Here is a 57,671-nt window from a genome sequence, read left to right on the forward strand (position 1 = left end):
GGTCAGTTGCACGACACCGCTGAAGTCTTTCACCGGCCTCAGGAACAGTGGCTGTACATGGCCGTTGTTATCCATTAAGTGTGCTGGAATCTGCCACTTCCCGCTCCCGTTAAAGGGCAGGGGGTTGCCGAAACTGTCCTTGACCACCTTGCCATCAGGCAGGCCAGAGAGCACAACAGAGATGACTTCAGAGCCATCATTATCGTTCAGGGCAGCAATCAGCCCTTTAATAGGGATATCTGAGTCTTCATGGCCTTCCTGATTGGGTGCAGTAAGGGTGGCACAGTGATTGACCGGTTTGACCATCAGCTCAATCACTCTGCTAAATACTTTGCTGTCGGTATCTCCGGTTCCCGGAGCAGTATCCAGTACTTCTACAGCAATCGGCATGGTGTAGGTTCCCGCCGGCAGTCCCGGTCCGGGAGTGAAGGTGAAGCTTGCTATCCGCTGCTTAAACTGCGTTTCTGTTTCGGATATTTGTCGAGCTACTGAGTTGTCCGGTTGCAGCCCATCACCATGGATAACGATATGGTCCGGTGGTTTAAAGACAACTTTTTCGATGGTTTCCGAACCATCAATATCGGTGGTTCTTAACTGCAGGTGCATGGGTTCGGGGTGATCCGTATCCTTCCACTCATCGGCCTCCGCTGCCGGTTCTGTCCAGGCTTTCAAGTCAGATACCGAATCTTCCGGTGGTTCATCCGGTGAGTTTCCCACCACCGGCAGAACCTTGAACGGGATCTTGAAGTCCGTTTTGCTGGTCTGGTCGGAATCAGTATTTCTCTTCAATATGTGATAGTCGATACTGTCCTCTCCGGAAAAGTCCCTGGGTGGGTGAAATTGAAGGTTTCCGACGTCTTCCGGCCTGGTGATGTACTCGGTGACCTCACCATCGTTATTCCAGCACACCGTTGTGAAACCTTTAAGGCTCCACCCGTGAAGATCCGCCACCGTTATACGGAATGTGGCTTCTTCCTTTGCAGAGGTGTGAGTCTGGTCGAGGTTGATGCAATGGTCTGGAATGGTGACGTAGTAATCCTCTTTACCCGCTACCGGTTCTGAGCAGACAAACAGGTTCTCCGGAGGTATCGGTTGACCCGGGTCTCCGGTATTCCCTTCGACAATGACCTGCACCCGGTCATGGAGCGCTTCCTCTTTGACAATGACCTGCATCCGGGCATAGCGCGCTTCCTCATCCCCAACGTCTTCAACAATGACTTTCGTATGGATAAAGTACGTGCCCTTCTCGGTAAAATGGACCGAGACACCATCAAGTTCACCACTTTGAATCAGCCATTTATCGTTATCAAAGATCAGATCCTGTCCTCCAGAGGTTTGCAGATGCCAGCCTCCTGTCATCTTGTTTCCGGCAGGGTCATAAACCTCGATTTCATATTGAGGTCGCTTGTCGTCTTTTATCCGCTCACTGCCATCTTTATCGGTGGCAACAAGTTGTAATGCCCTCAATGGAACATCATTTCCTGTAAAAGGCCCGGGGTTATCATGAACGACTTTGGTGTTTTCATCAGGGTTGAACGGTGTGGCTGGAGGCTGTTCACCATCAACTTCGCCCTGCCAGTCAATATGCCCACTGACGGTTACCTCTTTTTTCGCCGTTAAACCATTTTGCTGATCCGAGATTTCCACGGTAAAGCTGAAGTCGGTGCTCTGACGGGTGGGAGTTGGGTAATCATGATCAATCGTTCCATCTGAATGGATCGGTACAATGCGGATATCGCCTGCAGCAAGCATCTTTTTCAGTGCATCCAGACCGCCCAGGTGATCAACCAGGGACCCGCACTGGTTGGCCAGCAATGTGCCTTTTACCATCAGTTGGAAACCATCGGGCAAATTGAATCCGGTGATATCGCTAATGGCTTCGCTGCCATCACGGTCGCCCGGGGTGAACCCGGTAAGGGCCAGTGGTGCTCCACCCGAAAGAAATTTACCGGCTCTGTCCAGTTCAACTTCTTTACCCCGGATGGGGGCGATGGCTTGATCCCGGGTATCCACCACCGGGGCAAAGATAGCTCGCAGCTGGTAGTCAAAAATGGCATGGGCTCCGTCCAGTTCTGTCACCAGAACCTTCATGGGTACCAGTGCCTCACCAGCATAGTCCGGGGGTGGTTTCAACCGGTATTTGCCGGAGCTAAGATCAGCTGGCGTTATTTGGAAAAACGGTTTGCCATTAACGATATAAGCGATGGGCGGCTGTCGCCCATGGTTATCTTCCAGACGAAACCGGCTGTCTTCCAGCGTAGCGACTGAGTTCAGGCTTTCGGAGCCATCAACATCCGATGAGTGAAGATCAAACGTCAGTGGAAGTCTTTGGTCTTCTTGGCCACGGCCTGTCAACTCATTGGCTTTATACGGATTCACGGTCCAGGTATCATTCGGGGTCACTTCCGGCGAATCTGGAACCCCTTTGATGCTTATTTGCATAAACCGGTCCGGTGATATGGCTTCTTCTTTGCCAGCCACCGGTGTGAGCCCATCCTGAGTAGACTCACGACTGATGGCGTTTATCTGCAAACGAACATCGTCAAAGTTTGCCGAACTTCGATCTTTTCCCGGTTGATAATAGAGATGGTCAATATCCGGACCAGTGACTTCAAAATGATTCGTTGGGCCGTGTTTTATTTCTGTCCAGGCGCTTCCCTGCTGAATCCACAGACGGCCTGTAGCTTCTCCGGGCTTAACCAATGGTGTGACTGTCAGGAAGAGGCTTTCAGACCCGTCCGTATCCACCAGGGCTGCCTTGATGTGGCTGCCAATGGCAATGCGCTCATCTTCATTTCCCGTTATCTTAACGGTGTCAGGGTCCGCACCCGCAGGCATAACCACCAGTGTGGGAGGGTCTGCCACAGGTTGAACATTGACAGTGATTGTTGCCGGTGATCGTGCGGTTTCAACCGCAAAATAACCTTGTTCGGTTGCGATGGCATCCACCTTTATTTCCAGTCTGCCACTCCAATGTTCATCAGACTGAACAATCAGCTGCCCAAACTGCTCTGTCGTAAGCGTGGTCCCGGCATTAATTTCCCGTCCATGACACAACAGTTTCATGCTACCTGGTAATTGCGTTATCGCGTATGAGAGGGCTTCTGATCCATCCTTATCCATAAGCCCGGCTTTTATGCTGTTGCCAAGGGGAATGTATTGATTCTCTTCGCCGGTGACCACGGGTATCGGTTTGGGCCAGATGGGGGGATCAGCTATGCCTTTAATATGAATAACCAACGGAGTACTCAGGCTTTGAACCGGCCCCGGATTGTTGCTGATGGTGGCATTCAGGTTGAGCGTGACCTGGTGGTTGTGGAGGGTAAAGTCCGACGCATCGGCTGGGGGCAGATAGCCAAGATTGTCAGCGCTCAGGATGACGCTGCCGGAGACCATGCTCCGGCTCATGGCGGCAACGGGGATCTGTACGGTGTCTCCGGTGGCGCTGAGGGGATTGCCATTCCAGGTCAGCATGCCTCCCTGAAGATCGCTGGTGCTGAACGACAGGCTGGTCAGGGTTTCCTCCCGGTCCGGGTCACCAAGATCAATGGAAAAGGAGAGGGTGACAGGGGTGTTCGTGTCTTCAGGGCCTTCGGTAGTGATAACGCTGGTGAACGTTGCAGGCTGGTCAGCAATAGTGATCTGGAAAGGTGCCCTGCTGTGATCACCATCGCCATCCATAATGGAGTTAACCATCTTCAGAGTGAAGTTCTGTCCCGCACTGTGATCAAAATGAGGATTGGCAGGGAGTTGCCATTCGCCATCGCTCCGGACGGTCAGTATGCCTGCATCCGTGGTAATGGCAGTTGTGCCGGTTGGGCTGACTGGATGGACCATATTCTGGTAGCTGATGGCGGTGAGACTGGCATTATCGGCATCGGCATTCAGAGTGTCGTTGTTAAGCAGGTTGCCTTTGAAGGTCTGGCCTTCTGCCCCAATGGGCTGGTTATTTCTCCGGTAATAGTCGCCGTTGGCCACCGGTACGGTATCCATCACGGTATAGAGAAAATTCGTGGGTGTGGTGTTCAGGCTGTTGTCACTGTCACTCATCAATACCGGTATGGTCAGGGTGATCGACTCGTTCTGGCTGAAAGACGACATTGGGTGATCAAGGTTGTCCAGCTGTTCAAATTGCAGGGTGGCAGAGGTCGGTTGTGGATCACTCACGGAAAACCGGAAAACCGGCAGATGGTCATTGTCCCGGCTGATGGTCAGTACTGAGTGGTCCGGACCAGACACGGCAATACCGGTCAGTGGATTACCATCGGAGCTTAACCCGGCCACCTCCTGCTCAATGGTGGATCGATCAAACACGGGGACGGGACGGTCGGAACCCGGGGTATAGTTGAGGGTGCCGGTCACGGAAGTATCGTTGCCTTTGTTAATATCCGTGGTCGCCGGTGGCTGGGTGATCTTGCCGGGAGTTGGGTATTCACCGTCCCGCAGTGACAGGGTCAGGACGTCACTGGTTTTAGAACCATCGGCATCTATAGCTTGCAGGGTGTAGCTGACGGGCAGCGACGGGGTATTCAGGCCGGTCGGCGTCAGGTGATCAAGGTGGTGATACCAGGTGATGCCAATGGTGGCGGTTACTGAGGTGCCTGAGGGTACATAAATCACCGATCCATCATTCTGTATCGTGGTCAGACTGAAAATATGATCCTTTTGTTTGCCATCCTGAATGGACCAGGCTTCCCAGGTTGCAGGGTAGCGGATGGCGGTGGATTGGGCGAAGTATTTGATGGGGAGGCCATCGGCTGTCAACCGGTTGCCCCGGTCATCAAGGGCAAAGCCGCTGCTGTCGACGACAGGGGGCAGAAACCAGACTTTGGTCACGGCGTCGGTATCGGCACGAATGTCGACGTCGACCCGTTCGCTGACCGATGTCTTTTGATACAGGGGCTCGGTCATTTCCAGGTCACTTATCGCCAGCTTCAGTTCAAGATTGTTACTGATATCATTGATCTGAACCGGAATCCGTTTTTCCGTGGTATCACCGTCTGAATCCGTAATGGCCACCGCGATGGATAAAGGCCAGCGGCCCTTATCCTGATTCATGGGATGGGAGAGCTTTACCGTGTAGTGCAGTGTGGCCGACAGTGCGGGGAGGGGGGGATCATCCAGCGTCACGGTGAGTACCGGGGATTCCGGCTGGGCAGGCCAGTGCAGGGAAAGGGTTGGCCCCTGAACGCTCCAGTTCAGTGGCTGGTTGCTGGCGAACAGTCCATCCAGTCCGGGCTGGCTGGTTGAAAATTGCCAGCTCTCTGGCACGATATGGTCGGATTTCGGGGTGGCTTTAATCGTCCCGGTGGCGGTAACCGGCAGGTTTACTTCATCGATGTTGATCTTTGAGGGATTGCTTAATACCGGGAATACACCGTCAACAAAGGTCGCCGTAACCGTACTCTCTGTAACTGCCGGTGTGCCGTCAATATCGTCAAAGGTAAAGGGCAGGGTAAGGATGATCCGTTGGTCATCCACCATCACTGAATTATTGCCCACGGTACCGGCCAGGTGATCCAGGGGGCGATCCAGCTCACCAATAACCCGGACATTCAGATCTTTGCCGTTATTGTTAATAGCTGACAGTGACAGAGTAAGAATATCCATGCTCTGGCCATTCTCGATAACACTTCCCCGAAGCTGGTTACCAGCTGATGTGAAGCTGACCGTAGCACCCAGTGAGGTCAGGATACCGTTCAGATTATCAGGATCCGCAGTGAATCTCAGACTCCCGGGGGCGATGGCATCAGAGCCATCGCCACTCAGGGTGGCAATGGGGCCAGCGTAATACTCTGGATAATGGGGAGGAGTGGCCAGGTTGTTTTCGGTAAAGGTCAGGTTGGCCTGCTCATTTCCCTTGGCGGCTGCACCATCTTTAATGGTGACAAAAACAGCTGCCTGAGCCCTGTCACCACTACTGTCGGTGACGGTGTAGGTAAACTCCTGAGACAAGGGTTGCTGGCCAGGATGATACAGAGAGTCCCGGGCCGTGCAGGTGTAATGGCCATCCGGCTGTACGGTGAGTGTGCCGTAACGGGTTTCAATACGGGTGTCGGTTTGAAAATCAAACACCTGCCAGGTTTCTGTTATGGTGTTTTCATCCAGATAAAACCGGTCAAGGGAGACCTTGGTGACGGTCAGAGCGTCAAGGCAATGAACATCATTGCCCAGCAGATTGCCGGTCACCGTTTGACCTTCAGTAACCTCAATATAATCATCGGCCAGGGTAACGCCACCATCCATCACCGCCAGCGTTATGTTATGAGTGATGGTGTTGAGGTCATGGTCGCTGGCAGTAAGTACCACGGGAATCATCGCAGGCTCAGGTGCGGTGGGATCCAGGTTGGCCAGCTGTTGTACCACCAGGTGGGCAGACAGGTTGCCTGAGTTATCGGTGGTGATATTGGCCAGATGAATGCTGAGCACAGGTTTGCCGGACAGGGTCGATAGCACCAGACTCTGGTTTTCCGGTCCGGGATACAGGTTATCAAGATCCAGACTTTCTCCATCGCTTTTGGGCAACCGACTGGCCTGGGGGTTGTTCAGCTGCTCTGCGGTCCCATTAATATCAAACTGCAACTGGTCCGGTGGCAGGGGGTCGGAACCTTTCAGAACGGTAATTTGCCCGTAATCCGGAATGGGGCCGGGCTGGTCACACTCCTGGTCGATGGGCATGGTACTGACCGTGTCGTTTGAAAAGCTCAGTGCTGTGCCATCCAGAACCGTAAAGCAGATGGTGGCACTGTCGCTGTCCCCATCCGAATCGGTAACGGTAAAGGTAAACGTCTCAGTCAGTGTATTGTCGGTGGTATGAACCTGGTCAGGGGCAGCAGTATATTTCCAGGCCCCATCGGGATGGACATACAGGGTGCCGTATTGACCGGGGAATGGGTAAAAGTCTGCTATGTCATCGCTGAGTTTATGGCTACTGGTAAGCGGAGTGCCGTTAATGGCGCTCAGTAAGCCGCCATCGCTACCGGCTTGGACAGGGGTAAATAATTTGCCGTTATTCTCTCTCCACCGCGCCGTAGTCCCTTCCTGTACAAGAACTGGCGTATGATCCACCAGGGTTGGCACATCATCCGTGATGGTGACGACAAATCCCGCTTTGGAGTAGTGGGTTTTTTGATTGGCTGGAGAGTAAAGGCTTTTCTGATACGGCAGGGTAAAGCTGAGTTCGTCTCTGTCTCCCGGATGAAAAAAGGGACGGTCAACCTGTAAAGTGGCCAGGCCTGTGCCTGAGTCCGGCAGGGTAAACGTGAGCGCTGCCTGGGTTGACGTCCCATCATGGTAGACGGCAGTTAACGTTTTGGAGTCGGTGATTTGCCAGCTGACCGGAAAGCTGGAACCTTGGTCAATAATGGTGAAATTGTCGGGTAGATCGGTAAGGTAAGCGGGCTCGATAGAGAGTACTGTGCCGCTGGCTGAAATGGGATCTATGTCCTTGCTAGCTCCCAGATCAACGCTTTCCTGAATGTTGATGTCCGAAGGGTTACCGAGGGGCATCAGATGATCGGTGGCGATGTTACAGGCGCAGTCTGTAACGGATGCCAGAACCTGATAATTGTCTCCTTCGGTTATAGGTGACATAACAGGGGGATGGTTCCAGTGGTTGTCCTCTACCTTGACTCTCTCTACCGGGACTTGGGCCGTTATCCTGTTTTGAGCTGCGCCGGGGCCAAAAAAAACAGTAACCAACTGTCCATTTTTAATATCTGCGGTCTCACCGGTTATCGGCATATTAAAGAAATGGATGCCGCAGGTGTCGATATCGTTGATCCAGATACTTGCTTCGGTATCAATGGACAATAGCAACTCTGCAGTGGCCGTATTACCGGCCATATCGGTGATTTGTGCTGTTAATGTATGGGCACCATCAGACAATGGCTGGGTAATTTGTGCAGACCAGATGCCGTCGCTGCCAACCGGGATGCCACTCTTCAGTAGCTGGTCATCAGAGAACAGTGCTATCGTACCGTTGACTTCACCGGTACCGGCAACCACCGGTGTATTATCGCTGGTAGGATTATCAGGCGTATCGGCTGCCTTGCCATAACAGGAGTCACTTTGGGGAGTGAGCTCAAGGGTGACTTCGGTGATGGTGTCCAGCAGAAACGTCGTGCTGTCTCTGGCAATATTGCCAGCCAGATCACGGGTTTCTGCTGTGATGGTAATAGAGCCATTGAATAACCCACTCCCGGTAAGATCCGGTACCGCTGTTTGCCAGCTGCTGCCATCGCTGTTCACCGCTGTTTTCAGCTGCAATTGATGGCCGACCTTATCGGTCAGAGTCAGGGTAACCGGGCGCAGAGGCTCGACATTTACCACCCGCCCAGCGATGGTCAGCGCCCGGGACTCCCGGTCGTTGACGATATTATCCGGAGTGATTGGTGTATCAATGGTAATCAGTGCCAGGTAATCCATGGTAGTCTGGTGACTGTAGCCCTCAGGCAAGGTTTCCGAGATCACCGGCAGATGACCCGGCCCCGTGCCAATACCTGCATCGGGTGTGACTGTCGGGGTATGCAAAGGAAGTATGGTGGGAGTCATCAGTCCTTCATCGGCGGTCTTTTCGTTTGCGTCCCTTCTGTTATCGCCAGCCAACGTGATTGATGGCGTGTCTGACAACAGATAATCATTGGCGTTGTTTAGCTCACCGACGGATAAAGCGCTGGCATCAATAGGATGAATCAGGATATCTGCATTGTCTTCAAGCTCAATCAGCTCACCAGCAGTCAGCAGCTCTCCTTCTGCCAGCAACTGACGACGTTCGCCTGACAATAGCTTCCAGGCATGGCCGATGATGCTAATGACCCTGCCATCATTACGCAGCAACACGAGTTTATTCATGGTGTGGCACCATTACCAGGAGCCCAGTCCGGCGGAAGCGTCAGTTTCAGCGACTCAAGCAGTCGGCCGGTAATATGAAGCAGCCGGTAGAAGGCATCGAGCTGTGCAGCCCATGCCCGGTTCCATGCCAGTTCTGCTTCAAGGCTTTCATTCTCTGCGTTCAATACATCCAGTAACGACCGTTCTCCAAAAGCAAATTGTCTCCGGTAGGCAGATACCATATCCTGGCTGTAGGCGACGTGTTTCTGTAATTGCGGAATTTGTCTGTTCAGCTGAGTATGGGCTTCCCATGCGAGACGGGCTTCTTGCTGGGTATCCAGCAATGCCTGGTGGTATATATCTTTCGCTTCATTCCAGCGGCTGAGGGATGCCTTGATACGCCCGGAATCAGCACCACCATTAAACAGGTTGTAGCGGGCATGGAACATCAGGCTGTAATCATCATCACGCCCGATCACGCCATTCCTGTTGTAGTGCCATGACCGGGTTGCCTCAAAGGAGATTTCCGGGTAGAAGCGTCCCTTGCTGGCCATGTACTCACTCTCGGCAGCGTTATTGTCCTGAAGCGCTGATTTGAGTAATGGATAGTTTTTGCCAGCCAGTAGTACTGCCTGCTTCATAGTATCGGGCAGTCGGTCAAAATCAGGCACAGGTTCGTGAAGAGTGCTGGTTGGGACTCCCACCAGCCGGGCAAACTGGCAACGGGCATCCTGCAAATTGTTGTCAGCAGCAATGGTATTGGACTGAGCCCTCGCCAGTCGGCCACTGACAAGACTGAGGTCTGCAGTGCTCTGCACACCGGACTCAGAACGTTTGAAAATGTTGTAGTAGATATCCTGGTGAATCTTCAGGTTTTGCTCGGACATGGCCAATGCCCTTTCCATCATGATCACAGTCAGATAGGTCTGAGTGACTTTGAGTGCCATCTCGGAAGCGGTGGTTATCAGTCGGTACTGTGCAGAGCGTGTGCTGGCTTCAGATCTATTACTGTCGTGTATTGTGGAAAAACCGGCAAAAAGCACCTGGCGAAGCGCGATAGAAGACTCATACCGATGAAGTCGGTCATCACTGTCAGGCCCACCGGCACGGGTTGCCGGGTTGGAGGTCCATTCATAGCCGGAGCCTCCCTGTACATGCAATGTTGGCAGGAATCCTGATTTGGCAATGCTTTGCTCATGAACGCGGGTCTGCACTTTTTGCATGGCCAGATGCAGCTCCGGGCTCGTCATCAGTGCAGTAGAGACGGCTTCTGCCAAACTTTGCCCACTTGCTGACGGGATGTTAGCAGCAACCATCAGCACAGGCAGCCAGAAGCGAAGATGATGAATACCGGCAGGACGCTTCATACTCATAACCGTGTTGAAAATGTTCCGGGGATGATCTTTCCCGTATCGGGGGCAGTGAGGTTCAGGCAAACAAGGTGAGCTACCTGACAATTAACAACTGACAAGAACCAAGGATAAAAACTCTGAGTAAGAATAGATGATTTTTTGTTGTGCCTGGCTGAGAATGGCGGGGGAGGCATTTCTACCCTAGGCTCTGTTTTGCATAATGCTGAACCTGTCTCTGGATGGAGTTGCAATGGCGCAAAGCCCTTTACTGACCAGCTTGATCTGGATTGCCAGGTTTCATGGGATCAGGGTCATTGCAGAAAGTGTACTGACGGGGTTGCCCGTTCAACCAGATAAGTTTCCAGAAGAATATCTGGAGCGGGCTGCCGTGAATGCAGGGCTTACGTTGTTTACCAGGTCGCTGGTATCCCATGGATCACTGGAAGAAAACTGTCCACCTTCGTGCCTTCCCTGTATTGTCTGGTTGGCACAGTCACCCATCGTTGTGGTGCAGATTACCAAAGAGTATGTTGAGTTCCGTCAACCGAAACTTGGGATGACCGCTGAGCGTCTGCATCCTGACGACTTTCTCCAGAGTATTGACAACCGCATTGTTTTTTTCAGTCGCGCCAGGTTTGAGGATGATCGTGATCCGGACTATCCACCGGACTGGCGAGATCACTGGTTCTGGGGTTCGTTACTGGAATGTCGTCGTATTTATCGGGAAGTGTTGTTAGCGTCTCTGCTGATCAATGTTTTTGCCCTTGCGGTGCCACTCTTTGTTCGTCTGATCTATGACCGGGTGATTCCCGGTATGGCACTGACCACGCTGAATACACTGACCATCGGTGTGGTGGTTGTTATCTCTTTCGAATTGATCTGCCGACAGCTGCGCACCCGGTTTATTGATATAGCTGCGAAAAAATGCGACCTGCTGATATCCAGTCAGCTGTTTGCCAAAATTATGGGAATCCGAATGTCGTTTATTCCTGCGGCCACAGGCTCATTTGCACGGCAAATTCAGGACTTTGAGGCTATTCGGGAGTTTATCACCTCCACTACGCTAACAGCCATGGTCGACTTACCATTTGCCATCCTGTTTCTGTTGGTTGTCGGGCTTATGGGTGGTCAGCTGGTGTGGATTCCCCTGCTGGTTATTGTTGTTATGTCGTTTGTCAGTGCAGCAGTTCAACCCCGGCTCCGTCAGAGTATTGAAGAGAGCGAACGACTTTCGGCACGAAAGCATGGGGATCTTGTGGAAAGTATTAACGGCCTTGAAAGCTTGCGGCTTGCCGGTGCACAGAGTCGTTTTCAGCAACGCTGGGAGCAGGCAACCGGGCATATGGCAACCTGGGGGCTTAAAACCCGGGCAATGACCGGCAATGTTACTGCGCTGGCAACCTGGCTGCAGCAATTGGCAACCGTTGCCATTGTTTATTTCGGCGTGATCTTCATCAGCTCTGGCACAATGAATATGGGCGCATTGATAGCCGTTATGATGCTTTCTGGCAGGGCGATAACGCCTTTTATGCAACTGGCCCTGTTGGGTACACGATATTACCAGGCTCGCAGTGCTTTTATGGTGATAAACCAGTTGATGCGAGCACCTGACGAGCAGAGTACGCAAATGGCCCATCGCCGGGTTAAAAAATTTCATGGGAATCTCAAGTTAAAACAGTTGTCGTTTTCTTACCCTGACAGTGTTATTCCTGCGCTTTCTAATGTATCCGTGTCCATCAACAGTGGTGAGAAAGTGGCTGTAGTAGGGCGCTCTGGCTCGGGCAAATCAACGCTTGCCCGTATTCTGGCGGCACTCTATCAACCCGACCATGGACAGGTATTTCTGGACAGTATTGCCCAGGGGGATATTCATCCGGCAACCCTGAGGGCGAAAATAGGCTTTCTGGCCCAGGATCCCTGGCTATTTCATGGTTCAGTGATGGATAACATCACAATGGGGGCTTCCAGTTTCTCCGGGGAAGATCTGCTGACCACTGCGAGAGACTGTGGTGTAACACTCTTCACCGGCGACTCTTTGGCTGCCCTGGAATACCCCGTGGGCGAAGGTGGACGACAACTCTCTGGTGGTCAACGGCGAGCCGTTGCATTGGCTCGTGCCATGCTGTCCAAACCGGATATCCTGATTCTTGATGAGCCCTCTGCTCATATGGATAGCCTGATGGATGCCCGGGTTCAGAAGACACTCAAGAGCTTACCGAACAATGTAACTCTGATTATCATCACCCATAGAAGCAGCCTGTTGTCTGTTGTTGATCGTGTCATTATGTTGGACGGCGGCAAACTGGTATCTGATCAGCCTGTCTATATCAGAGAACCGCAGGCATGAAAGCAAAATCATGGTCGGAATGGTTGCAGTTAACCGCCAGTAACCGGCAGCAGGCTCAGCTGATGGACATTACCGTTACTTCACGCTGGTTTATCTGGCTGATGGTTTTCTTTGTTGCTTCATTAATTGCCTGGAGTTGGCTGGCTATGATGGATGAGACCGTCACAGGCCATGGGCGAGTTATTCCTTCCAGTCGAGTTCAGGAGGTTCAGAGTCTGGATGGTGGAACCCTGAAATCTGTCCATGTCAGGGAAGGTGAGTTTGTCCATGCCGGGGATTTGCTCTTGCAGATTGATGAAACGCGCTATCAATCTTCCTTTCGGGTGAATGAATCTGAGCTGGAAAGCCTGCAGGGCTCTGTGGCCAGGCTGGAATCAGAATTAGCGGCACTGGCTGGGATGCTAAGTGGTTTATGGTCTGATGAACAACGTGACATCAACTTCCCGGAACACTTTCAAAAACATTTTCCTGAACAGGCACTGCAACAAAAAGCACTGATGAATGAACGAATGGCGGCACTGAACAGTCAGGTTACTATTCTCGACCAGCAAGTGATTCAGAAGCAGCATGAACTGAATGAGCTAAAGGAAAAAGTAAAAACGCTGACCAGAAGCTTGCAGCTTGCCAATGAGGAGTTATTACTGAAGAAACCGCTCACGGATGATGGCGTTATTACCCGCGTAGAGATTATTAACCTTGAGCGAAGGGCAAATGAACTTCAGGGGGATCTGACCAATGCCCGGTTGATGGTTGCTCGTCTTGAGTCTGCATTGGAGGAGGCCATCGGGCGTCGTAATGATCTGGTGATTCGTTACCGGGCAGACTTACAAAAAGAGCTGCAGGATACACGGGATCGTTCCGGCAAACTACTGGAGGGGCAGGCAGGCCTGGAAGATCGGGTTCGCAAGGCGGCGTTGTATGCACCAGTGGATGGGTTAGTCAAAACGGTAAAGGTACATACAGAAGGCAGTGTTATTCAACCAGGAAGCACTGTCGTTGAGATTGTACCGGCAGAAGACCCTCTTATTTTTGAAGCCCGCATTCAACCGGCGGATATTGCCTTCCTGCAGTCAGGGCAAATGGCTCTGATTAAGTTAACGGCTTATGAATTTGCCACATTCGGAAGTTTGAAAGGAACTGTGGATACGATCAGTGTTGACACGCTGGAGGATGAAAAAGGGCTGCCGTATTACCGGGTTCGAATAGTGCTGTCGGGTGATAATAGCTCCTTGCTGTTGATTCCTGGCATGACAGGGGTAACCGATATTGTGACGGGGAACAAAAGTGTGCTTGAGTATTTTATAAGGCCTTTGCTGAGAAGTTTTGGAATATAGAACAGAGATCAGTTCAGTCACTAACAAGAACGTTAGTTTTACTGACTTTTTTATCTTCAGATACAAAAAGGAACTAAACCCGTCTTTGGGACTCAAACTGTAATCAGTTCATGATTCAGGAGATGTAATCGGATGGAACCCTCTAATAATCACCCCGTTGACAGCTACTCTGCTGGCCCACAAACCCTGCCGGAAGATAGTCATGAGACATTGGGCGTCAATATCGTGGGTGGTGCCAGTAATTCTGGTGCAATGGATGATTCCGGAACTCTGCATGACAGGCAGGTTAAGGCTTTACCGCCTGCTGATAAAATTCAGAGTGTTATTACTCCCCCTGATCATGACATTGGCAACTTACGTACAGCGCTGATTAATCAGGCTATCGGTTTTTTATCCATTGTCAGTAAAGATATATCCGGTTTGCCGGCGGTAACGGGCGTATTTGTCAGGGCGTTTCGCCAGCCCATGGTTTCAGAAATGCAGTCTTCAGTAGCTCAGGTGCCAGCTCTCAGGGGTGAAGACTTTCTCAGTAGCTGGCAGATGGATGTCGTGGTAAGCCCCGGGCAATGCAAGGATTTAACCAGGTTAATGGGGCGTTTTTTGCATAAAGAGAAAAAAGAAGACGCTCGTGTTTCTTCTTTTTCTGAAACAGGGGTACTTCAGGAAGAGAAGTTTCATTATCTGTTCAATGGCGAAGAGTTCTTTTCAATCAGGTTATTAACGCTTGACGCCCCCGTAAACCTGAATATTGGAGATCACACCTATCAACCCTCTGAGGGAAAGCCTGTAACACTCAGAATATCCACTGAAGCCTGGGGCGCATGGCTGAATCAACAGTTTGCTGGTTTGGTTAATAATCCCTGTGCGTACAATATTATTGAGACCGAATTCCAATCCCAGGCAATAACCGATGAGGAAGCCTGGTGCCTTTGTCCTGCAATTCAGCAATGGATCTACTCACAACAGCCGGTTTATCTGCATCCAGAGGTTTACTATACCTATTGCACAGCCAATATGGCCCAACCCGTTTATCCGCCATTAGCAATTGCCTGGCAACCCGAATACTGTTCTGGTACTCCCCATGTTCCAACAGTGTCTTTTTCGCAACCATTTGAGATAAACGTACCAGGTGATCTTGAGGCCTCGGCTATAACATCGGTAATGCAGCCCGGTGAGCAGGGAGTAGTTGAAGATCAGCCTGGTGATTCGACACCGTCTTCTCCAGGTGAAACCGTAACACCTGTCGCACTTCGATCAGGTCCTGCACATTTGGTGTTGAACAACGGTAGCAGTCTAATAAAAGATACCGATGCCATTCAGGACCTTGGCTTTTCCCTGATTGCAGACATACTGTCATCCTTTGAATCGGCGGGAACCGGAATTGCACACCAGGGCTCGAAAGTTGAACAGTCTGAAGCAAATAATGAAAGCAACGGTGACAGCAAAAGCAGGGGAAGAAGGCAACGACGGGGAGTTAATGCGCCTGAACGAACAAAAAATGCCCGGAAAAAAGGCAGTGCAAAGGGGCTGCGTGCCAGAGGAAGTGATCGTTATGGATTTGCCGCAGCGATTCAGGCTTTAACCAAAGTCACTAACGTTGTCGCTGACGAACAGAGGGCACGGTTGGAGAAGTTGTCTATACCTGATGGGGTGATTAGCGGGTTAAACAACCTTATCAGTACTGAGAAAAGCGCTGAATTAGTGCGCCACCCTTTCAGGCGCAGTCCTTTCCTTGGCAGAGCCCAATGCTACTACGTCAAACAACCTGAAGAGGGCTTTAACTACAGCTATGAAGGGCTGGCTGGCATTATTGAAAAGATAGTTCATGAATTAGGTGACTCCCTGAAACAGAGTGAGTGTTCTGTGGCGAGCCAAAATGAAGTCAGGGCGATTATTGCGGCATTAATGCTTAAATATCTGGTCTATATGCCCAAAGAAAAAAATCAAATGAGTGCACTTCTGTTCAAATTAACAGACATGATTGAGCATGACAGCAGAATCATTGCGCACTATGAGGCGGGTAACGGTTCACCGATCCTGAAGTTGTTGCCGCAGACTTGTCTGGTGGTATTGACCTCAGTTGAATTGGAAAAAATAGCCCTTCCGGTAACCCTTCAGCAGCGGTTAGTCAGTACTCTTGCCACCATTATGTCTGCCTCTAATCATCATGGCTGCTACGATATTTCTGCATCAATTATTAGCTCGCTTCACCGACTACCACTTGATTTGCCCCTGCCAGGCTTGAATTGGCAGGAAGTTAATAACCTGGCAATACAGATACAGGAAACCTTTGGTTATTTGCACCAATTGATGGATTTTCCGGGGGCTTTGCGGGTAAACCGTCTCACAGTTGCCCGGGCAGTGATGGATTTGAGGGATGGATTACATGCACTCCAGAAAAAAGGTGAAGATAGCCGGAGCCTATCGTGGTTCTCACCGGCACCCGGGAAGCAAGACCGCATCGCCATGGCTGTTCGTTCCGCTGAGAAAATATTGGGCGACGATGAGCTGGCATTCAAGAAGGCATGTCGTGAGTTAGTCCTTGCTAAACGTAAGGCGCAGGAGGATATACGCAGCAAGCAACTTGAAGCGCGGATGAGAATGCAGCAAAAAGAGAGCCATCCGCCAGAAAAGCCTGGCCGGGACATTGAGCAAGCAGAGGAACAAAATGAGGAGCAAAATGAGAAACAGCGTTATTGTCTGGTGACCGCGCCCATCAGGGAGACGGCAGTCGATGCTATCAAGTTGGAACTCAGTCCATGGGAACAGGCATTGGCCGTTGCCGTATCGCTGTATAAAGATGGCCAGCTTGCTGAGGCTGAAGCCAGCAGGGCGTCTGCACTGAAAGCCTGTAAAGATAAGATTGATCGGGCCTGTGTATGGGCAGACTGTGGCAATGCTTTGCTGGAACCGTATCACGAGTTGCTTGCCCGGGTGGTCACGGTCACAGCAAAAGTCACTCCGGTTAAACATCTACTGGATCTTATTGCACAACATATTCCCGATGACGTGGTGAAAAAATCTGGCGATGCAAAAAACTGGCTGTCAGAAAACGAATATAAAATACCAAAAGAAGCGTCACTTTTATCATTAGCCATGAGCTTGCCATCACAAGATGAGATGAATTCATTACTTAAGGCACTCAGGTCGACTGTGGAGATGTATGAAAAGGCGGTAGAGTTGATGAATGATTGCTCTGTCTTGCAGTTGCGGGATACGGGGGATTTTATCTTGCATATTATGGAGAGTGATCTGAATAGCCTTTTTGATCAGCAGGATGACTTGCTCTCCATCAGAAGGGTGGTTGCCAGGGTCATGACTGCCCGCTCTGAACTTATGAAGAAACTCGGCTTTTATGGTCCTCGCTCCGGGTCCAGTGCCAGCACAGAAGCAGCCATCACTTATCAGAAGAGCGTTTATACTCAGCTGCGTGAGCGCCTGAGCAGGGAAGCAGCACAATTTGATGTTAATGAAGCGGATTTGACGAAATGGGGCAACTTAATGGAACGTATCGGTCAGTTGAGAATAAAGTCTTCTGAAGTGTAAATGCGTTTTAAAGATCTTTTATTGACATATTCGTGTATTCACTACGATGATATAACGTTAGACCTGCAATTTTCTCCCCCGGTTTTATCAACCAACAGTTCCTGATGAACGTTGAGAAAATTCATGCAATCCCTGGTATGGATTGCCACTGGTTTTTGGCTCTCAGCCCTGCGTATGGGTTGGCACGAGCAATAGAACAAGCAGCCTCCGGTACCGGTTGCCACTGTATAGTGATTACAATGTAAGGACTCCTTCATGCCTGTTATTACGCTTCCCGATGGCAGCAAACGTGAGTTTGCTGATGCAGTATCCGTAATGGAAGTCGCCCAGGACATCGGTCCGGGGCTGGCCAAGGCGACCCTCGCCGGCCGCGTCAATGGTGAACTGGTGGATGCCAGCGCCAAAATTGCCGAAGATTCTGATTTATCCATCATTACCACCCGTGATCAAGAGGGTGTGGATGTTATTCGTCACTCTACCGCGCACCTGCTGGCTATGGCCGTGCAGGACCTGTTTCCTGGTGCCCAGGTGACCATTGGGCCAGTGATTGAAAACGGCTTCTACTACGACTTCTCCTACGAGCGCGCTTTCAATATGGATGATTTGTCCAAAATTGAAAAACGCATGGAAGAGCTGGCCAAACAGGATCTCTCTATCGAGCGTGTGGTGATGAGCCGTGAAGAAGCCATCAGCGCCTTTAAAGCCATGGGCGAAGAGTACAAGGTTGAGATTATCAACGACCTGCCCGCCAGCGAAGAGATCTCTGTCTACCGCCAGGGTGAGTGGATGGACCTCTGCCGTGGCCCACACGTGCCTTCCACCGGTAAGTTGAAAGCGTTCAAACTGATGCGGGTGGCCGGTGCCTACTGGCGCGGTGATTCCAATAATGAAATGCTGACCCGCGTCTACGGTACTGCCTGGGAAGACAAGAAAGCCCTGAAGGCCTACCTGCACCGTCTGGAAGAAGCGGAAAAACGCGACCACCGCAAACTGGCCAAGAAGCTGGACCTGTTCCACATGCAGGAAGAAGCACCGGGAATGGTGTTCTGGCACCCTAACGGCTGGGTGATCTACCAGGAACTGGAACAGTACATGCGCAACAAACAGCGCCTGGCCGGTTATGAAGAGATCAAGACCCCCCAGCTGGTGGACCGCAGCCTGTGGGAGAAGTCCGGTCACTGGGATAAATACGCCGATGGCATGTTTACCACCAGCTCTGAAAACAAGGACATGGCTATTAAGCCCATGAACTGTCCCTGCCACGTGCAGGTCTTTAACCAGGGCCTGAAGAGCTACCGTGACCTGCCGCTGCGACTGGCTGAATTTGGTTCCTGCCACCGTAACGAACCTTCCGGTTCCCTGCACGGCCTGATGCGGGTGCGTGGCTTTGTCCAGGACGATGCCCATATTTTTGCCACGGAAGACCAGATTCAGTCAGAAGTCTGTGAGTTCATCGACTTCCTGCACAGTGTTTACGACGACTTCGGTTTTGCCCGTGAAAACCTGATTTACAAGCTGTCTACCCGCCCTGAAAAGCGCGTAGGTTCCGACGAAATCTGGGATAAAGCCGAAAAAGCCCTGGCTGAAGCCCTGGATGCCCAGCAGCTGCCATGGGATGAACTGCCCGGTGAAGGTGCTTTCTACGGACCGAAGATCGAATTTTCCCTGAAAGACTGTATTGGCCGGGTGTGGCAATGTGGCACCATTCAGGTGGATTTCTCCATGCCGGGTCGACTGGGAGCGGAATATGTGGACGAACACGGAGAGCGCAAAACGCCGGTTATGCTGCACCGCGCAACCCTGGGATCCTTCGAGCGCTTTATCGGTATTCTGATCGAGCATTATGAAGGTGCCATGCCGGTTTGGTTGGCTCCCATGCAGGCTGCTATCCTCAATATCACTGATCGTCAGGCCGATTACGCCAGAAAATTGGAAAAAAACCTCTCGGAACAGGGCATCAGGGCAAAAGCGGACTTGAGAAACGAGAAAATCGGCTTTAAAATCCGCGAGCATACTTTAATGAAGGTTCCTTATCTGCTGGTGATCGGTGATAAGGAAATGGAAGACAATACCGTGGCGGTCCGTACCCGCACCGGTGAGGATCTGGGCGTAATGTCCATCGAAGCGTTCCAGGAACGCCTGCAGGCAGATGTCCTCAAGCGTGGTCGCACTGCCTGAGGCTGTGCCGCTTTCCGATGCACTTCGAGAAAACTGTCCCGGGTTGCCTGATGGTCTGGCAACTCTTTAGTCCAAGAGGCTTTGCGGGACTTACTATGTTGCTTACACAGGAGATACAACCATCAGACGCAACAGCTTCCGTGATCGTCGCCCAGTAAAGGCTCCGATTAATGAAAATATCCGTGCAAAAGAGGTCCGCCTCATTGGGGCCGACGGAGAACAGGTCGGTGTAGTTGATATACAAGATGCGTTAAGCATGGCTGTGGAAGCGGGGCTGGATCTGGTTGAGATCAATGCGACCAGTGAGCCACCGGTCTGTAAGATCCTGGATTATGGTAAGCACCAGTACGAATCGAAAAAGCAGAAGGCTGCGGCCAAGAAAAAGCAGACTTTGATCCAGGTGAAAGAAATCAAGTTTCGCCCGGGTACCGAAGAAGGGGATTATCAGGTAAAACTGCGCAACCTGGTACGTTTCCTTACTGAGGGCAACAAGGCGAAGGTCTCCCTTCGTTTTCGTGGTCGTGAGATGGCTCACCAGGAGCTGGGCATGGAACTGATGAAACGGGTTGAAAAAGACCTGGAAGAAATCGGAACCGTTGAACAGCATCCGAAAATGGAAGGCCGTCAACTGATCATGGTGATTGCCCCTAAAAAGAAGAAGTAATTAAAAAAACGGCGTTTGGGTTTGGTGTCCGTTGAGGGTATCGGGTCTGGCCGTTTTTTTTAGTGCTTCGTGCCGGTTGATGGCTTCGGCTTTTGGCGGCAGTATTTTTAATTGTCCCGACGCTGGTTTCGCAGATCAGTGGTCGCGAATGCGGAGTGTTTTTCATGCCAAAGATGAAAACCAACAGTGGAGCCGCGAAGCGTTTCAAGAAAACCGCTTCCGGTTACAAGCGTAAAGGTGCCTTCAAGAGTCACATCCTGACCAAGATGACCACCAAGCGTAAGCGTCAGCTGCGTGGTACCTCACTGGTATCTCCGGCCGATCAGGGTCTCGTTAAGCGTATGCTGCGCGACTAATCGCTTTTTTGATCATTTTACAGGAGAGATAATTCATGGCACGTGTTAAGCGTGGCGTCATTGCGCGCCGTCGTCACAAGAAAGTTCTGAAGCAGGCTAAAGGTTATTACGGTGCACGTTCACGTGTATTCCGCGTAGCCAAGCAGGCAGTTACCAAAGCTGGTCAGTATGCTTACCGCGACCGTCGTCAGCGTAAGCGTCAGTTCCGCGCTCTGTGGATTGCCCGTATCAATGCCGGCGCTCGCATGAATGGCCTGTCTTACAGCCGTTTCATCGCAGGTATGAAGAAAGCGGCTATCGAAATCGACCGTAAGGTTCTGGCTGATCTGGCCGTTCACGACAAGGCGATTTTTGGCCAGCTGGTGGAAAAGGCGAAAGCTGCTCTGGCTTAAGTTTTTATACCGGTTTGTATGAGGGAGACCTGCTTTTGTGGGTCTCCTTTTTTTGTTTGTGATTCATTCAGACTCATTTCCTGTTGGCAGAGAATGAGGCCAGCATTTTTTCCCGAATTTTGCTAAAGTTACCTCTGGTTTTTAAGGTCGCTGATAAGAAGGACCTTGCTCCACCGTCGGATATGGATTCCGAAGTCATCTTTGGTAAGGACGCAAACAACGAAAAAGAAGCAAAGTATGTCAGCATTTTATCAAGAAACCGTGTTAACCGTGAAGCATTGGAATGATACTTTGTTCAGCTTCACCACCACCCGTGACTCATCGCTCAAATTTCATAATGGTCATTTTGTCATGCTGGGCCTTGAAGTGGATGGGAAGCCGTTGATGCGGGCATACAGTATCGCCAGTGCCAACTATGAGGAGCACCTGGAGTTCCTCAGTATCAAGGTGCCTGATGGGCCTCTGACTTCCAGACTTCAGCATTTACAGCCGGGGGATTCCGTGCTGGTCAGTCGCAAGCCGGTGGGCACCCTGGTGGTGGGTGATTTGAAGCCGGCCCAGAATCTGTTCCTGTTTGCCACCGGTACAGGTCTTGCGCCGTTTATGAGCATTATCAAAGACCCTGAAACCTATGAGCGGTTTGAGAAGGTCATACTTGTTCATGGTGTTCGTTACGTCAGTGAACTGGCTTATCATGACTACCTGCTGGATGAATTGCCTCACCATGAATACCTGGGAGAAGAGATTCGTCAGAAGCTGGTCTACTACCCAACCGTTACCCGTGAGCTGTTCAGAAATACCGGTCGACTGACAGATCTGATTACCAGTGGTCGGTTGTGCAATGACCTGGACCTGCCACCACTGAACCCACAAACCGATAAAGCCATGATCTGTGGCAGTCAGGCCATGCTCAATGATACCTGTGATATTCTCGATAACCTCGGCTTTACTGCATCGGCGCATACCGGAGATGTGGCTGATTATGTGATTGAGAGGGCTTTCGTTGAGAAATAATTGTCTGATAGTCATTTTGTCCGGTTAAAAATCCGATTGAGTCTGAAAGTGCCTGTCCTTAATGGTAAGGGCCTGTTGACGTTTCGTTGCGTGCTCAGCGGGACGCGCAGTCTGGCTCAGAAAGGCGTCATCTGCGCGAAAGACTTGTGCAGAGCGTAGTTATTCTACGCCAAGCAAGTCTGACAAAGCAGATGGCGCCTTTCTGAGCCACCCTTCGGGCGTATCAGGGTGCCCCTATGACTTCGTTGCAGCATTTTGAAAGGCAACCAGCCTTCCTCCAATGCTGCGCCTCGTCATAGGAGCGCCCTGATACGCTGAGCACGCAACGAAACGTCAACAGGCCCTGAAATAGCGGTTATCCAGACGGCTATTTTAAAAACCAAAGGATAGGCAGTAATCACACTGCCGCATTTCCCATCCGCTGTTTCCTGCCAATAAATTTCACATTACTTACAACAAGCTGTTATATCTATAGAGCTTAATTACAGAACTACACTAAGAGGGTCTAACTCGAACAAAGAACCGTCATATGGATCCCCAAATTTCACCTGAATGCACTTACGCTGCCTCCGGTTCACATGAACCCCTGCTACCTGAACAACAGTCTGACGATAAAACGACCACTGCATTCTATCCGAAGCGGGCATTGAAGCGGAGTAATGAAGAATGTTGCGTAAGAAAAACAAGCAGCCTGCTCAATCTAAAAGAGATAAAAGATACTCTTCATGCAAGACTTTGCCAGCGCTCAACCAGTAACCAAATGGTATGTGGGGTACGAATACCGTCATCACGACCTCAGCAGAAAGATATATCCCCCCTTCCTGTAGATATATCTATTGAACCAGTAACGCTTAATGATCAGCCCGGAACAACAGGGAAATCCCAAATAACCAAAGACAAAAAATCACAGCCTGAAAAGGAACTGGAAATCGGCAGCCTGAAAATAATAAATAGCCTTGAGGCAATCATAAAAGGAGAAGGCGTATGGGAAAAATTTACACATTCATTGATCAGATGCTGCGCTGACCTGGGTCAAGGGGAAGAAGATGAAGAGTGGCTTAATTATATGAGTGTGAAAATTCAGGCAATTGATGAAAACCCCCAAAAATACTGGAATTATTGCCCCAGAGCATTGCGCTCCATTATCCAGGAGATAATCTACACAACGTTAAAGACACTTCATCGCTATAAAGGATTAATGCCAGACGTAAATCCTGAGCATCTGGAAAGTTTGAATAATGGGATACAGCAGATGTTAAAGAAATATTACCAAAGGTTTGGTGAAGAATCGTTCTTTCAGATTTTAGATCCTGGCACATACATGAAAAGAACCTTGACTCATCCTTCGCAATACAGCGCCATACCTTGGTATCACTATGATGTTATTCCCAAAGCCCTGACCAGGCTACTCGCTCCAACCTCAGCAACGTTAGCATACCTTCCTGTTTTATGGTCACTGAAAAACGAAGTAAAGGCGATAGAAACAGTCCTTGGCTTTGATGCACAAGCCATACAGGAAATGGCCGGGAAAAAAGAACAACAACGGCTTCTTAAGTTGTTCACTCATCGTCCGCTGGGCGCACTCCTCTCGTCAGTCAACTCTATGGAAGGATTTTCAAACTTTGGTAACACCTGCTTTGCCGCCGTTTCGATCTGGCAAATTCTGGTTTCACGCTATATTTATTTACTTGCAGCTCCCTTACATCCACAGGCGGCTGAGGGTGCCCGCGATACTGCGCTAGATCAAAATGAAGGGTATATATCCCCGGGTCCGGGAAAAAAAGCAATTCCACTGAAAAAACTCACTCCTGAATTATGCCTGACATTGATCAAAAAGGCGTCAGACATAAAAGTAAAAAAACAGCTGTTAACTAATGCGCTCAGAAAGTGTCTGGTCACTTTGGAAAACCAGCATTTAAAAAAACAGTACTCGAAAATGCAAAAAACCTATGAGCTGTTGTTAACGTTATGCTCTGCTTGTGCTTCTGATAATATTTTCATGGGCTTTGAAAATTTCCATGAAAATTATGCAGAGTATATAACTACCCGACTCCTGCTGCAGGCAGAAAACAAAAAAAACACAGAGAGTTTGTTCTCTCAAGAACTTGACCAGAATAATGAACTACCGGTTTTACCCCTGAACAAATTACCACCCCAGGATTCAGCTGAGTTTTTAGCACCACTGTTAAAATTGGTTATCCCCGCAGAGCAGCTGAAAAAATGTGCATTCAGGGTTTTAACTGAACGGCAGATTATGAGGGACTCCGATATATTAATGATCACTGATGACCCACGGACAACTCCCGTGAACACCTCCGGAGTCTCTCAGATAGAAGATATAGTTCAACCGGACACGTTGATTTATTCCGTCTCGGTTTCTCCTGAGCAGGCTGAAAGAGATGATTTATCCATTCAAATGCTTCTGGATGATGCGCTTTCCCTGAAAGGTATACCTGACAATGAGCACCAGAAAATAACCATAAATTGTAATAATTTCAGGCATGCAATCAATAACCTCCCGGATCCTCTTTCCAGGGCAAAAGAAACGGGCACAGGAGACCTCCTGTGGGATGTTCTTCAAGAGCGGCAGGTACTATTGGTGGAAGATGTTCCGGAGGTGATCACTGTTCAGCTAAAGATGCTCTCCGATCCATGTGACCGGGCAAAATTTGCTGAAAAATTAGCCCATGATGTCACTCAGGATTTTCAGTTAACCTGCAGAAAAGCCAGCCCTGACGCCTCTCTTCCGCCAGAAGACGTTATCCAAAGCTACAGGATTGTGGCCAAAGTGTTTTATGTTGAGGACAGAGATGTAAGAACACGTCACTACCGGTGTTTGATAAATGGCAGGGACCGATTACCAGAGAATGATGAACAACCGGTGATTGATAAAGTTGTTATGGATGATCAAAGGGTATTCGTCGCACCGCAAAATCAGGAAGACTTATATCAGCTCGGTATTCTCTGTATGTTTACCGCTGAAAAAATCCGCTGTGGCTAAGTAGTTAACCAAATGAAAGCATGTGCCAGCTGCACAACTGGTACCTACATTCCTATAACAATTTCGCAGAACTGGATAAACGTAAAGAGCGAAAGGTTTTAAAACTGGGGGGACAAAGTCGTACAAGCTTTCTGACAGGTCAAAAAAAACACATAATCTCATTTTCAACTATTCTTAAGCATCATTAAGAACAATGACTAAGTATTTTAATCAGGCTAAGTTCCGGGTGATGAATGGACTGGATATAAATGGAACTTTATTGCTTACCTCACTGTTCTTAATGTAGACGACAGTATCAATCCGGAATAGCTTGTCAACAACATTAAAATCTAACTGCTTGTATTGAGGATGTAGATTATGTCAGTTTCATATCACTCGATATGTCAAGCCGATAAACACAATTGTACAGTTTGTCTGAGCACTGTTATACCTTACAGTTTGCCTGTTGAACCAAAAAACATTCACTCTTGGCAAGAAAAAGACGTGTTTATCTTAGCTAAATGCAAACACCTGATGCACATGGATTGTTTTCAGAATTGGCAAGAGCACTGCAAGGATCTGTCAAAACGTGACCCGAGCCTTCCGTTAGTAACTTGTTGTCCTACCTGTAAAACGGAAGTTAGGAAGGAGCCGGAGAACAGGATGGTCTATAGTCTTCTTTGCTTGGACCACTACTGTGATAAAGCCGAAACTCAGGATCCAAAACCTTCGTTTCTGGAAACACCTGTGCAAATAACCCCCCAGAGTTTGGATGCCGTGAGGCCTTCTATGGACAAGGCGTTAAGTGCAAACAACTTTTCCGCAATGTGGCAACTGAAAAGCCGATACGGGATCACACTCAGTGCAGCTCAATTAAAAGAGCTTTTGTGGCAATCACTACCACCATCTTTCCATTGGTATGTAGCACCCTCTGCCCATAATAAAATTCGAATGGCGCTGGATTTAATGACCCATGATGATGCCTCTAAATGGGTTGTTTGTGATTTTCTGAAGGAAGTGTTACAGAAAAAAGGCCAGTCGGAGACGACGGTCAACCTGCTGGTAGGCTCAAAAATGCTTAGTGAAAATGCACTAAAAGAGACTCTGAATTACTTTATTTCAAGAGGCAGATTTCATGATGCAAAAGCCATTAAAGAACAATATAGTGTCTCTATTAATAGTTCGAAATTGGAGGACGAACTGGTTAAAGCTTATGAATCAGGAAAAAGTACCTGCGATCTGGAACGTATCTTGAGCCTATACGATAAAGATAACGAGTATTGCATAGTGACCCTGCGTGAAATTTTAAAAACCGTTGCGACGCAGCCGCAGGATTACTCTCCGGAGCTTCTTGGTCAGAATCGTAGCAATTTTTTTGACAATTATATGAAGTTTATCAACGCGCTGCTGAGCCATGGTGTCAAGGAACAAATGGCTGTTGATGCCGCAATGGCAAAAGCCGTCAGTACTCTTGCTCACAAAGGCTTGAAATGGGCTTACGAATTGAAGACCAGCTACCAGGCAAAGATGGATCCTGCGAAGCTCAGAGTGGCGATGGATAAGGCAGTAGATCTGAACAAACTTTTCCTGCTTGAACTGATAACCCCTTTGTTTGCCAATGGTAAAGATGCCGAGGAGGCGATTATCGGGTCTCTGGAAAGGCTGGCAAGCAAACCCGATCAGTATTTTGGTGATTATCGTGATGCAAAAGAAACCTTGAAAAAACAACTGGAAAAGTTCGATTGTTGGAGTCTGAAAGCTGTCAACACACTCATTAAAAGAGCTGTTGAGAACAATGATTTTTACTGGGCTGAGGAGCTGAACAGAAAATATAATGCCTATCTGGACCCTGAGACACTTAAAAATCATATTCTGAAAGAGGCCGAATATGTAAAAAGAAGAGGACACACCCAACCTGATTATCTTGCCGATTTGATCGCCCCCTTAAAATTAATCGAGCATGATAATCCCGGTTTGCCCAATGCCATTCAAGCGGCTGTTGACCAAATATGTACAATGGAGAGTTTTCCCTTGCAGCAACGTGTCGTCAATGAGCTGATAAAATTCTCGGACAACCTCCCGGGTTAAATTTTGATATGTAATGGTTTAAAAATGGCAGGAATCATGAGCTGTTCCTGCCATATTTAAGTCCCATCTAATAGAAAACTAATATTTATTTTGAGGAAAATACCTTTTAGACTTTTGAATGCATTCTTGTCAACAGCATAGAAAACTGGCTTCAAAAACTGAGGATGTAGATTATGTCAGTTTCATACCTCTCGATATGTCATGCCAGAAAACATGAGTGCTCAGTATGTCTGAACTCCATTACTGATTACCAGCATGCTGATGAAGTACCCAGTCATTCCTGGCGACATAAATATGTATTTATCTTATCGGGATGTAAGCACCTGATGCACAGGGAATGTTCTGATAACTGGGACAGACACTGCCGGGATCTGTCTGATCGAGACCCGAGCCTGCCGTCCGTTCCTACTTGTCCTGCCTGTAAAACGGTAATATCTGATGGTAATCTGGCGAAAAACAAGCTGAATTCTGACTTGCCTCTGGATTGTGAAAAAGCCGAAACCGAGGACCCACAACCATCATTCCTGGAAACACCTGTGAATACTGCCCCCCTGACCCTGGATGCCGTGAGGGTGCTTATGGACGAGGCGGTAAGAAGAAATAACTTTCCTGCAATGTGGCAACTGAAAAGCCGATATGGAATCACACTCAGTGCCGCTCAATTTAAGGACGTTTTATGGCAGATACTGCCACAAACTTTCCATGCGTTTGTAATACCCTCTGCTGAAAATAAAATTCGGATGGCGCTGGATTTAATGACCCATGATGATGCCTCTGAAAGGCTGGTTTCTGATTTTTTGCAGGAAGTATTGAAGAAAAAAGGCTGTCCGGGGGATGTGGTCAACCGACTGGCTGAATCAAAAATACTCAGTGAAAACGTGCAGAAAGAGGCGTTTGACTTCTTTGTTTCAATAGGCAGGTTCGATTATGCACAAGCCATGAAAGAGCAATATGGCATCTCTCTTAATGGTGTGCAATTAAAGGAACAACTGTTTAAAACTTATGAGGCCAAAAAAAACTATCAGTTGCAGCGTATCTTGAGTTTATACGATAAAGATAACAAGTCTTGCCAAGAGATCCTGCGTGAAGTTTTAAAAACCGTTGCGATGCAGCCACAGGATTACTCTCCGAAGCTTTTTGATCGGAGCTATGGCAATTTTTTTGACAATTATATGAGATTTATCAACACGCTGCTGAGTCACGGTGTCAGGGATCAAACTGCCGTCAATGCCGCAATGACGAAAGCCGTCAGTACCCTAGGTTCTCAGGGTTTAGAGTGGGCAGGCCAGTTGAAGACCAATTACCAGGCAACGATAGATTCCGGGAAGCTCGAAGTGGTGATAGACAGAGCACTTGATGAACGCCAGTTTTTTCTGCTTGAACTGATCTTCCCTTTGTTTGCCAGTGATGACTCTGACACGGCGAATAGCAGGCTTCTGGAAAAGCTGGCAAGCAAGCTTGATCCGCGTTTTTACTACATTTATCGTATGGCCAAAAACGCCTGTAAACAACGGCTGGCAAGCAGCGGTTGTACGAGCCAAAAGGCTATCGATACACTCATAAAAAAAGCGATTGAGAATAAAGATATTCCCTGGGCCAGTGAGCTGAACAGCAAATACAATGCTTATCTGGACACAAAGATGTTTAACCATCATATTTTGGATCAGGTCGGTGATTTAAAAAGATGTAAACACACTGATCCTTGCTTTCTTGATGATTTGATCACCTCCTTACGCTTTGTCAAAACCGATAATCCCGATTTGCCCGGTACCATTGAAAGGATGGTTGAACGCATACGCAAGATGGAGAAATTTCCGTTGCAGCAAAATGTTGTCGATAAGCTGAGGAGCTTTTTAGAAGACATTCAAACTCCATTGATGGTAAACAATTAAAACACGGTATTTGTCACTGCTTCAAAGGCACGTTTGGTTTACTATTGAAGGGATCAAGAACTGATGGGAAATCAGGCTGACCTTGCCCGGTTGATGACCCTTGAGCAGGGCAAACCCCTGGCTGAATCAATGGCTGAGGCTTTGGAATATGGCACGGTGGGCATCAATGAAGGCATTATTTCCACAGAGCTGGCACCTTTCGGTGGAGTTAAACGGTCTGGGTTTGGTCGGGAAGGTGGACAGGAAGGTATGGAAGAGTACCTGGAAACCAAGTACCTCTGTTTTGGGGGGATTAATTAATATCCGGGTTAAGAAATGAAACTAAACCATAATTTTTTTGTCAGTACTTTATTTAAACGATAAAGTACGGATCCGCCCTATGAATGGAATTGAATCTCCATTGCCCCCTTTTTATCCTCCTCCCGGGTTTAATCTGGAAAACGTCAAAAATGGTGGTATTTTTTCCTGGGCATTCTGGAACACTCTCTATGCCATTGCTACCCCGGTCAAGACAACGTTTTATGTGGGCTCATTAGCATGGAATAAATTATCCAAAAAGCCTGTTTCCAGTCGTAACGTCAAGCCAGAGAGAGTAGATCTTCAGGTAAATCCAGGTCCGGCCAGGCAGGACCAAATCCAGACAAGGCAGGTTAGAGACGTATCTAATAGGAAGCGGCGCTCTCAACAACCATTGCAAAAAAAGAAAATCGAGCAAGCTGGTCTTGATCACCAGCTTGAGCCTCCTTTGAAAAAACGTCGTATCCACACAGCTGATCCTGACCAGCAAAACCGCCTGGCGATCATTCAAAATGCCGTGGCCAGGCTGGATACGCCTTTAAGGTCCAATTTTAAGAAAAAGATGGATCGGCTTCAAAAGGAGCTGTCACGCGTTGAAAATTCTGAATCCTCGCGGCCGGTCTTGCAAGAAGTTGTCAGAAGCCTGATTCATGATTGTGTCTATCCTGGCAATCTATCGGTGTTGCAAGTACTGGCTGATGAGGGTGTGGGTGTGGTGAAAGAGCTCGGGTTCTATAAATTCGACCCGAGGGTTCCTCCATTGTTACTGAGGCAGGTGCTGGACAACAGTGACGATGAGGCTGTGATGGCGTTTCTGGACATAAATGCCGTAAGAATGATATACATGGCTGATTCTACCAGTACGCAAACGGTGGAAAAATATTTAACTCACGCTGAGATCAAGGAGGCCGTTCACAGTTTTAACAACAGCCCGGAATTCTATAATAGCTATTTTCCATTAAGCAACAATCCCAATCTGCTATTTTCCCAATGTGCTGCACACTATCTGATAACCGGACTTTTTGCGGTGTTGGGTAACACATTGAGCGACTCCCGGACTGAACAGGATATCAGTCAATCCATCATAACGGATCTCAACTCAGAACGTTTTATAGCAAATCTTTATCAGCTTGAGGTTAACGCTTCACGATATCAACAGCTGATCAAAGAAGAATTGCACCACATGGACGCCGCACAGCGAGAACGATTATTTTTGTGCACCTTTATTCTGGGTCAGAAGCAGATGTTCGGTCTGCTGAAGGAGACGTTGGCAGACTCCTGGCAGGCCATTCTCAATCAGAGATTTAATCAGGGAGCAAACATACTGCACGTTCTGGCTACAGCACTGCCTGACTATTGTGAAGGAGTACACTTTACCTTTCTCAACCGTTATGTGGTCGCCTATGATGACCTGTTCCAGTTGCTGCCCGCCAGAGATCTGGCGAATATGAAGGACGACAGTGGTGCTACTCCCTTGATGCGATTGTATCATCACCACCCGTATCAGGTATCTGACTTACCACTGATCTCACCGGACCAGAACCTTGTCAGAAGTCGGCGCAATAGCCTGCTAAAGCTAACCTCCGGGGAGAGCCTTATTGACTGCATACAAAGCCTGATTGCATTTGGTCACCCAATGAGTGTCGCCTGGTTCAGTGAGTATCTGTACCTTTTTAAGCACCTCTACTACCAACGACCATCCCTGACATTCACTCCGACAGCCTTTCCCATTGGTTCGCCTTTGCCCGAGAGATGCGAGAAGGCAAATTTCCACCACACTCTGGAATCAACGAACGATTTTTTTCAGCGTGTTATCAGCTTTTTGGCAAGTAACACCGATATTTTTTGGAATTTGCAAGCTGAGCTGGAATTAACAATGCTTGTACAGGACTCAGAGCTACCGATTGAATATCTTGCTCAAGTGATCAGAGTTATGATACCGGACATGCAGTACTGTCTCCTTGAGTATCTGACCAGAACACGGGCCGACAGGAAGTCAATGTTTATTAAACGGGGCAGTGCCGATACACCTGAGGAGTCTTACTATCCCTGGCATCTCATTGGTCTTGCACTCGGGGCTGACAGTATCCCAGCGCCCAGGGTGGCTTGCAGCGTCGGCTTTTTGCGTGTAGTTGAAAATTTTGCTGCCAGGCATACGGAAAAAAACATTCCCAGGCTTCCTGAACCCTGGGAAAAACCGTTCTTTGCCAATAGCCACATAACGGTTTACGGGCGCAGCCTGGCTTTTCCCTGTGCAGCAACGCCAAACGGTTATCGGCGTTATAAGTTCCTGAAACAGTTGCCCGGTGGCAGAGAGCCCTGGGGAGATTTTATTCGAGAGCAACCACACCTTGAGTTTTTTCGCCGGCATAAAGCGGAGCTGGGACTGGAAAGTGCACTGCTTAAACCCATGGGAATCTTTCGCCTGACCGATGCCCTGAGTAAGTTGCAGCGGGCCGGTGTTCCTGAGTCAACCCTGGCAATGATTGCGTTTGAACCCGACAACTCCGCTTTTCTCCAGGTATTTGATGACGAAGAAAACAGCGCGCTCTATCACCATTATCCCTACGAGACTGAAGGTGTTGCTGGCCTCGGTGTTGAGGCATCACTCGCTGGGCTCGGACTGTTTGCCAGAGATGCCGGCCGCCTGTGGCGGCAAAACTTGCAGGCACCGGATGCATTATCCATGTTTCATGACACGGTTGAAGGCAGAGCCTGGTCACCGACCCCTTTTTTTAGCAAGCAGCGCTGTCCCGGCAACATGGGCGAGTGGCATCAGGATTATCCAAATATCGCACCAGCCCCCGTAGGAATGAGAGACTGGGCTGATATACGTTCCTTTAATGAACACACCATCGACCTCTTCGTTACCAGGTGTCACGTTGATGTAACCAGTGCCGAGAGTCAGCAACTGCTCAGAATCTCTGAACTCGGGAAAACTTTTTACGGGCTGGCGATCAACTGGCTGAGAGTTCGCCACGACACTGGCCAACTGGATTACACCAATTCAGAGCAGATGAATCAGTTGGCCGGGGAGTTGGTTGCAATTGCCGCAGACTTGTTCGGCACCGCTTTTGGCATGCAACCGGAAGCAATGAAGGAGATAATTCACCAGAAACTACCGGCAGAAACACTGAGAAGGGCAGCACTTGAGTGTGGTTACTGGTGTGACCCTGACGTCCGCTATGTGCAGGACATCAGGAAAAAGCGCTTCCCCAGGTCAGTCTACCCCGATTATACGCATAAAGACTTTATCAAGATGAACCTGACGCCGACTCCCAACAACCTTACCCGTAAGGGTATATGGCGTTCATCAGGAGCGAAATCGCCAAACCTTGGTGCGAACAGCGCGCCCCTCCCTCTGGTTCATCTGGATTCTTTATTCTGGTTTGCCATACTGACAGGTTGGCGATATCACTAGTAATCTTTAACCGTTGGTCAGGTTCTATTTTGCCCTAATAAACTAATCACTGTTCCATAGCCATAAACAGCTTTTTCTATATTGGCACCCCTGGAAATCAGTTTCTCGACAAACGAAAAGTATGTTGAATCGGCTTTTGGTAGCATGGCAATATGGCATAAAGCGGTCATGCCCAGTGAGTCCTGAGCATTAACGTCGAGTTGAGGACAATTTAATAAAGATTCAATGACTGGTTTGTAGGGGTTGCAATAATCACCGGATTCATTCTCATCAAGATATTTGCTGTAGCAATCAATGGCTATTTGAAGGGGTGTTTTATTTTCCAGACCAAGCGCATTGACATCTTGCTTTTTTATTAAAAAGTCGATAATCCATTGACTTCTTTGTTTAATGGAATAAATCAGTGGTGTTTCTCCACTAATACGCAGTTCATTGATATTGAAGTCTGCACGATTCGTCAATGCTTCCAGTAGTGCTTGTTCATTGTATTTGATAAGTGTCTTTAACAGGTTTTCTTTCAGGCTAATGCTTTGAAGTGTTTCTAACCTTAATTGTATCTTTTTACGAAGCTGGCATCGCTGTGCAACTCCTGGGATTTCATGTTTGCTTTCATTTAGCCTGGAAATTAATGTAATTAACCGGTAAACAGACATACCAAAAACCTCATTTTTTAGAAGTGAGAGTTTCGGTGTATTATTTAAGCTCCACACATCATATATCACCATGGCAAGTCGTGGTCCTTTGCTTAAGATACATGAGAAGAGTTCACAATGTCTGATACTTTTGTCGGGGTGAAAATATTTCGATAATATATTCAATATGTGGGTTGAATTGTAAACATCCAAATCATGATCCATTTTTAATAAACCGGTTAACAGAAATCTGAATGCTATTTTTTCATTATGAGTTATATCACGTCTATCATTGTGCCTGGCAATAATGGATTCCATGAACTTCCCGATATCTGATAATGTTTTGAAGGGGCCTGTATCCCAGAGGGACATTTGTATATCTATTGAATGAATTTTGTTAATGTTTTTACAGAACTCCAGGGCATGGCTATTTAGTTTCTCAAGAAAGTAATCGGTTTGAGCCAGAATTGGCAATACATGGATCAGTTCAATATTCCTCTGATTAATGGGAATGCTGTGATTATCTTCACTGAAGCGGGTAGGGCTTTGCTGGTAAATTTTCAGCATTTCATGTTTTAAATTAGGCGGCAGTGCGTTTCCGGTGCTTTCCTGAAAAACAACATTATGATCAGTGCTAAACAGGTAATTGGTAATATGATTACTTTGCGGGATATTCATGACTGCTTCCTTACCGTGAAGCCTGTGTTTATAGAACTGAAAAAGGGCGCTAAATGTTCAATAACGGAGTTCCACCATTTCATTGCTCACTGTTGCGGGCAGGGCGATGGATTATCTACTGCCCCGCTTTCAGCAAGGAGTTTTGCACAAGCGGTGTAGCCGTAATTGGTAGCCAGGGTGAGAGCCGTCGAGCCTGTGTTATTTTGCTCATTGATCTGTATACCTGGAGCAGCCAGTAACATCTTGACGATCTCTGTGTTGCCACTGTTGGCAGCCTGATGCAGAGCAGTCCAGCCTTTGTTGGTCTTCGCATTGACCTCGATGCCGTCAGCATCCAGTAACAACCTGACAATCTCTGTGTCACCTCGATAGACAGCTAAGTGGAGAGCCGTCCAGCCATCGTTTTTCTTCTCATTGACCTTGATGCCGTCAGCTGCCAGTACCATTTTGATGATGTCTACACTGGCGAATCCAACAGCCAGGTGGAGAGCCGTCCAGCCTTTGTTATTCTTCTCATTGATCCCGCTGTCGTTAGCAGCCAGTAACACCTTGACGGTTTCTGCACTGGCGTATCTGATAGCCTGGTGCAGAGGCGTCCAGCCATCGTTAGTCTTCTCATTGACCTTGATGCCGTCAGCTTCCAGTAACCTCCTGACGACTTCTGTTTCATCGTCGTAGACCGCTAAATGGAGAGCCGTCCAGCCTTCGTCATCCTTCTCATTGATCCTGATGCCGCCAGCAGCCAGTAACATCTTGACGTTCTCTGCATTGCCGTATGCGGCAGCTACGTGGAGAGCCGTCCAGTTTCCGTCATCCTTCTCATTGACATTGATGCCGTCAGCTTCCAGTAACGCCTTGATGGTTTCTGGACTGGCGAATTTGGCGGCAAAATGTAGAGCCGTCCAGCCAATGCAATTCCGCAGATTGACTTTGATGCCGTCAGCGGCCAGTAATGCCTTGACGGTTTTTGTGTGGCCACTCCAGGCAGCAAAGTGGAGAGCCGTTTCGCCGGAAGTATTCTCAACATTGACCTGGATCCCGGGAATGTCCAGTAATGCCTTGACGGTCTCTGTGTGGCCGCAGCAGGCAGCGATGCGAAGAGCCGTATGGTCATGGTAATCAGTGGCATTAACATCCACTCCCCTGGTTTCAATCAGCGTTTTAAGGCCTTTGGTATAGCCCCTGGCAGCGGCGCAATGCAGTGGTTTTATGTCTGCTTCATCGGTGGTATTGAGGTAACTGATGATGATCCTGCGAATGAAACTTGTCATAGGATTCTCTTTGTTATCAGTGCTCCATAAGGTATTAAGACCCGTTCCTTTTCTCATCAGAATGCACTGTATCTCTACATTTTTCGTCAGGACAGCAATATACAAGGCTCCGTAAAGATCTTTCGCGCCCTTGCTAATCAATAGTTCAAGGCATTGCGTTTTCCCCCATCTGGAGGCTTCGCGCAATGCGCCGTCAAGGTCGTTTGCTCCCATGTTGATCAAGGTGGTAAGGCACTGGGTTTTTCCTTGCTCGGCGGCTTCGCTCAGGGCACCGTTAAGGTCGTTTGCTCCCATGTTGATCAGGGGCTCAAGGCACTGCGTTTGCCCCTGCCCAGCGGCTTCATTCAAGGCGTTATCAAGGGCACGCTGGCTGGGTTGGGTGCTGTTCAGGTATTCAAGGAGTTCGGCATTGCCCTCCCGGACAGCGGTGTGCAGTACGTTATCGATATTCACGCCGGCCCCGGTCAGCAGCATTTGCAAGTCAATGGTCTGGCGCTGCCGGGTAGTGGTATTTTGCAGAGGTGTCTCACCATCGTGACCAACGGCATTGACATCAGCATGGCAGTCGACCAGGACCCGGACGCAATCTGTATGGCCGTAATTGATGGCGACAGCTATCGGGTGTTCAGGATGACCGGTGAGTGCTGAACGGTAAGTCCGGTTTGCCAAAGTCTCATCTTCGGCCAGCAGTATTTTCAGCGTTTCCAGATTCCCGGTACGACAGGCATTAAGCATCGGGGATTCACAATAGGGCGATTCGTCGCCAGGGACTTGGCTACCGTCCAGAGGAACCAATGGCAGCGCCGGTTGCATGCATTGACTGCATTGGCGTTCATCAAGCCTTTTTACTTTCTGCTGATCACTGTCCAGCCATTGGGTGATGCATTCCAGGTGGAAAACGTGAGACTCCGGGCAAGAGGCTTTGACCAGTAAATGTCCGCCATATTGTCCTCCGATATTGCTGTCGTCGCCTATACAGTTCGAGCAATTAAAGGAAAAATCTGTGGTGTTGCCGCTGACGCTGTGCATGGCTGAAGCTTACTGTGTGATAAGGGTTGTGGTTAGGACAAACATCGGTAGAGAAAATTCCTTAAAACAGTATTTTGAACGAGGCGTTTTTGATTAAGCTGTTTTAGCCGTTTAATGAATGATCCCGAATTTTATGGCTCATAGTAGATGGCAGAACGGTGGATTAATTGCCCCATTTTCAACAAGAAGTTCCTTACTGGCGGTGTGACCAAACCTTGTAGCCAGGCTCAGGGCCGTATCGCCATTTTTATCCATCTCGTTGACCCGGATGCCGAAAGCGGTCATTAACGCTTCGATGGACTTTGGACAGCCGTATCTGGCAGCGAGGTGGAGAGCTGTCCAGCCATTGGTATTTGTTGCATTGACGTGGATACTCGGAGCCAGCAGTAACGCTTTGATGGACTCTGGATGATTGTATCTGGCCGCGAGGTGGAGAGCCGTCCAGCCATCGTGATCTTTCTCATTAATCTGGATAACGTCAGCTGCCAGTAACGCCATGACGGTCTCTGTTTGGCCATTCCAGGCCGCCATGTGGAGAGCCGTCCAGCCATCGTGATCTTTCCGATTAACCTTGATATCGCGAGCCGCCAGTAACGCCTTGACAGTCTCGGTGTGGCCTCGGCGGGCCGCTAAATGAAGAGCCGTCCAGCCATCTTTATTCCTGGCATTGGTATTGATGCCGTAAGCGGCCAGCAAGATGTTAACGATCTCTGTGTTGCCATTGCGGGCAGCCAGGTGAAGAGCCGTATAGCCGAGGCTATCAGTGCTATTGATATTCACTCCCCTGGTTTCAAGCAGCTTTTCCACGCATTTGCAATGCCCGTTGGCAACGGTGATATGCAACGGCGTTTGACCTTCTGCATCGGTGTCATTGATGTGTGTCGGGTCGCTCAGGAGATTGAAAAATTCCCAGGAACCTTGTCTGGCAGCAGTGTGCAGTACGGTAGCAATATTTGCTCCTTGTTGGGTCAGAACAACCTGGCCCGCGATGTTTTCCGTCAGAACAGCAATGTACAGTGCACCGTTAAGGTCGTTTGCTCCCTCTGTGATCAGAATATCAATGCACTGTGTATGCCCCCGCTCGGCGGCAGCGTAAAGGGCACCGTTAAGGTCGTTCGCTCCCGCAAAGATCAGGATGAAAAGGCACAGCGCCTGCCCCCGTTCGGCAGCATCGCGCAGGGCGGTATTAAGGGCTGGTTGGCTGGGGTGGGTGCTGATCAGGTATCGAAGGAGTCGAACATTGCCCTCCCGGACAGCGGTGCGAAGTACGTTATTGATATTCGCACCGGCCCTGATCAGCATGTCGACGACCTCGGAGCGGCCCTTCCGGATGGCGATACGCAGGGGCGTCTCACCATTGTGACCAGCGGCATTGACATCGGCACCGGCCCTGATCAACATGTCGACAACCTCGGAGCAGCTCTTCCGGATGGCGATACACAGGGGCGTCTCAGCATCGTGACCAGCGGCATTGACATCGGCACCGCAGTCGATCAGAGCCCGGGCACAATGATAATGGCCGTAATTGATGGCGACAACTAACAGGTGTTCAGAATGACCGGTGAGCACCGAACGGTAAGTCCGGTTTGCCAGGGTCTCGTCTTCGCGCAGCAACATCTTCAGTGTTGCCAGCTCTCCGGTACGGCAGGCATTAAACATTACGGACTCACAATAAGCTGATTCGTTGTCAATGACGTTACTCCTGTCCAAAAGAAGCAGTGGCAGTGCCGGTTGCATGCATTGACTGCATTGGCGTTGATCAAGTCTTTTTATCTTCTGCTGATTACTTTCAAGCCATTCGGTGATGCACTTCAGGTGGAAAACGTGGGATGCCGGGCAAGAGGTTTTGACCAGTGAATTCCCACCAGTTTGGCCTCCGATATAGCCGTCGTAGAAACAAATAGGACAATTAAATGCGAAACCTGCCGCGTTCATTGCTTTGCCTGCTTTATGACTCAATTGTGGGTAGGACAAAAATCAGCAGAGAAAATTCCATAAAACAAAACCTGGAATAAGACGATTGTTGTTCAAATCCCTAAGTCAGGCACAAGCCTGCCCGTTTTGCACCGGGCAAAGAAGGTTGTTCACCAGAATTCAAGGGATGGCAACCACAAAAATCTGGCAGCCATTAAAAGCCCTGATTCATTAAGGCGTCCGATAATAGACTGCCCTGCGCGGTAATTGCTCCTATCCAAAAGTGAGTGGAATTGCGCCCCGGTTTTGTTCAACGCTTCGGTTGGTCAGTAACAGGAATACTGTTGGATCTTTTGCTGACAGGCTCTTCTGATCCAAAGAGTATAATTTTAAGATCTTTACAATGTTTATCGTTATAATCGTTTTGGCAGAGCGTATTAATGGCTGCGCCAAGAAGACATCCAGCACCGCTATAAATGACTACAGAATGCCCCAGGAAACAACCCGCAGCACAGCCCAGTAAACATCCCGTGTCGCTGTAATCAGTATTTCTTATCGACCAGGGTTTACTGCATTCTGTTTGTGTGAAATTTGTCGTCTGCATATTACTTATCCCAATACTCTTGCGAACCGTAAAAATAGATGAAACATTCACTAAATCCGTTTTGCAGGTCTTCAGATACATTGAGGTTAGTACAGAGTTTGCTCTGCGCCAGCTCGCTAAGTAGTTGGCCAAATGGAATCGTATATTTCTGGCTAAGTGGGCAGTTGCTATGCAAGGCGCAACGTAGGGAGCATAGCCGTAGCTATGTGACCGGAGTTGCAACGCCGCAGAGTGACTGACAACTTAGTCAGAAATATATGATTTCATTTGGTTAACTACTTATCTATTTCTATCCAAACCTGCAAAGCCAAGGTCGCTCTGCTCTTAATGCGTAGGCTATGGTTGGAAATACAGGCTCCTGGCAGCATTCTCAGGTTGGCCAGATTCCCGGTACGGCAGCATTGAAAATCAGGGTTTCACAATTAAGGTGATTCGTCGTCAAAGGCCAGGAGTAAGATTGCCGGGAGCAGAGTGTTTCTGGTTACCGTGTAATGCAGGCGCTTCAGTGATGAAAAGTCCGGGGATCTAGTCTGAGCCAGAGCCAGTGCCACGACCTTGCTTTTCCCGAGTGGAATATTTTCTTTCCGATCTGAAATTAAGGGAAGTTGCTATTATCTCTTTTTAGTATTTTAGATACCGCCTGATAAGCACTCTTATCAGGCGGTATAGACTCCTGTCTCGGAAATATTTCCTAACTCAACAGGTTTATTTGCCAATTAGTCAGGTTTGTTTCCCAACTTAATTGGGTATCTGACAGTTGACTGATCAAGCCGCAAAGTTAGCCGCAACAAATTCCCAGTTCACCAGGGCCCAGAAGCCTTTCAGGTAGTCTGGGCGCACGTTACGGTAGTCGATGTAGTAAGCGTGCTCCCACAGGTCGCAGGTCAGCAGAGGCTTCTGGTCGCCAGTGATTGGTGTACCGGCGTTGCTGGTGTTGACGATTTCCAGGGAACCGTCGGTGTTTTTTACCAGCCAGGTCCAGGAGGAACCAAAGTTGTTAACGGCCATGTCAGAGAATTTGGCAACAAACTCATCATAAGAGCCAAAGGCTTTGTCGATAGCTGCTGCCAGTTCACCGGAAGGCTTGTCGCCACCATTGGGGCTCAGGCAGTTCCAGTAGAAGGTGTGGTTCCATACCTGGGCAGCGTTGTTAAAGATGCCGCCTTCAGACGTCTTGATGATCTCTTCCAGGCTCTTGTTTTCCAGCTCGGTGCCTTCAACCAGACCGTTCAGTTTGACCACGTAAGTGTGGTGATGTTTGCCGTAATGGTAATCCAGAGTTTCCTTGGAGATATGTGGTTCAAGGGCATTGCGCTCGTAGGGCAGCTCAGGCAGTTGAAAAGCCATTTGTGTTCTCCCGCTGTGGTTGGAATAGTATTGGTTTCGTTCAGAGACCTGATTTTTCGCAAAGCGATAGTAGCACCGTGGCTACTACGAATCCATGTGGGATGTATCTTGAGGTTTGCCGCAGAAATTTCAAGCCCAACTCACTCCTTTACGTTGAATAAAAAGGTTGGGGGCAGGATTTCTTTCTTTTACAATAGTTCCTCATTTGTTCAGAACAATCAGGAGCCGGGAACACCGTTTCGTCCGAGTCTAATAAATACACAAATTGATCGGTGTTTTTGATGGAAAGCAGTGAGTATGCAAGAGGATAACAAGATTTATCAGTCAAACCAGGACTTATCCATAACCGCTGACCAGCGTCCTTCCAGGCACCGTTCCACAGGCTTCGGGCCAAAAAATTTCAGTAAATCCGCAGCCAACGGTAAAAGCAGCGGTGCGGGCTATCTGGTCTCGGGTGTTCTGTTTGTGCTTCTGGCTGGTGTTACTGCTGGCGGTTACTGGCAGGTGACTGAGTTGCAGAAGGCCTTGAAGGAGACCCGGCAGGAGCTTCAGGCAACCCGGGATCAACTGGGGCTGGTGACCGGGCAGGTTTCTCAAACCGGTGAGTCCATTAACCAGAGTGACTCCATCTTCCGCTCAGAACTTAAAGAAGTGAACTCTGAAATTCGCAAGCTCTGGGATGTTGCTAACAAAAGAAACCGTCAGTGGATTAATGAGAATAAAGATAAGATTGACCAGGGGGCGAAGAAAGTAGACCTTGCTGTCAAACAGTTTGATGCGGCTAAAAAGTCCTCCGAGCAGGCGGTCTCAAAGCTGAATGAGCTGGACCAGGTCATTAAGGCTGTGACCACTGAGCAGCTGGTTGCCAATTCGGATATGGTTAGCCGTGTTGAAGCACTGAAAGCTGAAATTGATGGCTTAAAGAGCACTTTATCTGCACAGCAGAGTGTCGAGCAGCAAATAAAAGCCTCTGCGCAAACCCAGGATGAACTCAGTAAAAAGCTGGGCGCTTTCCAGAGCCAGGTCTCCCTGCGGTTGCAACAGCTGGAAAACACCCTGCGGGATCTTGGAAATCCGAAAGAGAAGGGGCTGACAATTCAGTAGTGGTTAGCTACTTAATGCCCTGGAAAGAAAAAGGCGGTGAGCATGGACAGTTTTGGTTTATTTGTCAGGCTGCCAACCACCGCAGGACTGCATGGATGCAGGTACCAGGGCAATCTATTTTCAGACTAGTCAAAAAAATGTACTGAATGGATTTTTAAAAGGTTGTTGTTTGAGAATTTAAAAAAAACTGTTCAATCTGTTCGGTTTTATTGATAACTGTTCTGAGTTTTCATTTAAAGACTAAATAAGCCCTTCTATTCTGCTAGCCTGAAATTAAATAAGTGTAATCATGGATTAATCAGACTCCAGCAACCGGATCTGATGATGTTTTTCAACTGATTGCCTGCTGATAGTTAAGGACAACAAACAGTCAGGACAGGTTATGAGTAATGTCAATGGGCCAAGAGGAACCAGCTTTTCAACACTGCCAGAACTCCTCCGGGGTGATCATCAGGAAACTGATAAGGATAAAGGTGATATAAGCGCTAAACCCCCTAGATATATCCAGTCTGACTTGAGACGTCCAGATCATTCAAGCACACCATTTCGTGCCAGAAGTATTCGCTCGGTTCCTGTTCTTGATATAAAAATCAGGGGATTGCTAAAGTCTGATCATTTTCGGGATGTGGAAAAAGCATTAAACAGTGGTGGTGATATAAAGGCTGACGGTCGAAATCTACAGTTAGATCGGGATGAAGTTAAGAACATATTAATAGATATTCAAACCAAGTCAGCAAAAAAAGAAGTCGATCTGGATGCTGATTTCTCAGTAAAGCTGAAAAACCACCTGAATGATCTTAAAAGAGTGGATCTAAGCAGCCCAAAAGAGCTTGCACAAATCATTGTTTCATCAATGGATGATATCCGGGATTGGCATTTTAACGCAGGCTACGACAAAACGTTAATCACAGGCAAACAACTGATTGATTCTGAAGGAAAGCTTAGAGATATACTCAGCAATTACAGTGTTGGAAATCCGGGTGTAACAAAGCAAGAAATTATAGCTCCAGCCAGGGGTGAAGTATCAGGTGATGAGTCGCACCCTGAGACTCCTGCTTCAGCGGATGGCCAGACAGCATCAGCTGAGCGCAGCGGCACCGTGACCAGACCGGATGGTGAGAAAACATCGGCCGTAATCAGTGACGATGCCTTGATCGCGACAAATGGGCATGAAGTGCCTGTGGTGACCAATAAGGCCAAAGATGAAGGTGGGGAATCAGGTTATAGGTCTGACGTTACTTCTTCTGTATCTCCAGTTGATAAAAGAACTGAAACCAGTTCAACGTCTTCAGCGCGGCGAGCGTCCACAACAGGCACTCAAACCTTACCGGTTTCTGATTCACCCGGGCCGATCTCTGAAGAGACTGGAAAAAGTCCGGATGTGAATGAAACCAGGAAATCAGTTGATAGTTCTAGTGTTGCTTCTCTTTTGCCCTCAACTGGCCAGGGAGCTGAAACCAGTCCTACGTCCATAGCGCGGCGTTCGTCCACTACTGGCACTCAGACCTTACCGGTTGCTGAGTCAGACGGGCCGATGCCTGAAGGTACGGGGAAAAGTCCGGTTGTGAATGAAACCGGGAAATCAGGTGATGGTTCTGACGTTGCTTCTCTCTTATCTCCCGTTGACCAGGGAACTGCAACCAGTCCAACCTCCGAAGCGCGGCGTACGTCCACTACAGGCACTCAGACTTTACCGGTTCCTGATCGCTCACCCGGGGCGATCTCTAAAGGGACTGGAACCAGTCCGGTTGGGGATAAAGCTGAAAAATCAGACGAAGGTTCTGACGTTGCCTCTCTTTTATCTCCAGTTGACCAGGAAATTAAAACCAGTCCAGCGTCCGAAGCACCGGGGGCGTTCATTACAGGCAGTCAGACCACATCGGTTCCTGATTCGCTCAAGCCAATGCCTGAAGGGACTGAAACAAGTCTGGTTGGGGATGAAGCCAAGAAATCAGGTGATGGTTCTGACGTTGCTTCTCTTTCATCTTCAGTTGACCAGGGGACTGGAACCAATCCAATATCCTTAGCGCGGCGTGCGTCCACTTCAGGCACTCAGACCTTCCCGGTTCCTGATGGCTTACCAGGGGCAATACGTGAAGGGACTGAAAACAGTCCGGTTGTGGATGAAGCTAAAGGACAAGGTGATGATAATGATGCTGCTTCTCCAGCATCTTTACTTAATCAAGGAACTGAAACCAGTTCAGAAACACTCGGGGCGTCCAGTACAGGCAGTCAGACCACATCGGTTCCTGATTCGCTCAAGCCAATGCCTGAAGGGACTGAAACAAGTCTGGTTGGGGATGAAGCCAAGAAATCAGGTGATGGTTCTGACGTTGCTTCTCTTTCATCTTCAGTTGACCAGGGGACTGGAACCAATCCAATATCCTTAGCGCGGCGTGCGTCCACTTCAGGCACTCAGACCTTCCCGGTTCCTGATGGCTTACCAGGGGCAATACGTGAAGGGACTGAAAACAGTCCGGTTGTGGATGAAGCTAAAGGACAAGGTGATGATAATGATGCTGCTTCTCCAGCATCTTTACTTAATCAAGGAACTGAAACCAGTTCAGAAACACTCGGGGCGTCCAGTACAGGCAGTCAGACCTCATCGGTTACTGATTCACCCAGGTCGATGCCTGAAGAGACTGTAAAAAGTCTGGTTGGGGATAAAGCTGGAAAATCAGATGAAGGTTCTGACGTTGCCTCTCTTTTATCTCCAGTTGACCAGGGAATTAAAACCAGTCCAGCGTCCGAAGCACCGGGGGCGTTCATTACAGGCAGTCAGACCTCATCGGTTCCTGATTCGCTCAAGCTGATGCCTGAAGGGACTGAAACAAGTCCGGTTGGGGATGAAGCCAAGAAATCAGGTGATGGTACTGACGTTGCTTCTCTTTCATCTTCAGTTGACCAGGGGACTGGAACCAATCCAACATCCCTAGCGCGGCGTGCGTCCACTACAGGCACTCAGACCTTACCGGTTCCTGATGGCTCACCCGGGCCAATGCCTGAAGGGACTGGAAACCGTACAGTTGAGGATGAAGCTAAAGGGCCAGATGATGGTTCTGACACTACTCCTCCAGCATCTTCAGTTGATCAAGGAACTGAAACCAGTCCAGAAACACTCGGGGCGTCCAGTACAGGCAGTCAGACCTCATCGGTTTCTGAGTCAATCAGGCCCATGCCTGAAGAGATTGAAGCCGGACAGGGTGAAGTTGGCGAGTCAGGTGATGGTTTGCGCTCTGTTACGCCTCTTTCCTCTCCAGTTGACACAGGAACTGTGACGGGTCCAACGACCAAGGCGAAAGGAGAAGACGACGAAGACAGTCCTACCCAACAGTTTGCTGATGCCTCAACCAATGCGATACCCGATACCACGAGTCGTGGAACCGGCACAACACCCGTAGCAAAAGTAGAAGACGACGAAGACAGTACACCTCAACAGCTTGCTGATGCCCCTATCAATGGGATACCCGAGACCAACAGTCGTGAAACCAGTCCGGAGCTTGCAGCTTCAGAGATGACCGCTACCGGTAGTCAGAGCTCACCGACTACTGATGACTCAATCAGTAAGATGCCTGAAGAGGTGGGAGTCAGGCAAAGCCCGGTTGGGGGTGAAGCTGAGGAATCAGTGGGTGGGTCGCGCCCTGTTACTCCTCCTTCCTCGCCAGTGGACACAGAAACCGGAACCGGCCCAATACCCGTAGCGAAAGGGGAAGACGACGAAAACACTCCACCGAGTCAGTTTGTTGATGCCTCAACCAATGCGAAACCCGAAACCACCAGTCGCGGAACCAGTCCGATTTCCAGGGCAATTGATGTCTCAACCAGACAGACTCCTGAGGGTGCTGAAGACAACAAAGATACAGTCAAGAATGAAGCTGAGAAATCAGGTGTTACTCCTCCTCCATCTGCAGTTGACAAAGGGGTTGAAACCAGTCCGAAGCTTGCAGCTTCAGAGATGACCGCTACCGGTAGTCAGACCTCACCGGCTACTGATGACTCAATCAGTAAGATGCCTGAAGAGATGGGAGTCCGGCAAAGTCCGGTTGGGGGTGAAGCTGAGGAATCAGTGGGTGGGTCGCGCCCTGTTACCCCTCCTTCCTCGCCAGTGGACACAGAAACCGGAACCGACCCAATACCCGTAGCGGAAGGGGAAGACGACGAAAACAGTCCACCCCTACAGTTTGCTGATACCTCAACCAATGCGAAAACCGAGACCGCCAGTCGTGAAACCAGTCCGATGTCTGAGACTATTGACGACAAAAGTAGTCTAATGGCAGCGGCCTCAGGAGTGAACGGTGATAACACACCAGCACCGGTATCATCAGAGCATACTGACAGAAATGATCAAGCAGTTACTGTAGATCCAACCAGTAACACTTCTGAGACGACTGAAGAAAGCAACAGTCGAGCACCAGCAGAACGTCCAGAGGCGACTTCGCCAACTGCACCGGATCTGGAACCCGAGGAATTGGAGCAGTATTTAAACACTGTTCCCGTTAACCAGGAAGCGGTTCAACTTTCCGGGGTTCATCAGAACACGGTTGCCCTGCAACAAGCGGTAAACAGTATGGCCGCTAAAGTAGAGCAGTTTAATAACTGGAAGGATGCAGAGATATCAAAGAAAGAGATTACCTGGCTGGAGGGAGAGGATAGAAAGCTTGAGCCAAGTAATACCCGTTTGCGAAATGCGATTGCCGGGCAAATTCAAACCTTGGGGAAAGATATAGATCAGACCGTTAAGGATTTTAATCATAAATATGGCAATCGCCCTAAAGAGTGTAAAGTACTTGAAGATAGAGCGAGCAGTATCAAAGAAAGTCTGCAGCAGCAAAAAGACAGTATTGATCAATCAAACCGGGCAATAACGGGACCAGCAGTCCAAAAGTGGCTTGCAGATCTGGATAAGACCAGCACTAACTATCCCAAAACTGCTGACTATATGGAGAAGGTGTTACCAGACCTGGCCAGTGTATTTGCATCTAATAATGGAGAAGCGTGCAGTTACCTGGCGGGTCAAACCATTGATCGGGTGTCCAGGGAGTTAGTCGGAAGATGTAACGCAGAGGTTGCTAAAGTTCCCGGTGGTGAGGAGCGTCATTTGCAGCTGCAGAAGCTTTATATGCAGTATGCCCAGAGATTACAGCAGCTCGACCCACAGAGAATTCCCGCCCGTGTTCATCAGGGAAAATTGAGTATCAGAGGTGAGCAATTTGCCTCAGAAGCTATCCGGCAACAGGAGGCAGAACTGGGTAAGGTATTTGGTGACCCGCAAACCGACGCTGAGGTTTCAGGTACAAGTACGTCAGCCGGTGAAAAACAGGCCGCCAGGCTGATAGAAGATGCCCGCATCAGGCCGAGGTTACTGGCGCTGTTGAACAGCCTGAAGCCAGCGCAGGAAGGCATTACCAATACCGCCGTGGAAAAGGCAGAGGACCTGGATGCCGCATTGACAAAAGGGTTGCTGGATATTCGCGATCAATTCAACCTGCATCCTATGCCGGGTAAGTTCGCTGTTCTGCAAGCCTGTCAGAGTGATCTGAAAAAGCCCAATTCCAAACTGGCTGCTGAGTCAGTTAATCAGCACAACGGTAGATTAACTGCAAAAAATGGTCAGCCCAGATATAAGAAACTGGAAGAACGTTGTGATGGTTTACTGAAAAAGCTGGACAATGCCAGGGATTTTTCGGAAACAACCGGCCAGAAACTGGCGTTTATGGAGGCATTTCACCAGAAAAGCATCTTCGATTATGAAGCCTTAAAAGATGGTGCAGCGACCACGGAAGGATCTTTTACGGTCACCAGGCTTGGCAGAGGTAAAGGCCCTCTGAGTGAGTTTTTTGCCGGCGTACCCAATGCCAACTATCGAAAAGCGGATGAAGGGGCAGAAAGTATAGCGATTGATGGCGGCAAACCGGAAGGCATTGTCTTTGAAAAAAACCGGGCTGGCGACTGGCATGGCATGCTGGGCAACAAACACTATACATTACACCCCCGCTTTCTCTACGAGTACCCGAAAAGCAATATTCCCTTTGCCGACAACTGGTTGCCAGTGAGAGCAGATGATGGCAAGCCAGCCATTCTGGTTTTGCAGACTACGGCACAGGAGCCCCGGTATTTCCTGTATGAGCCGGATGGCAAAGGAGAGTTAAAGCCCAAATCTATAGATGCTACCAGTGACGATGAATTGGTCGATGCCGAGTTTTTGCTGCGGGCAGCAAAAGGCCCTGGTCAGGCCTTCTTCAATAACAAGCCAGATGAGGTTGACAAGGCCAAAGCCAGTGCGCTCAGAGGTGGCGTACAGTCGGTCCGCGACAAGTGGAATAAAACAAAGAATGCGCAGAAAAAGCTGGCTTCGTTATATCACCAAACCCGCATTGACGTGGAAAAACGATCCAGTGATGGAGCTCTACAGGAATTGATTGGTACCCAGGATCAAAGCGAGCTTCTGGCGGGTCGGAAGGTAAGGAAGAGTCAATACACCGATCTTCAGAATACAAAAGAAAATAAAAAGAAGGTAGGGACTCATCTGGAAAATGCCAGCTTGAAATCAGCGGATCAGCGCTATCAAAACCTCTCGCCAGATACCAGTTTTGATCAGGTTGGCAAAGGCTATTATGAGCAGTGCCGGAAGAAATTTGGCAGTAATGAGCTGATTGAACTTGGTGAGAAAAACCTCAAGGTGTTCAAAGCGGGGGCTTTTCATAACATGTCGGTATTTGCCGGTTGTGAAATTAAACCGGATGCACCGGAATGGTCAGACGGCTCAATCCATGAGGTTGCATCGAATTTTGACAAGGTGGTCAAAGTGAATCGGGACCGGCAGCTGCGGTTGAGCGAGGGCGTCGACTATCTGACCAGAAAGCTGGGTACTGCTATTAGAGATAAAAATAAAGATAAAGAGCTGGATTTTTACCGGGATGATGAACTGGTCGATTTTGCGATTAATCAGTTTAAGAACGGGCATCTGCCAGAGTCGGTCGGGGTAAATCGCGGCACATTCTGTGATGACCTGGTACAACTGATGCTGGTGAAGAATGAGCGCGATTTCTGTCGTAGCATGGGGCAGCGTATGGACGCTCTGAAAGAAAAACTGGCGGTGGTCAGGAGTGAGCGCTTTGACAGCCAGCAGATGCCTGATGATGAGTTTAAAGGCACCTGCCAGGCATTGAATCTGGATATGGCGCTACTGGCTGGTGCACAGAAAGAAGCCAGTGAACGAATCGAGTCTCATTACCGTCGTGGTCTGGATGAACAAAGCCGGGCCATGATTTCATTTGAGCAAGGCGGGCTGGTCCTGCGTGGCGATCAGCCAAAGATGGCTGAAAAAGCATTTAAATTTGTGCAGAAAATGGAGAAAGGCAGGACGTCAAAAGGTAATACATTGGTGTTCCAGCTGGGTACCGGTTACGGTAAAAGTAAAACAATTATTCCCCTGGTTGCCGATCAGGCCTGCAGGAAAGATCATCCTGTTCGGATCATTGCGCCAGCCAATAACCAGGCTGAACTGGACCACTCCCTGACAGGTTATTTTGCTGATTCCGGCGTAACCTACCGCAGGCTGGATCTGTTTAAAGATTTTGTGCCCAAGTCCGGCGCTCCCGAGAAATGGTGGTCACCGGCGGTGTTGGAGGATATTAAAGCGCAGGTGAGTGCGAAAGCCCCGCTGGGTATCTCCACCAAGGATGTCCTGCTATTAATGACGCTCAGGGACCGACTGAAAACCATTGATGCGGCAGACTACCAGGCGCACTGTAAAGAAACCCCGGCTACGCTGAAAAAAGAGATTCGCTTATTAGACGACATTTTGGATGCATTGCAATACGACGGGCTGAAGGTTGTTGATGAGTATGACCGGTTATCCACACCAAGCAGTAGTGATGAGTTTAAGGAGCAGGCCGCAGATACGAGCCGCGCGCAAAGCGTGCTCGGGACGAAACCGATAAATGAACGCGAAGTGGCCGAATTGCTGGCAGCCTTTTTGAGCGGCAGTAAGAATAAAGTCTGTCTGTCAGCCACCATGGGAACCGGTTTTACCATGGCAGGGTTGACGAAATCGGCCACCGTTCAAGAGGCAGCGAAAAAATGCGAATCGAACGCCATGACAACCCAAGCCAGACTCTTCAACTGGCTATCGAAAACCACGCCTGTCTTGTCCGGTGATACATCCGACCCGGAGAATAGAATTAACGTCCTCAAGCAGGTGATGGAGCGTTCCGGTAAGGATAAACAGATCATTCTGTTTGATGGTAACCATAATGGTGAAGACCGGTTCATGCACGTAAAGAAGGATTATGACTATCTGAAAGAAGCACGAGGTGGCAAGGCTCGGGGGCTTTTGTACTACAACGATCAGAAACAGCTCTGTTTGTACCATCCGAAACAGGAAAAATACCAGCAATCAGACGCCGTGGTTTCACCGGAATTGGAGGCGTTGATACGAAAGAACCCTGAGGATTACGACGTTCGCCTTGACAAGACGCAGGGTACCGGAACGGATTGTCCTCAAAGTGCGACCAGTGTCGGTATCCACCTTGGCTTGCTTGAAGATGACAACAGGCGCGGCAATATAATGGCCCAGGAGTTTGGTCGATTCTCTCGCAAGTCGAGCCCTTTAAATATAAAAGGGGGGCAGGAATTCTTTATGGTGCTTAATACGAAATTCTTGCCACCCAATGGCAGCGTGAGCCACGAGTACCGTGAGAAGCAGAAAGAACTGACCAATGCCTGTGAGCGAGCCGATAAGCGCGCTCAGGAAGCGATGGCGAAACTGCTGGGCGAGTTAGACAATAAGGTGAGTCCTGAGCAGTTACGAGTGATCCATGCCAAACTGCATGTTTCGCCTCCGGATGAGGACGGCCAATATGACACTAACCTTGAACGTGATCTGGGAACCTTTCTCAAATCCTGGGAGTGCAATGTCTTTCCCCATTCAGTGAAAACCGCTCTGGCGGATTTCAAAAGAGCCCAGTGGTATGGGGAGAATCAGTCTCAGGAAACCATAGCTACCATGATGGCACTTCGTGAAGATTCATCGTTTGTAAAAGCCTGTGAGACAAGCTTTGAGCGAGGGAGTAAGCGCGCAGATGTTGATGAGATTTTATCCAATGCTCATACCTGGCGCGGTGACAGGGCCAAAAAGGTACTTGGTAAGGTTGAGCTTGGCCAGGTCATCACTCCGGTGGGAAGTGCGGGTGAATATAACCATCAAGTGTATGTTAAGGAATTTGAAGGTCAGTTGAGAAGCAAAGTTCATAAAGAGTTACAGAAAATAGAAAGGGAGAGCTTTAATAACTTTAATAAAGACGAATCCCTTGAGGCCGTTGCCAAAAGCGAGCACATGGATGATGAAATTAAAGAATGTATTGCTAAATTACAGGCAAGGGGAATCAGGCCAGATTCTCAGACAGTGATACATAACATTCCACAGGAACTCAAAGAACATTGCGGCCAATTGTGGGCAAAGGCTGATCATTTATATTCAGAAATTGATAGTCTTTGCAATAAAGGTAAGCCCATTGAAAATAAGCGGAATAAAGATATCGGACTTGTGGCCACTTCAGGATGGGATAGAGTCGCCGCAGCCAAACAAGAGCTGGATGATAAGCTCCGGGCAGTGCAAGAACGTGGAGATTTAGCCACACTCACAGAGTTTTGCCGGGAGCAGGGCAGTGCCGTAGAAGTATTTTATCATGAACTGGCCAAGGCATTATCTGCTGTTACATTTGCCTCGGATAAGAATAATAATAATAATTTCGGAAAGTTGTGTGGATATCTGGGAGAAGTAATGCCGGGGCTTAAAAAACAATTCAGAACCGTAAATGATAGAAAAGGTTATCTCTATCCAGCGAAAAAAGGTCCACATCCTACCGCAATCATGTTGACTCAAAAGTCCGGATTACCAACCAAAGAATGGGACTGGCATGTCACTGTTGAAAAATTAGATGATCGATTAAAGAACCAGCTTGTTGCTCTTGACGATATGAGAAAAGAAGATAATGCCAAACAAATGGCCAGGGCAGAGTTAAGCATAAAAGGAGGTGTTCAATTGACGAATTGTCTGGGACGGATTCAGGACGAGCTGTTGGCCGCTAATAAAAGATATAGAAAAACACTGGTAAAAGATGCTGCGCGTACCCAGGATGCAATCGATAGAAGAAAAACAATCAAGTTGTAATGATGATTTCATATGGTTAGCTACTTAACTGTTGTTGGAAACGTTTGAATAGATTCGAGTTGCTCTATTTGAGTTCAATATTACAAGTATTCAGATGATGGTGTCTGGTTTTTATATTTAAACAAACAAGGCGTGATATATGTCGTTAACACCCAGTGGCAAGGAACGCCGCTCGATTAAGCGTCATCAGTTGCAGGATTATCTGAAAATTTATAACCGCAACACCATGCGAGTTATGGGGAGTATCGGGAACATCAGTTGTAATGGCTTAATGCTGATCAGCTCTGTCCCTGTGTTGATTGGCGCTGTTTATAATATGCGTATTATTCTTCCCGATGATGAGATGGGGGAGCGGTATCTGGATTTTGATTCACGATGCCACTGGTGCAAGCCTGATGTTGGGCCGGAATATTTTGACTCTGGCTACAGTATTGTCAATGCGGGTCATGATATTATCGATCTGGTTGAAACATTGAAAAGTTATTTTACCTTTGACGAAGTCACAGACTGACGTTTACAGGTAGAATCTTACGTTACCGATCGATTGCTGTCCCAGGTCGTCATGTCTGCTGATTACGTTGTCCCTGCCCAAGTTATAACGGTTGCAACCGAAGTCAAAAAAAGCCGATTTATTACCTGCATTTCTCCGGCCCACTCTCGCCAGGAAGCCCAGGCTTTTGTCGAAGAAAAGCGTATCGAATACCCGGATGCCACGCATCACTGTTCAGCCTTCGTTGCAGGAGCACCGGATGGCGGTGCTGTGGTTGGGTTTGACGACGATGGCGAGCCTTCTGGTACTGCAGGCCGCCCGATGTTGAATGTACTTCAACATAAGCGTATTGGTGATGTTGTGGCTGTGGTGGTGCGTTACTTTGGTGGCGTGAAACTGGGAGCTGGTGGGCTGGTCAGGGCTTACAGTGCGTCTGTTCAGCAGGCCTGTGAACAATTGCCGCTTGAGCAGCGGGTTGCACTAAGAGCGGGTGTACTTCTCTGTGACTATGCCCATGAGCAGATGGTTCGTCACCACCTTGGCCAGTTTCAAGCGAGTCTTGAACAGTGTGACTATGGTCAGTCAGTCAGGATGATGATCTCAATGCCAGAAACGGGAAGAGAGCATCTTGCCCGACATTTGTACGATGTCAGCCGGGGCCAGATTATTATTCAGTGGCAGGATGATGTCTGAATCTTTCTGTTTCATTGTCTTCTCTCCTCTTCCCTTCTCAAACTTGATATCGGCCACGTTATTGTTGAGCGAGAGTGTTTTTGTATTGGTAAACACCAGTACACTTTACCTGATCTTGCTACACTGAGTATCTGCTGTAATATTCCGCCTTACGGTTACCCAACCTTTCTTAAACGTGTATCGAATTTTATGTCTGAACTTAAACGAGCTATCAGCAACGACACGGTCGACAGCCTGAAAAGCAAGTATCTGACCTATTTTGGCGTTAAATCGAAAAAAAACCTCAAAACCGAGCTGGTTAACTCAATCGCAGAAGGTCTGACAGACCAGACGATCCTGAAAACATACCTGGGGAAACTGTCAGAACTTGAGATGGCCTTATTGCAGGAGTCGCTGTTCAATTATGGCGGATTGATTGATCGGGGCCGCTTCAAACTGAAATACGGCGACTTTCCGAATAAACCACAAAGTAGCATTTGGTACTACCGACAGGAACCATCAGACGCTGTCATGGTCTTTTTCTTCACTGTGGGTTCTGACTGGTACAACATTCGAAAAATGCCCGAGCCGGTCATGGCTTCCCTAAAGCAGCTGGTTGCAAAACCTGAACCGGACACGCTGACAACCGTCGTCTTGCCAGAGCCTCTGCCCAACCATCATATTCTGTTTGAACGGGAACGGCTGGCCCTGAGTGAGCTGCATTCAATACAGTTGTTATTGCAGGATAAGCAAATCAAGGTCAGTGAGAAAACAGGGGTTGCCTCAGGGGCGACGCTGAAAAAAGTGTCTTCCGCCGTACATGAATACTATGGCGACGACCCGTGTGATGATGCAAAAGGTTGCGAGTCGATGCTGGCTTACGGCTGGCTGAGACTACTGGGCAACAGCAAATTTACCAAACAGTCAGGCACCACACTGATTCCTGCCAAAAAGACAGATCGCAACCCGGCTGACACCATCAGGGAAATGTGGGCTCAATGGTTGAATAATAAGAAAGAAGACGAATTTCGTCGTATTGATCGCATCAAGGGACAAACCGGCAAAGGGAAGCGCTATTTCACCGATGTCCTGAAAAGAAGAGAGGTCATTACTGCTTACCTGAAGGGCTGTGAAGTCAATGCCTGGATTGCCTTTGCCGACTTTGCCAATTTTATGTTCATCACCGGTGCTGACCTGGAAGTGACAACAGCATTGCACCATCTCTATATCTACAATCCGGATGACGGATGTCTCGATGGCAGGAGTTGGGACTGTCTTGAAGTCCGTTATTTGCGCTGTTTCCTGCTGGAGTATGCGGCAACCCTGGGGCTGGTGGATGTGGTAATGGCTCCCCCTGATGACGATGAGAGCTTTGATGATCAATACGGCGATATGGAGTGCCTCAGCCGCTACGACGGTCTGCGATATTTCCGCCTGACGCCTTTGGGTCAGTACGTACTGGGTCTGACTGACCATTATAAGGCAGACCATAAGGAGTCAACTGAAACACCGCTGACCATTCAACGACAAGGGCGCATTGCTTTTGACCGTGAGCCGACGCCCTGGGAACAGCGCTTCCTGTCACTGTATGCTGATCATCATAAGGATCATATCTGGAAGCTGTCCCGTAAAAGGATGATGGAAGCGCTGCAAATTGGCGGTAGTGTCGATGAATTAAAGGCCTTCCTTCAGGCTCGGGATGATCAGCCCTTTTTACCGGAAGATTGTGAGAGTATCCTCAAGCAGGCGGCGGCCAATGTCGGGGGCGTGGAGATAAAAGAAGAAGCGCTGATCGTGAACTGCAAAACTCAGGACATTGTCGAGTTTATTATCAACGATAAAGTGCTGTCCAAGTGGTGTCAGCGGTTGGGTAAGCAGCAGATCGTGATTCCCAAAAGCAAAGAGAAGAAGTTTAAAGAGAGCCTGAACTCTGTTGGGATCGGTTGTGTCTGATTTTATGAATAATGATGAAAGGGGCTAATATGCAGTCATTTTATTTCCATGACTACGAAACTTTCGGTATCGATCCTGCCCTTGACTGGCCAGCCCAGTTTGCGGGTATCCGGACGGACGCAGAATTGAATGAGGTGGGAGAGCCGCTGAATATTTTCTGTAAATTGCCGGAAGACCATCTGCCGAACCCTATGGCCTGTCTGGTAACCGGCTTGACACCACAAAAGGTGAACGAGCAGGGGACAGTGGAGCCGGAATTTATTCGTCGTATTCATACCGAGTTTATGGTGCCAGGCACTTGTGCTCTGGGCTATAACACTATTCGCTTTGATGATGAGGTAACCCGGAACATCCTCTACCGGAATTTTTATGACCCTTATGCTCGGGAGTGGCAGAACGGCAACAGTCGTTGGGATTTGATCGATCTGGTCCGATTGACTGCGGCTTTGAGACCTGAGGGTATTGAATGGCCGTTGCGTGAGGATGGTTGCAAAAGCTTCAGGCTGGAGGAGATTACTGCGGCGAATGGTCTGGATCACGGTGCAGCTCATGACGCCTTATCGGATGTCCGTGCCACTATTGCGCTGGCCAGGTTGATTCGCCAACGGCAGCCCAGGGTGTTCCAGTTCTATCTGTCCCATCGTGGTAAACGTGAAGTGGCCGGGTTGTTAAATCTGGTCAGCCAGCAGATGGTGGTGCATGTCTCCGGCATGTTTGGAGCACAGCGCAATAACCTGGCTGTGGTGCTGCCGTTGATTGATCATCCGATAAACCGTAATGGTATTGTCGTTTATGATCTGTCGGTGGATCCGGCACCTTTGTTGAATTTGTCGGTGGATGAAATACGACGAAGGCTGTTTACACCCGTTGATCAATTAGGCGATGGGGAAGCACGAATTCCATTAAAGACCATTCATATTAATAAATGCCCGGCAGTTGCTCCCTTGAATGTTCTCAGGACCGAAGACCAGGATCGTCTTGAATTGGACCTTGCCAGGTGTGAAGCGCACCGGAGCCAGTTGCTGGCGGACAACGGGCTGGCCGCAAAACTCAGGGCGGTGTTTTCAGAGTCACCAGCGATAAAGCACACGGATCCTGATCAGATGATTTATTCGGGTGGTTTCTTCTCACCGGCAGACAAAAACGAAATGAGCCGGATTGTTTCATCCAACCCTGCGCAGTTACCTGAACTTGGCCTCTCGTTTTCCGATAAGCGGCTGGAAGAGATGCTGTTTCGTTATCGTGGCCGACACTATTTTGAAACCATGGATAAAGAAGACCGGGGGCTTTGGAAGCAATATTGTCGGGACCGATTGTCTGGGGAGCTACATCCGGACAATAAACAACTATTAACGCTTGATCATTTCTGGAACGAATTGAGAGAGGCTCAGGCGGTGGCTGGGGAAGATTTGGAAAAACAGAATATACTGGCACAATTGTCTGATTATGTGCAGGGGCGTGAGAACACTCTGGCCAATCAGGACTTTTATTAATCCGTTATCAAGTGTGTAACCATTTTAAGTCTGTTGACTGAAGCGTGCCCATCCCAATAAAGCAGCCTGCAAGCACATAGGGTTTTATGTGCTTAAGCTTATTGGAATGACTGTTTGACGACCAGGTTCAGCTGTTCTGCCAGTCGGCCGTAGATGGTGGGTTTTTCAATGTAATCGACAGCGCCAGCTTTAATGGCTGCAACAGCGCTGGATACATCATTATGATGTCCAAGGATGATAACCGGAACCTGGTGGTCGCTACTGGCCAGGTCCTGCATCAGGTTCAGAGCCTGGCCAACAGGCTGGTCATTCGCTGCAATGATACAGGATGGCTGATCGGCCTTAAGTGCATTTAACAGTTCAAAATGCGAACTGAAGCAGATAAGCTCCATGGATTTTTCATGGCACAGGCTGCGAATAGTCTCGGCAGTGCCGGAATCCTGTTCCAATAAGTAGACTGAGCAGTGGGTTGCGAGGTTCATAAAGGCAGCCTGGCGGTAATAAGTAACCTGTCGTTTGCAAGGCGTGTTGCAATGAAACAGCTGTAAGCAAAAAAGCTGCTGCTTATCGATAACATGCGGCAGGATTGGCATGCATGACGTATGCAGGCTGTTCCGCCGTTAACAGCAGCTCAAGAAGCAACCTTTAAAATATGAAATACCCTCTGATTCAAATTAAACCGAACTTGTTTAGAAAGTATTTCACCGTCTCTTCTTGCCATTGTCTAATGGTACGACTTCAGTTTAGGTTTAGCTGGCTTAATCCTGAATGGAGGGATGTACTTGACGTGATTCGGCGAGTACCTAAGTGTATGACTGTTCGTTCGTTTAATTATTATATTATTCGTTTAGATCATTTTTTTTAGAATTAAACGGAAATTATAATGGGTCGTTATTTGGTCAATCCCGTAATGGCTGTGGGGTAATTTCATTTTAGAAGTAACTGAATTACTTTTCATTCCATTAACCAAGGTGTCGAAACTTTATACAGGTGTTTCAAGCTGGCTGTTTAACCAATCCAGGAAAGTGGATGTGGCTTAAGCAGAAGCGGCTCCGCAACCTCGTAGAGTGAGGTATACGGAGCAGGCCGGTGCAGGTTAGATTTTGAAGTTAAATTCGCCGTCCAGATGTTCTTTTACCTGCATGACCTGACGCACCAGGTGAGCAAGGGATTTGGTACCCATCTTTTCCATAACGCGGGAGCGATGGATTTCCACCGTGCGCTGACTCAGGTTGATATCCGCAGCGATGACCTTGTTGGCTTTACCCTCAACCACATGGTGCAGTACTTCACGCTCACGATCAGTCAGGGTCGACAGCCTGCGGAGAATTTCCTTGTGCTCCAGCAGTTCTCTTCTCTGCTGCGTATCCAGTTTCAGGGCATCGTTGATCAGGTCCAGCAGTTCCTGGTCGCGGAAAGGTTTCTGGATAAAGTTCATTGCGCCATCTTTGATGGCCTGAACCGCCATAGGCACATCACCGTGACCCGTGATGAAGATGATGGGCAGAATGCAGTGCATCTCGTTGAGCTTGCTCTGCAGCTCAAGTCCGCTCATGCCGGGCATACGGATGTCCAGCACAATACAGCCAGGCCGGTTTTCATCGTAAACTTCAAGGA

The 57,671-nt window shown here is 48.8% G+C and carries 26 protein-coding genes and 1 pseudogene (2 of these 27 only partly in view); 19 read left to right on the forward strand and 8 right to left on the reverse strand.

Going from position 1 to position 57,671, the window contains the following annotated elements:
• Together ACO6UX_RS22365 and ACO6UX_RS22370 are read right to left on the reverse strand one after the other, a co-directional pair.
• On the reverse strand, positions 1 to 8,853 hold the 5' portion of the coding sequence (locus ACO6UX_RS22365; protein WP_422450498.1) for an Ig-like domain-containing protein. The gene continues 1,881 nt to the left of window position 1, outside the view; the window shows 8,853 of its 10,734 coding nt (coding positions 1-8,853); it begins with the start codon at positions 8,851 to 8,853; the stop codon falls past the left edge of the window.
• Entirely contained in the window at positions 8,850 to 10,199 is a 1,350-nt protein-coding gene (locus tag ACO6UX_RS22370; RefSeq protein ID WP_422450499.1) for a TolC family outer membrane protein, read from the reverse strand. Before ACO6UX_RS22370 ends, ACO6UX_RS22365 begins: the two co-directional genes overlap by 4 nt.
• 235 nt (positions 10,200 to 10,434) lie before the next feature.
• On the opposite strand from ACO6UX_RS22370, the gene ACO6UX_RS22375 reads away from it, so the two are divergent.
• The 13 genes and pseudogenes from ACO6UX_RS22375 to ACO6UX_RS22435 all read left to right on the forward strand — a co-directional run bounded on the left by ACO6UX_RS22375 (position 10,435) and on the right by ACO6UX_RS22435 (position 32,693).
• Positions 10,435 to 12,531, forward strand: a complete 2,097-nt coding sequence (locus tag ACO6UX_RS22375; protein WP_422450500.1) for a type I secretion system permease/ATPase — start codon at positions 10,435 to 10,437, stop codon at positions 12,529 to 12,531.
• Complete coding sequence (locus ACO6UX_RS22380) at positions 12,528 to 13,865, forward strand: HlyD family type I secretion periplasmic adaptor subunit (RefSeq protein WP_422450501.1); 1,338 nt, start codon at positions 12,528 to 12,530, stop codon at positions 13,863 to 13,865. The genes ACO6UX_RS22375 and ACO6UX_RS22380 overlap by 4 nt, the downstream gene beginning before the upstream one ends.
• 132 nt (positions 13,866 to 13,997) lie before the next feature.
• Complete coding sequence (locus ACO6UX_RS22385) at positions 13,998 to 17,411, forward strand: hypothetical protein (protein ID WP_422450502.1); 3,414 nt, start codon at positions 13,998 to 14,000, stop codon at positions 17,409 to 17,411.
• Between the two features lie 255 nt (positions 17,412 to 17,666).
• On the forward strand, positions 17,667 to 19,589 hold the full coding sequence (gene thrS / locus ACO6UX_RS22390; RefSeq protein WP_422450503.1) for a threonine--tRNA ligase: 1,923 nt from the start codon (positions 17,667 to 17,669) through the stop codon (positions 19,587 to 19,589).
• Between the two features lie 121 nt (positions 19,590 to 19,710).
• Positions 19,711 to 20,253, forward strand: a complete 543-nt coding sequence (infC, locus tag ACO6UX_RS22395) for a translation initiation factor IF-3 (RefSeq protein WP_257284275.1) — start codon at positions 19,711 to 19,713, stop codon at positions 20,251 to 20,253.
• A 164-nt stretch (positions 20,254 to 20,417) separates the two neighbouring features.
• The gene (gene rpmI / locus ACO6UX_RS22400; RefSeq protein ID WP_066018013.1) at positions 20,418 to 20,609 is read left to right on the forward strand and encodes a 50S ribosomal protein L35; all 192 of its coding nucleotides are present in this window, start codon (positions 20,418 to 20,420) and stop codon (positions 20,607 to 20,609) included.
• 35 nt (positions 20,610 to 20,644) lie between these two features.
• Complete coding sequence (gene rplT, locus ACO6UX_RS22405) at positions 20,645 to 21,001, forward strand: 50S ribosomal protein L20 (protein WP_066018014.1); 357 nt, start codon at positions 20,645 to 20,647, stop codon at positions 20,999 to 21,001.
• A 237-nt stretch (positions 21,002 to 21,238) separates the two neighbouring features.
• Entirely contained in the window at positions 21,239 to 22,015 is a 777-nt protein-coding gene (locus tag ACO6UX_RS22410) for a ferredoxin--NADP reductase (RefSeq protein WP_422450504.1), read from the forward strand.
• A gap of 529 nt (positions 22,016 to 22,544) precedes the next feature.
• Complete coding sequence (locus ACO6UX_RS22415) at positions 22,545 to 25,016, forward strand: hypothetical protein (RefSeq protein WP_422450505.1); 2,472 nt, start codon at positions 22,545 to 22,547, stop codon at positions 25,014 to 25,016.
• 642 nt (positions 25,017 to 25,658) lie between these two features.
• Positions 25,659 to 27,083, forward strand: a complete 1,425-nt coding sequence (locus ACO6UX_RS22420) for a hypothetical protein (protein WP_422450506.1) — start codon at positions 25,659 to 25,661, stop codon at positions 27,081 to 27,083.
• Positions 27,084 to 27,892: 809 nt separating this feature from the next.
• Entirely contained in the window at positions 27,893 to 28,975 is a 1,083-nt protein-coding gene (locus ACO6UX_RS22425; protein ID WP_422450507.1) for a hypothetical protein, read from the forward strand.
• Positions 28,976 to 29,104: 129 nt separating this feature from the next.
• Positions 29,105 to 29,275, forward strand: a pseudogene (locus ACO6UX_RS22430) (aldehyde dehydrogenase family protein); the annotation flags it as partial.
• A gap of 79 nt (positions 29,276 to 29,354) precedes the next feature.
• The gene (locus tag ACO6UX_RS22435) at positions 29,355 to 32,693 is read left to right on the forward strand and encodes a hypothetical protein (protein WP_422450508.1); all 3,339 of its coding nucleotides are present in this window, start codon (positions 29,355 to 29,357) and stop codon (positions 32,691 to 32,693) included.
• 17 nt (positions 32,694 to 32,710) lie between these two features.
• Here the strand turns inward: ACO6UX_RS22435 and ACO6UX_RS22440 are convergent, their stop codons facing one another.
• The 4 genes from ACO6UX_RS22440 to sodB all read right to left on the reverse strand — a co-directional run bounded on the left by ACO6UX_RS22440 (position 32,711) and on the right by sodB (position 40,168).
• Positions 32,711 to 34,003, reverse strand: a complete 1,293-nt coding sequence (locus tag ACO6UX_RS22440; protein WP_422450509.1) for a hypothetical protein — start codon at positions 34,001 to 34,003, stop codon at positions 32,711 to 32,713.
• Positions 34,004 to 34,089: 86 nt separating this feature from the next.
• The gene (locus ACO6UX_RS22445; protein ID WP_422450510.1) at positions 34,090 to 36,303 is read right to left on the reverse strand and encodes an ankyrin repeat domain-containing protein; all 2,214 of its coding nucleotides are present in this window, start codon (positions 36,301 to 36,303) and stop codon (positions 34,090 to 34,092) included.
• Positions 36,304 to 36,441: 138 nt separating this feature from the next.
• A complete protein-coding gene (locus tag ACO6UX_RS22450) occupies positions 36,442 to 38,238 on the reverse strand; it encodes an ankyrin repeat domain-containing protein (protein WP_422450511.1) in 1,797 nt (598 codons plus the stop codon).
• A 1,348-nt stretch (positions 38,239 to 39,586) separates the two neighbouring features.
• The gene (gene sodB / locus ACO6UX_RS22455) at positions 39,587 to 40,168 is read right to left on the reverse strand and encodes a superoxide dismutase [Fe] (protein WP_422450512.1); all 582 of its coding nucleotides are present in this window, start codon (positions 40,166 to 40,168) and stop codon (positions 39,587 to 39,589) included.
• 297 nt (positions 40,169 to 40,465) lie between these two features.
• On the opposite strand from sodB, the gene ACO6UX_RS22460 reads away from it, so the two are divergent.
• From ACO6UX_RS22460 to sbcB, 6 genes are all read left to right on the forward strand, one after another.
• Positions 40,466 to 41,272 (forward strand): hypothetical protein, encoded by an 807-nt coding sequence (locus tag ACO6UX_RS22460; protein ID WP_422450513.1) that lies wholly within the window; start codon positions 40,466 to 40,468, stop codon positions 41,270 to 41,272.
• A gap of 382 nt (positions 41,273 to 41,654) precedes the next feature.
• On the forward strand, positions 41,655 to 51,446 hold the full coding sequence (locus ACO6UX_RS22465) for a hypothetical protein (RefSeq protein WP_422450514.1): 9,792 nt from the start codon (positions 41,655 to 41,657) through the stop codon (positions 51,444 to 51,446).
• Positions 51,447 to 51,585: 139 nt separating this feature from the next.
• On the forward strand, positions 51,586 to 51,957 hold the full coding sequence (locus ACO6UX_RS22470) for a PilZ domain-containing protein (RefSeq protein ID WP_101747812.1): 372 nt from the start codon (positions 51,586 to 51,588) through the stop codon (positions 51,955 to 51,957).
• A gap of 51 nt (positions 51,958 to 52,008) precedes the next feature.
• Positions 52,009 to 52,629, forward strand: a complete 621-nt coding sequence (locus tag ACO6UX_RS22475; RefSeq protein WP_422450515.1) for a YigZ family protein — start codon at positions 52,009 to 52,011, stop codon at positions 52,627 to 52,629.
• A gap of 189 nt (positions 52,630 to 52,818) precedes the next feature.
• Complete coding sequence (locus ACO6UX_RS22480; RefSeq protein WP_422450516.1) at positions 52,819 to 54,561, forward strand: hypothetical protein; 1,743 nt, start codon at positions 52,819 to 52,821, stop codon at positions 54,559 to 54,561.
• A 29-nt stretch (positions 54,562 to 54,590) separates the two neighbouring features.
• Positions 54,591 to 56,054 (forward strand): exodeoxyribonuclease I, encoded by a 1,464-nt coding sequence (sbcB, locus tag ACO6UX_RS22485; RefSeq protein WP_422450517.1) that lies wholly within the window; start codon positions 54,591 to 54,593, stop codon positions 56,052 to 56,054.
• Between the two features lie 98 nt (positions 56,055 to 56,152).
• Here the strand turns inward: sbcB and ACO6UX_RS22490 are convergent, their stop codons facing one another.
• Both ACO6UX_RS22490 and ACO6UX_RS22495 read right to left on the reverse strand, forming a co-directional pair.
• Positions 56,153 to 56,536, reverse strand: coding sequence for a response regulator (locus ACO6UX_RS22490; RefSeq protein ID WP_422450518.1), 384 nt, complete (start codon positions 56,534 to 56,536; stop codon positions 56,153 to 56,155).
• A gap of 614 nt (positions 56,537 to 57,150) precedes the next feature.
• Positions 57,151 to 57,671, reverse strand: partial view of a response regulator transcription factor gene (locus ACO6UX_RS22495; RefSeq protein WP_209277995.1) — the 3' portion only. 118 nt of this gene lie beyond the right edge of the window; the window shows 521 of its 639 coding nt (coding positions 119-639); the start codon falls outside the window, past its right edge; the stop codon is at positions 57,151 to 57,153.

It is taken from the genome of Endozoicomonas sp. ALB091 (assembly GCF_049310265.1).
Taxonomy (GTDB): Bacteria; Pseudomonadota; Gammaproteobacteria; order Pseudomonadales; family Endozoicomonadaceae; genus Endozoicomonas.

Coding starts and splice junctions, on each gene's coding strand:
- ACO6UX_RS22440 (WP_422450509.1), bottom strand. CDS start 34,003: ATGAATATCCCGCAAAGTAATCATATTACCAATTACCTGTTTAGCACT.
- sodB (WP_422450512.1), bottom strand. CDS start 40,168: ATGGCTTTTCAACTGCCTGAGCTGCCCTACGAGCGCAATGCCCTTGAA.
- ACO6UX_RS22370 (WP_422450499.1), bottom strand. CDS start 10,199: ATGAAGCGTCCTGCCGGTATTCATCATCTTCGCTTCTGGCTGCCTGTG.
- ACO6UX_RS22420 (WP_422450506.1), top strand. CDS start 25,659: ATGGTCTATAGTCTTCTTTGCTTGGACCACTACTGTGATAAAGCCGAA.
- ACO6UX_RS22410 (WP_422450504.1), top strand. CDS start 21,239: ATGTCAGCATTTTATCAAGAAACCGTGTTAACCGTGAAGCATTGGAAT.
- ACO6UX_RS22380 (WP_422450501.1), top strand. CDS start 12,528: ATGAAAGCAAAATCATGGTCGGAATGGTTGCAGTTAACCGCCAGTAAC.
- ACO6UX_RS22375 (WP_422450500.1), top strand. CDS start 10,435: ATGGCGCAAAGCCCTTTACTGACCAGCTTGATCTGGATTGCCAGGTTT.
- ACO6UX_RS22435 (WP_422450508.1), top strand. CDS start 29,355: ATGAATGGAATTGAATCTCCATTGCCCCCTTTTTATCCTCCTCCCGGG.
- ACO6UX_RS22445 (WP_422450510.1), bottom strand. CDS start 36,303: ATGCACAGCGTCAGCGGCAACACCACAGATTTTTCCTTTAATTGCTCG.
- ACO6UX_RS22415 (WP_422450505.1), top strand. CDS start 22,545: ATGGATCCCCAAATTTCACCTGAATGCACTTACGCTGCCTCCGGTTCA.
- ACO6UX_RS22465 (WP_422450514.1), top strand. CDS start 41,655: ATGAGTAATGTCAATGGGCCAAGAGGAACCAGCTTTTCAACACTGCCA.
- sbcB (WP_422450517.1), top strand. CDS start 54,591: ATGCAGTCATTTTATTTCCATGACTACGAAACTTTCGGTATCGATCCT.
- ACO6UX_RS22490 (WP_422450518.1), bottom strand. CDS start 56,536: ATGAACCTCGCAACCCACTGCTCAGTCTACTTATTGGAACAGGATTCC.
- ACO6UX_RS22450 (WP_422450511.1), bottom strand. CDS start 38,238: ATGAACGCGGCAGGTTTCGCATTTAATTGTCCTATTTGTTTCTACGAC.
- ACO6UX_RS22480 (WP_422450516.1), top strand. CDS start 52,819: ATGTCTGAACTTAAACGAGCTATCAGCAACGACACGGTCGACAGCCTG.
- rplT (WP_066018014.1), top strand. CDS start 20,645: ATGGCACGTGTTAAGCGTGGCGTCATTGCGCGCCGTCGTCACAAGAAA.
- thrS (WP_422450503.1), top strand. CDS start 17,667: ATGCCTGTTATTACGCTTCCCGATGGCAGCAAACGTGAGTTTGCTGAT.
- rpmI (WP_066018013.1), top strand. CDS start 20,418: ATGCCAAAGATGAAAACCAACAGTGGAGCCGCGAAGCGTTTCAAGAAA.
- ACO6UX_RS22470 (WP_101747812.1), top strand. CDS start 51,586: ATGTCGTTAACACCCAGTGGCAAGGAACGCCGCTCGATTAAGCGTCAT.
- ACO6UX_RS22385 (WP_422450502.1), top strand. CDS start 13,998: ATGGAACCCTCTAATAATCACCCCGTTGACAGCTACTCTGCTGGCCCA.
- ACO6UX_RS22475 (WP_422450515.1), top strand. CDS start 52,009: ATGTCTGCTGATTACGTTGTCCCTGCCCAAGTTATAACGGTTGCAACC.
- ACO6UX_RS22460 (WP_422450513.1), top strand. CDS start 40,466: ATGCAAGAGGATAACAAGATTTATCAGTCAAACCAGGACTTATCCATA.